The sequence below is a fragment of the Mycobacterium dioxanotrophicus genome (genome assembly GCF_002157835.1).
In the GTDB taxonomy this organism is placed as follows: domain Bacteria; phylum Actinomycetota; class Actinomycetes; order Mycobacteriales; family Mycobacteriaceae; genus Mycobacterium; species Mycobacterium dioxanotrophicus.
The window spans coordinates 2,564,061-2,621,731 of the sequence record NZ_CP020809.1 but is presented as its reverse complement, the minus strand read 5'-3'; the positions used below and the strand labels follow the sequence as shown (position 1 = coordinate 2,621,731).

Here is a 57,671-nt window from a genome sequence, read left to right as displayed (position 1 = left end):
GCCGGCCCGCGACATCTCCTCGGCCCAGGCCAGATGTCCTTCGAAGCCAAAGGATTTCGCCTTCGCACGATATTTCTCGACCAGTTCGGGATAGGCCGTGTCGCCGCGCGCTCCTGCCAGCAAGGCGCGCAGCCGATGCGCCATGATGTCGAACAGCGCAAAACCGGGTTCCACCGGTTCGGCATCCAACCGGTCGATCATCGCCTGTACCTCACCGAGATCGTCGTCCGATCCACGGGCGATCAGTTGTTCGGCCAGCGCGCTCAGCGCGACCCCACGCCCCAACCACTCCCCCGCGTCGATCTGACCGGCGGCGACATCGCGCAACGTCGCGATCGCATTGTCCCGGTCACCTTCACCTACCAGCCGTCGCGCAAACGCGATGTCGATGGGAGCCAGGGCCGGCATGGTGAACCGTTCCTGCACAATGGCTTCGCGGGTTTGCGCGAGCAGTTCGAGCCCCTCGGTGCTCTGCGGGTCCGCTGCCACCAGCGCGAGCCCGCGTGCGCAGCGGGCGGCGTCGAGCGCGTAGCCCTCGCCGAGTTGTTCGGCGTATCGCAGCGTTTCGGCGGTCTCCTGCAGAATCGCCGCATCGACAGAGAGCGTTCCGAAGGTGCAGCCGACGTTGAAGCAGTACACCAGCAGCACACCGCGCGCGGCCGGGTTGACATCACGCAACAGCGCCAGAGCCTGGTCGAGCTCGTCGCGCCAGCCGGGTTGTCCGAAGCAGGATCGTGCGACGGCCTGCAGCATCATCGCGATCAGCAACGGCGACTCGGTGACGATGCCGCCCCGGCGCGGATCGCCACCCGACAGATCGATCACGCGTTGGGCCAGCCGCACCAGGTCAGCCATCGCACCCGTCGCGAATTTGGCGATGAGCGTGGTGTGCAGCAGTCCGACGATCAGATCCGGGTCGGCGATCGCGTCGAGAATGCCGACGAGTTCGGATGCCAACTCGTCAGCAGCCCGGAAATGCCCGTGCCCGAGCAGTGCGCCCACCTGCCCGGCCATCCCGATGGCCAGCGAGCGCTTGTCGTCGGCCTCCTCGGCCAGCGCCCGCAGCTCCTCGAAACCGCTGTCACGCACGGGACCGCCGGAACGAAAACTGGTGCCGGAGATCAACGCCCGGGGCGCGATCCGCAGGGCCGGGCGCTGCGGATCATCGAGGGGCAACCGATCCGCGACCTGACCGGCCCGCTGCCAACTCATCCGGGCCGCCCGCACATCGCGGAATCTGGACCGATCTCCGGCGCGCATGTGCCAGTCGTAGGCCTGATGGAGCTCGCCGCCGGCTTCGAGGTGCTCGGCGATCAGAGCGGCATTCTCGTCCCGCGGCTCGATGGCGGCAGCCACACACCGATGTAGCTGTGCGCGTTCAGATTTCAGTTGGGCGCGGTACATCACCGACCAGATCATCGGGTGCCGGAACGCGTACTGCGCCTTGGGTGTGGACGCGACCTGTTCGATGAGTTCGGCAGTGATGAGCCTGCTGAGCTGAGTCGTGTCGGCGAACTGGGCCAGCAGGGCTTCGTCGAAGCGGGCGCCCACCACGGCGGCAGCGCTCAGGGTGCGCTTGGCGGCGGCGTCGAGCCGGTCGACCCGCGCGGCGATGGCAGCCTGCAAGGTCGCGGGGACCGCTACATCGTCGGCACCGGTCGGACACAGATAACAGCCGCGCCCGCCGGCGAGAACACCGCGGTCGGCGAGATCACGCACGATCTCCTGGACGAAAAACGGGTTGCCCGCGGCACGTTCGGCGATCTGGCCGGCCAGTCCGCCGACCGACGCGTCGCGCCCGAGCAGCCCGCTGACCAATTCGGCCGTCTGTTCATCATCGAGCGGCGACAGCGCGATGGTCTGCGCGCCGTGATGTCGGCTCAGCGGACCGTCGTACTCGGGCCGGTATGTCACCAGCACCAGCGCCCGCGAGCGGGTCAACGTCGCGAGCAGGTCGACCAGGACCTCCTCGCTGACCGGGTCGATCCAATGCGCATCCTCGATCACGTACACACTCGGCGCGGCGCGGGCTGTCACTACGGCGTCGACCAGTGCCGTCACGCGTCTGCGTCGAGCGTCCACCCCGATCTCGGGCAGCCGGACCTGCGGGTCGCCGATGCTCAACGCGTCCTCCAGCAGCAGCCGGTCGGCTTCGTCGATGTCGGGTAGCCGCGCGCGCAACAGATTCCGCGCCGTCGCGTCGTCACCGACCCCGTCGACGCCGAACACCGCCCGCATCAACTCCGAGACCACCGAGAGCGGGACGTCGGCGGTGTGCGACTCACAGAACGCCGAAAACACTTGGATGCCACGGCCGACCGCGACGGCCAGGGTCTCGGCGATCAAGCGGCTCTTACCGATTCCCGGCGGTCCGACCACGCCCGCGAAGCATCCCGCGCCACCGGCGGCCCGGTCGAGCATGCCGAGCAGGGCGGCCAGTTCCCAGCTGCGGCCGACGAGATGGGTGCTGCCGCGCCCCATGCGCGCCTGCTGGTGCGGGGCGATACCCACCAACCGGCGAGCAGTAACCGGTTCAGTGGCCCCCTTGATCCGGACCTGTTGCGCTGCGTCCAGCACGACGGTGTGTTCGACCAGACGTGCGGTCGATTCGCTGAGCATCACCCCGCCGGCGGGTGCCACCGACTCCATCCGCTGCGCCAATCCGACCTGAGCGCCCACCGCGGTGTAGCCGAGCGGTCCCGAACCGATGTCGCCGGCAATCACCTCACCGGAATTCAGGCCGATGCGCAGCTGCAGCGGCAACCCGTCACGGCGGCCGACGTCGACGGCCAGCCGCTGCACCTCTTGCTGAATCTCCAACGCAGTGAGACAAGCGCGAAAAGCATGGTCCTCCAAGGCGACCGGGGCTCCGAACAACGCCATGACGCCGTCGCCGGTGAACTTGTCGACCGTGCCGCCGTAGCGCTGGACCACCTCGGCGCAACGCTGCACCAATGCGGTCATGATCTCGCGCAGACGTTCGGCACCGACCGCGGCGGCGATGTCCATCGAGTGCACGACATCGGCGAACAGAACCGTCACCTGCTTGTACTCGGCCGGCCCCGCCGCCTCGGCGAGTGGGGCGCCGCACGCGTCGCAGAACCGAGCACCGTCGCGCGCCACCCGGCCGCATCGTCGACACGTCACTACCGTCATCTGGCTCTCTACCGCCCCCGAACTCCCCGCTCAGGATAGGTCTGCGGGCAAGCCATGATCGGTAGATTGTGCTGATGCCCGCCTACAACAGCCGTGCCCGGCGTCGCCTCGCCGCGGCGGCCCTGCTGGCCGTGACGGTTTCGGTGACGACGCAGGCCTGCGCAGCCGGGCATTCCCCGAGCTCGACGGCGCCGGAAGCGCCCCCGGCCGCGGCGACAGCAGCCCCCGCGCCCGCGGCGCCGTTCACCGCACCTCCCCCGCTCAACGGGCCGAACGACAACGCTCCCAAACCCGCTGACGCCGACCGCGACATCGTCAAGACGGTGTCACTGACGTTGACGGCCTCCGACACCACCGCAGCCGCCGACAAGGCCACGGCGATCGTCACCGATGCCGGCGGACGTGTGGACAGCCGCTCAGAGGATGCCGGTTCCAGTTCGGGGCGCGCGCATGTCGCGCTGGTGTTGCGGGTGCCGGTCGCCAAACTCGACAAGACCCTGACCGACGTCAAAGGGCTCGGCACCGTCAACACGCTGGAGATCAAGGCCGACGACGTGACCAACCAGCGCGTCGACCTCGACGCGCGGATCACCGCCCTGCAGACCTCGGTCGACCGGCTGCTCGGGATCATGCGCGACGCCAAGGATCCCGACGCGCTGATCAAGGCCGAGAACGCACTGTCGCAGCGGCAGGCCGACCTGGACAGCCTGCGCGCGCAGCGGGCTCACCTCGGAGAGCAGATCGCCTTCAGCACCCTCAACCTCGACGTCTATGCCGAGAACTTCGGCGGCCCGATCAAGCAGTATCACGGGTTCTTCGGTCAGGTCGAGCGCGGCTGGGACGGCATGGTCGGCTTCGCCTCCGAGGCGGTCATGCTGTTCGGGCTGCTGCTGCCGTGGCTGGCAGCGTTGGCGCTGGCCGGCGGTGTGGGTTATGCCGCCATCCGGTTCCTGACGCGGCGCCACTGACCCGTCAGCGCCGAGGAAGGCTGGTGCCGAGCACCGTCAACTCCAGCGCCAACGCAGTGCCGCACACCACGATCAGCACCGCGAACGCCACCCAGTCACGGGCCTTCGGTCGCGACGGCAGTGCCGAGATCTGGCCCGTACCACCGCGCGCGGTGATCGCGTCGCCCATCTCGTCCGCCCGGCGCAGCGCCACAGTCACCGACGCCGCCAGCAGGTCGATGACATCGCCCACCCGCTGCTTGCGGCGGGCCCGGAACGATTCGGCGCGTTCCTTGGGCCGCAGCCTTCGTGCCGCGTACAGCGTGCGGAATTCGTCGATCAGCATCGGGAATGCGCGCAGCGCCAAGGCGATTGTCACCGCCCAGTCATTCACGGGGACGCGCACGAACCGCAGCGGGCGGCCCAGGGTCGCGACCGCCGGGGCGATGTCGGCGACGTTGGTGGTCCAGGACACCAGCGCGCCGAGGCCGAGCAGGACGATCGACAACGCGGTGATGCGCAGGAAGTTGAAGAGCCCGCCGAGGCCGATGTGCATCGACCCGACATCGATGATCGGACTGCCGCCGGCCAGCGTCGCGGTCGCCGCGCCGAGCGCCATCAGCACCCACAACCAGAACGGCACCGAGGGCACGGCGCCGCGCGGGATGTGCGCCAGCCGGGCCACCACCAACACCAGCACCCCGACGAACGCGATCGGCACCCAGCCGGGATAGAAGGTCAGCAGCACGCCGATACCGGCCACCGCCAGCAGCTTGGTGCCTGCCCACAGTTGGTGGATGACGCTGTCGCCGGGCACCGGCCGCAGCAGCACCATGGGTCTGCGTTGCCCTCGGGTCGGCGCGGTCATCGAGCCCCTCCTGCCGCCGTCGGCGCCATGGCCAGTTCCCCGTCCCGCAGATGCAGCGTGCGCGGGCAGAGTCCCTCCAGGCCCGAGAAGTCGTGCGAGATGACCACGACGGTCAACCCGGTGTCGCGGCGCAGATCTTCCAGCAGTCGCAGCAGGCCCCGCTGGCTGGCCGCATCCAGACCGGCCAGCGGCTCGTCGAGGATCAGCGCGCGCGGGGCCCGGCCCAGCAAGCCTGCCAGTACCACCCGGCGCATCTGACCGCCCGAGAGCTGATCGATCCGTCGTTTGGCCAGCCCCGGGTCCAGGCCGACGGTGGCCAGCGTCGCCGCGACGCGCGCCTGGTCGTCGACCGCGAAGCCCGCGGACGATGCGATCTCGCGTTCGACGCTGCTGCGCATCAACTGCAGCCGCGCCGCCTGGAACGACATCGCCACGGCTCCGACCTGTCCGGACACCGGTGCGCCGTCGAGCAGGCAGGCCCCGTAGGTGGGCACGGTGAGCCCGGCCATGATCCACGCCAGGGTGGATTTGCCGGATCCGTTGAGGCCGTGGACAAGCAGGCCGTCGCCCTCGTTCACGGTGAACGTGACGTCCCGCAAAGCCGTTTTCGCCCACGGGGTCCCGCTGGCGTACTCGTGCCCCACGGCGGTCAGCTCCAACACGGGTGCGCCGGCTTCATGTCCGGGGACCGTGCCGGCCGGCACGGCCGCGGTCTGCACCATGTCGGTGTTCTCGGTCGTGCCGCCGAGGTTGATGGCGCGGTCGGCCGACGATGCTTCGGCGTCGTAGTGGGTGATGTGCACCAGTGACATCTCGTGGTGCCGGGTCAGTCCGGACAGCACGGTCATCAAGGTGTCGCGGCCGTTCTGGTCGACCATGCTCGTGACCTCGTCGGCGATGAGCAGCGCGGGTTCGCGCGCCAGGGCACCCGCCACGGCCAACCGTTGGAGTTCGCCTCCGGACAGTCCGCCGGTGTCGCGGTCGGCCAGCCCGTCGAGGCCGACCTCGGTCAACAGCCGGTCCACATCCGTCGTCGTACCGGGCGGCAGGCCCCACACGACGTCGTCGGCGACCCGGGTACCGAGCACCTGACTCTCGGGGTGCTGCATGATCACCGCGGTCCCGCCGATGCGGCCCAGCCCCACCACGCCTTCACGTTCGACGGTGCCCGCGGTGGGTTCCCGGCCCGCCAGTACCAGCATCAGGGTGGTCTTGCCGGAGCCGTTGGGGCCGGTGACCGCGACGTGTTCGCCCGGCTGCAGGTCCATCGACACCGGACCCAGAGCGTCGTGGTCGACGCCGGGATACCGGAATCGGACGTCGGCCAGGCGAGCCGGCACCGGTGCCACGGTTCCCGTGCCACCGGGCGTGTCTAGTTTGTGGACGTCGGGGACGCCGGCCAGCCGGGTCAGCACCCGCGACAGTGCCCACCAGCCGACCAGGCTGACGAAGCAGATACTGAAGATCCCGGAGCCGAGGATCAGCACGGGCCAGTAGTCGAGCAGCGTGGCGAAGCCGTGCTTGAGCGGATCGGCGAAATCCCGTAGGACGGGGACGCGGGCCATGGCCACGGCCAGACCCTCGATGTTGGCGGTCATCGATTCGAACGCGAGAATGCGCAGTCGCGAGAGCACGGTCATCGCCCCGACCAACACCATGCCGAACAGCGCGCCGGCGACGACGGCCGCGGCGAGAACGGTCGGGGTGCCGCGGCCACGCCGTTTCACGATGCCCGTCAGCCCGCCGATGTACGCGCAGTTCACGACGGTCATGAAGCCGCCGAGCCCGGCGATGAGGAACGCGATGGTGGCGCCGGCGACGGTCGCGGCCAGCAGGACCCGCATCCGGTAGCGGTACGCCAGCAGGCCCATCGGCACGGTGCCGAGCATCGAAAGGCCCGCGGCGAACGGCACCACCACGGCGATGATGGCCGTCGCGGCACACAGCGCCGCCATCACGGCGGCCTGGGCGAGTTCCCCGGGGGTCAGCGGACCCGATTTCCGTGGCTGGGTCGCCGATCCCGGAGCGGTCATTTCTCGATTCTGCCAGCCAGAATCGGTGTGGTTCGGTGGCCGTTGTGTGACGGGCGACACGGAGGGACCGGTGGACTACATAGGAATTCTATGTAATTATGGACGTATGCCGACCCCCATAGCGGAAGACGCCGCGGCGCACCACAAGACCGAACTCGGCGCGGAATTGCTCTCGGTCGTGGCGCGGCTGAATCGTCTCGCCAACCAACGTACCCGGCTGCCGCTGCCATGGGCCCAGGCGCGGCTGCTGTCCACCATCGAGGACCAGGGCCAGGCCCGCATCTCCGACCTCGCCTACCTCGACCACTGCTCGCAGCCCACGATGACGACGCAGGTGCGTCGCCTCGAAGACGCCGGACTGGTGTCCCGCACCGCCGACCCGGGCGATGCCCGCGCCGTCCTGATCCGCATCACCGACGAGGGTCGACGCACCCTCACGCAGGCCCGGATCGACCGCGCCGCCGCGATCAACCCGCGGCTCGATCGTCTAGCCCCCGAGGACCGCCAAACCCTGGCGGCCGCCGTGGACGTCATCCGGCGGATCCTCGAGGACCGCGACCCGGCCGACGACAACTGATACCGAACCGACAACAGACAAGGAGTTCTCGCCCTGATGTGGCGCCAACCCAAGGCCGTATGGGCCGTAGCCTTCGCCTCCGTCGTAGCCTTCATGGGCATCGGACTGGTGGATCCGATCCTCAAGCCGATCGCCGACAACCTCAACGCCTCACCGTCACAGGTGTCGCTGCTGTTCACCAGCTACATGGCGGTGATGGGCGTGGCGATGCTGATCACCGGCGTGGTGTCGAGCCGGATCGGACCGAAACGAACGCTGCTGCTGGGCCTGGTCGTCATCATCGCCGGTGCGGGACTGGCCGGGATGAGCGAGACGGTCATGCAGATCGTCGGCTGGCGCGCCCTGTGGGGTCTCGGTAACGCGCTGTTCATCGCCACGGCGCTGGCCACGATCGTCAACTCCGCCAAAGGCTCTGTGGCACAGGCGATCATCCTCTACGAGGCCGCACTCGGCCTGGGTATCGCGGTCGGCCCACTGGTCGGCGGCGTGCTGGGGTCGATCTCCTGGCGCGGCCCGTTCTTCGGAGTGTCGGCGTTGATGGCGTTCGCCCTCGTGATCACCGCCTTCCTGCTGCCTGCCACCCCGCGCGCCGAGCGGGCGACCACGCTCGCCGACCCGTTCCGGGCCCTGCGCCACCGCGGGCTGCTCGGCGTGTCGATCACCGCGCTGCTGTACAACTTCGGCTTCTTCACCCTGCTGGCGTTCACCCCGTTCCCCCTTGACATGAGCGCGCATCAGATCGGGCTGATCTTCTTCGGCTGGGGCCTGGCGCTGGCGTTCACGTCCGTGGTGGTCGCACCGCGACTGCAACACCGGTTCGGCACCGTGCGCACGCTCGTCGTCAACCTGCTCGCGATGACCGCCACGCTCGCGGTGATGGCAGTGGCCACCGAATCCAAACCCATTCTGGCCACCTGCGTCGTCGTCGCCGGCTTGTTCATCGGCGTCAACAACACGCTCATCACCGAAACCGTCATGAAGGCCGCCCCGGTCGAGCGTGGCGTGGCCTCGGCGGCCTACAGCTTCCTGCGGTTCAGCGGCGCCGCCGTGGCGCCGTGGCTGGCCGGCCTGCTCGGTGAACAGGTCAGCGTGCACCTGCCGTACTGGGTGGGCGCCGGTGCGGTCCTCGCCGGTGCGGTCGTGTTGTTCGCGACGCGCGCACATCTCAGCCACATCGACGACGACCTCGCCATCGAGGATGAGCTCGACGAGCTCACCGACGAGGCGACCGCGGTCACCATGGGCAGCGAGAGCTAGAGCTTCTCAACGTCGAGATTGACGCCAGGGTTGTGACTGTGTGAAAACAACGACCCTGGCGTCGATCTCGACGATCCTCAACGGGGTCACGCGCTACCGTCGGGTATGACCTCCACTGCCGAGCATCTGCGAAACACGCTGGACGGGCGCTGGCGAGACACCAAGAACGCCATGCGGGCCAATCTCTCGGACGAGAAGTTCCGGCCGCATTACACGCCGAACACCGCCATTGCCCGGGCCAAGGTCGCCGAGCAACTCAAGATCATGGCCGCAGCCGGGGCCGCGGAAGACGGGTTCCGTAAAGAACACGGCGGCAATGGCGACGTCGGCGCCGCGATCAGCAGCATCGAGATGCTCGCGATGTCGGACCTGTCGCTCATGGTCAAGGCGGGCGTGCAGTGGGGCCTGTTCGGCGGCGCCATCGAAAACCTCGGCACCGAGCGCCACCACAAGGCCTACGTCCGGCGCCTCATCGACCTCGACCTGCTCGGCTGTTTCGCGATGACCGAGACCGGCCACGGCAGCGACGTGCAGTCCCTGGAGACCACGGCGACCTACGATCCGGCGACCGAAGAGTTCGTGATCCACTCCCCGACCCCGACGGCGCGTAAAGACTACATCGGCGGCGCGGCCGAAACTGCCCGTGTCGCAGCAGTTTTCGCACAGCTCATCACCCCGGACGGAGTCAACCACGGCGTGCATTGCCTGGTGGTGCCGATCCGTGACGACTTGGGCAACGACATGCCCGGTGTCACGACGTCGGACTGCCACTACAAAGGCGGGCTGCCCGGCGTCGACAACGGCCGCATCGTGTTCGACCACGTGCGGGTGCCGCGGGAGAACCTGCTCAACCGCTACGCCGACGTCGCGCCCGACGGCACCTACAGCTCACCGATCGAAAACCCCGGCCGCCGCTTCTTCACCATGCTCGGCACGCTGATCCGCGGCCGCGTCACCGTCGGCGGCAGCGCCGCAGCGGCAGCCCGCGTCGCCCTGGACATCGCCACCCGATATGCGTTGCAGCGCAGGCAGTTCGAGGCGCCCAAGAGCGACAACGAAGTGCTGATCATGGACTACCTGGTGCACCAACGCCGGCTGCTGCCCCTGATCGCCAAATCCTATGCACTGCAGTTCGCGCAGAACGAGCTGGTCTCGAAATGCCATGAACTGCAGACCTCGGACAATCCGGACGCCGAGGAGCAGCGCGAACTGGAGGCGCGCGCAGCCGGCCTCAAAGCCGCCAACACCTGGCACGCCAGCAAGGCCATCCAGGAAGCACGCGAAGCATGCGGTGGCGCAGGCTATCTCGCGGAGAACCGGCTCATCGCGCTGCGCGCCGACACCGACGTGTTCACCACGTTCGAGGGTGACAACCACGTGCTGACCCAGTTGGTCGCCAAAGAACTCCTGACCGCCTACGCCGACGACATCAAGGGCATGAGCCCGGTGGAATGGGTGCGGTTCGCCGCCAACTTCGCCGGCGAACGCGTCCTCAAGCGCACCTCGGCGGAGACCATCATCCAGACCGTGCTGGACAGCCGCCAGGACAACGAGGAAGAAGGCAGCCTGTTCAACCGCGGCACCCAGGTCAAAATGTTCGAGGACCGCGAGGAATACCTGTTGTCGACGGTCGCCCGGCGGTTGCAGGGCAAGGCCAAGGAAATGAGTGCCTTCGACGCGTTCAACGCCGTGCAGGACCACGTGCTGCACGCCGCGTCGGCGCACATCGACCGCATCATCCTGGAGGCGTTCGTCGCAGGCATCGCGGCATGCGAGGACGACGCCGCGCGCGAACTGCTCGAAGACGTCTGCGATCTGTACGCGCTCTCGGTCATCGAGGACGACAAGGCCTGGTTCATGGAACACCGGTACCTGTCCACCGAGCGGGCCAAGGCCGTCACCCGGGGCATCAACGAGCGCTGCCGCACCTTGCGCCCGCACATCGAAACCCTCGTCGACGGCTTCGGCATCCCCGAGCAATTGCGTTACGCGGCAATGCTCGATCCGGCCGAGCTGGTCAACGGCTAAGGGCTGGGCGGCAGCGGGTCGACGGCCTGAAGCTTGCCGTCGTCACCGATCCGGAACCGCACCGTCGCGATACCGGTGGGCGCCTTGGGCGAGTCCTGCCCCTGCTGCCACTGGTAGTTGACCACCACGCTGTCATCAGCGTTGGTCACCACGTTGATGTAGGGACGCGGCTGCGGGGTGGCCGGACCCAGCGGCGTCTGCCGATCGAAGAACAGCAACTGGCCGACGCTGTTGGGTTGCGGGTTCTTCTGCCCCACCTGCACCCAATACAGCCGGCAGTTGGCGGTGTGGCCGTCCCTGACCTGAGTCCACTGCGCCCCGGCTTCGGGATTGGGCAGGTTGGCGATCGCCTGCGCGACAGCGTCGGCGCTGGGGCCGTCCGTCGGCGTGCAGGTGTCCGGTTTCGGCGGCGGCGCCGAAGACGGGCTCCAGCCGCAACCAGCAGCGACGAGCCCGACGAACGTGGCGGTGGCGATCAGCCGAGGGTGCACGCCACGAGCCTAGCGAAACCTGGACAGTTCCTGGGTACGGGCCGTCTTTGGTGCGCGCGTACCGGAATACCGGCCATCTGAGAGGGCTGATCCCTTACAGTGACGCCCGACCCCACCGAAGGAGACGCTGATGGCCTGGTTCCTCGCCATGGAAGGACCATTCAACAAGGCTGTGCTGTACCAACTGCAGGAGTCGGCTGACGTCGACAAGATCGCCGAAGAATTGGCCAGTGCCGCCACACTGGACCGCGCGGTGCCCGTGCCGGCCGTCCTGCAGAACAACACCCGCCAAGAGGTCACGGTGTACATCCGGCCGGCCGCGTGGGGCGTATGGACGTTCTATCAACTCACCGACGAGGAACGGCAGGCGCTGGCGTCGGCGGCAAATCCGTTGGTGGAAGCACTCGCCCAGGCTGCCCGGCAACAGCAGCAGGGCAAGAAGTAGGACGTGGTTGCTCCCCCGGATGGACTCGAACCATCAACCGCCCGATTAACAGTCGGGAGCTCTGCCAATTGAGCTACAGGGGACTATCTTCTGCGTTAAGTCCGCGCGGAGCGTGCTCCGAGCGGGCCGAGCGTTGACTCTAGCGTACGGACCGCCGCTGCCGCCAATGCGCTCCCGCACGGGCGCGTCGGCGTGGCGGTGAGGCAGGATGGAAGCACACATTCGCCGTCTGGGAGGAACGCCGTGATCCGCTATGCCGCCGTGATCGCCGTCGGCTATGTACTTGGCGCCAAGGCAGGCCGACGCCGCTACGAGCAGATCGCCAGCACCTATCGCGCGGTCACCGGCAATCCCGCGACCAAGGCCGTGCTCGACGCCGGCCGTCGCACCATCGCCAAGCGCGTGTCCCCGGACCCGCAGTTCGTGACGATGACCCCCATCGACGCAGAAACGTCGGTGCTCTCCATGGAGAGCACCGACGTTTCGAGGGTCAAACGGGCCGGTAGTTAGCCGATCCCCTGATTGATGGTCTGACCGGGCAGCAGCGGGCCGGTGGTCAGGCCGCCGTTCTGACCGGTGCCCTGCGGGCCGATCGAGAACGACGGGGCGTAGCCGTTGCCGTTGTTGGAGTAGGACAGGCACTTGCCGTCGTCCTTGTTGCCGAACCACGCCAGGCAGGCCGGGGATGCGCTGACCTCACCGCTCTGGGGGGTCATGGTCGCGATGAACGCCGGGGCAGCGACTGCGGCCGCCACAAATGCGCCGACAGCGACGAACCGCCGCGTGCGGGTGCTGATCAATGTCACCAGATTGCCTTTCTCGCCACGTCCAGGGTCGAAGCGGGTTCACCATATCGTGATGTGAGCAATCACGCAGTCAGGTCGTCACCACTGGCCTGTTCCAGCAGGCTGCGGCGGTACGACTCCATCGCCACCAGGTCCCCGAACAGGGCGTGGTATTCATCACCCTGCTCGACCGGCGACATGCGCTGCAGCTTGGATTTGACCTCGGCGATCTGGCGCCCCACCCACACTTCCTGCAGGCGGGCCAGCACGCTGCCGATGTAGCGCGGCAACTGCTCGTCGTCCTCGACGTTGATGGCCTCCACGCCCAGCTCGTTGACCAGGCTGGCCGCTGCAGGCGAGGTGGTCTGCTCGCGCACCACCTCGATCCACTGCGCGCCCGAGATCCCGGCCGCCGTGCCGCCGGCCGCCTCGATCGCGGCCCGCACGGCGGCGTAGGCCGGATGGGTGAAGCTCTCCACGGTCAGCGAGTCGAACACCGGTCCGGCGAAGCCCGGGTACTGCAGCCCGGCCTTGAGCGCTTCACGCTGTGGCCACAGCGTCGGGTCCGCGGGGTTCGGTCGTTGCACGGGTGGCGCTTTCGGACGCTCCTGCGGTTCCGGGGAACGACGATCGTCACGGCGGGCCGGGCGGCCGGCTTCCTCCCGGACCCGGCGGATGACCTGCGCCACGTCGTCCCAACCCACCCAGCCGGCCAGCTGCCGGGCGTACTCGTCGCGCAGTGTGGGGTCTTTGATCCGGCCCAGCATCGGCACACACCGGCGCAGCGCGCCCACGCGTCCCTCGGCGCTGTCGAGGTCGTGTTCGGCGAGCGCACTGCGAATGACGAACTCGAACAACGGGGTTCGACGCGCCACCAGATCGCGCAGGGCGCCGTCACCCGAGCGCAGCCGCAGATCACACGGATCCATCCCGTCTGAGGCCACCGCCACGAACGACTGCCCCGAAAGGTTCTGCTCCCCCTCGAACGCCTTGACCGCGGCAGCCCGCCCGGCCGCGTCGCCGTCGAACACGTAGATCAGCTCGCCGCGAAAGAAGTTGTCGTCCATCATGAGTCGCCTCAGCATGGACAGGTGCTGGTCACCGAACGCGGTGCCACACGAGGCCACCGCGGTGGTGACGCCTGCCATGTGCATGGCCATCACATCGGTGTAGCCCTCGACGACGACGGCCTGATGACCCTTGGCGATGTCACGTTTGGCCCGGTCCAGTCCGAAGAGCACCTGCGACTTCTTGTAGAGCACGGTTTCGGGGGTGTTGACGTACTTCGCCTGGTTCTGGTCGTCGTCGAACAACCGGCGCGCACCGAATCCGATGGTCTCCCCCGACGACACCCGGATGGGCCACAGCAGCCGCCGGTGAAAGCGGTCCATCGGCCCGCGTTTGCCTTCCCTGCTCAGCCCGGCCGCTTCGAGCTCTTTGAACTCGAAACCCTTGCGCAGCAAGTGTTTTGTCAGTTTGTCCCAGCCTGACGGGGCGAACCCGCAGCCGAACTGCGCGGCCGCCGCGGCGTCGAAGTTGCGCTCGGTCAGATACTTGCGTGCCTCGGCGGCCTCATCAGACGCCAGCGCCTCGGCATAGAACTCCTGCGCGGCGGCGTTGGCGGCCAGCAGGCGGCTGCGGCTGCCCCGGTCACGTTGCACGTTGGTGGTGGACGAGCCTGTGTAGGTGACGGTGTAGCCGACGCGATCGGCGAGCAGCTCGACGGCCTCGACGAAGGTGACGTGCTCGATCTTCTGGATGAAGGCGTAGACGTCACCGCCCTCGCCGCAGCCGAAGCAGTGGAAGTGGCCATGGTTGGGCCGGACATGGAACGACGGCGACTTCTCGTCGTGAAACGGGCACAGACCCTTCATCGAATCCGCGCCGGCACGGCGCAGTTGGACGTAGTCGCCGACGACGTCTTCGATGCGGATTTTTTCACGGATGGCCGCGATATCGCGATCAGGAATCCGGCCGGCCACCGGCATAGTCTATGCGGCCGCTGACGGCCGCAAATAACCGCAATCCGCCCCGCCAACCTGTGCCTAGACTTGGGCAGCTAACACGGCGCGGGAAGGGGTGTTCGGTGACCTACGGTGGGTACGGCGCGCAGCCACCAGGTGGACCCTATTCGTCGTCGCCATTCGACCCGTCCCCATTCGACGGGTCGTTCGGCGGTCCGATCCCCGCAGCACCTCCGGTGATCGGCAGCTTCGGATCGTTCTCACCGCCCGGCCAGGGCCAGTTCCCGGGACAGCCTCCGCCACCGTCGCAGGAAGTCAACGAATTCGCGACGTTGTCGGTGATCTTCGCGTTCGTCTTCGCCCCAGCCGGAGCTGTCCTCGGTCACCTGGCGCTGCGAAAGATCAAGAGGACGGGCGAGCCCGGCCGCGGGCGTGCCATCGTCGGTATCGCTCTCTCCTACGCGATCATCGTGCTCGCCGTGGTGGCGCTGGTGCTGTGGTTGCTCCTGCCCGAGCCTGCTGCGTTCGAGAGCCCGAAAGCCGCGATCGCTCCGGTCGACGCGTTACTCACCGAACCCGAGATCAGCGACCTGCTGCACGAGAAGCAGGTCGGCAGCCCGAAGTCAGGCGGGTCGGAGGCACTCAGCGACGGCAGGAAGAACTTCACCGAGCCCGAATGCCTCGGGGTGACAGCAGTGGCTCAGCAGGTCACCTACGAGGACGCCGCTGTGCAGGCCGTCGCCAGAACGCATTTCCTTGCGGCCCTCGACGGCAAGCAGAGGCCGCGGTTTGTCGGCGTTGACGAGGCCGTCGTAGCGCTACCCAGCCCGGAGGCCGCCCAGGAGGTGTTGGCCCACGCAACCGAGCAGTGGACACAGTGCGAGGGGAAGACCGTCACCGCCAAACTCGGCAAAACCCCCAGCGGTTATATCCGCGATGTGATCTTCAAGGTGCAGACCATTGACGCCATGCTCACCGCGACCCTGCTCAACGGCGGAACTGACGAAGAGTTGTCCACCCCGCATGCCCGCGTTCTGGCGGTAAAGGACCACTACGTCATCGAAACTGTTGCCGACTACTTCGACATCGTCGACAAGGCGAAAGTCGCCGCAAACAGCGATATCGATGTGGCCGCGATCGACATGGCCAAGGCCATCATGAACAAGATCGGCTGATGCGTCGCGGCGCGTATCGGGAGGGATTGCAGTGAGCTACGGCGACCACGGCCGCCCGGTGTTTTCGTCGGACCCATTCGGCACTGTCCCCCCGGGTGGTGGATTCTTCACTCCGGGACCGCCACCTGGATACCCACCTCAACCTCCGCCGCAGTCGGGCAGCGTCAACTTGTTCGCGACACTGTCGGTGATCTTCGCGTTCATCTGTGCACCGGCCGGCGCGGTCCTGGGCCACTTGGCGTTGTCACGGATCAAGCGCACTGGCGAGCGCGGTCGTACCCGCGCGTTGGTGGGCATCACGGTGTCGTATCTGATCATCGTGCTGGCCGTTGTCGCCCTTCTGGTGTGGCTGCTACGTCCGACCCACACGTCGGCGAGCGTCGGGTCTTCGGGCCGCTCACCGACCAGTTCGAGTACCCCGGTCGACGCCGCTTTGCTCGACGGAACGGAACTGACCAGGGTCCTGAACCAGCCATTCGAAACCAACGCGGGAAGTTCTCAACGGGGCGGTGTGTACGGCCTGCGCGAGTTCGGAACGTCCGATGAACGCACCGAGAAGTGCGTAGGGGTCCTGCACCCGGCGGCAAGCGTCACGTACCGCGATTCCTCCATGCGAACTTTCGCTTATCAGCAATGGAGCCGGCCAACCGGCGACTATGCAGGAGCGGTGATCAGCGTCGATGAGGCAGTTGTGGCATTCGCCAATCCTGAGGATGCCCAGAAACTCCTCGCCCGGGCTACAGAAGAGTGGAAGCAGTGCAACAGCCAGAGGGTTCTCGCGTCGTGGGGAACGGACGGCAAGTTCGACTCGTGGACTATTCGGGATGTCGACACCACCGACTCGATCGTCACCGCGACAGTGGGGTATACCGACGCGGGTAGCGGGACCATCCGGATGCCCACATCGCGGGCACTTGCGTTAAAGGGCAACAACGTCGTCGACGTGGGGGTCGTCATGTTCAGGGACCCGACGAAGAGCGCCGATCCGGAGACCAGCGGCATCGACGTGGCCAGGGCCATCTTGGACAAGATCGCGTGACGAACGAAGGCTGGGTCGAATTCCGCGGGCGCCGAACGGCTTACGCCGCCTACGGGCCTGACTCCGGCGAACCGGCAGTGTTCATCGCCGGCGCGGGATGCGGCAGGCGGATGGCATTCGGGCTTGAGGTGCTCGACGCCGCAGGCATCCGGCTGATCTCGGTGGACCGCCCCGGCATCGGCACATCCACGGCCGATCCGGGCAAGACCCTCGACAGCGTCGCCGCCGACATCGCCGCGATGATCGACACCGTCGTCGGGCGGCCGGTCCCGGTGATCGCCAATTCGCAGGGAGCGCCGTTCGGGTTGGCTCTGGCCGCCACCGGCCGAGCCTCGCGGTTGGTGCTGGTGTCCCCGATCGATGACCTCGGCTATCCCGCGGTGGCCGCACAACTGTCGCCGGCCCACCGCGAATTCGTCGCCGCGGTCGCCGCAGACCCAGAGGGTGCGATGCAGGATCTCTGCGGCTATACCGCGACCGCCCTGTTCGACATGATCATGGCCGACTATCCGGCGTCGGACGCCGTGGTCTACGACCAGCCCGGCTTTCGCGCGATGTTGCGTGCCGCCCTCGACGACGGTTTCGCGCAGGGGGCGGCCGGCTACGCCCGCGACACTGTGCTGGCGACGTCGCCCTGGCCGACGCACCTGCTGGCGCCGGGAGTCGACGTGCACGTGTTGTTCGGCGCCGACGACACCGTGCACTCGCCGGATCTCGGTGCCACGCTCGCTGCGAGGATCCCCGGGGCGACGCGCAGCGTCATCGCCGGTGTCGGTGGCGCGCTGTTGTGGGCGCGCCCGGATGTCGTGGTGGACCGGCTGCGCGGCTGATCAGCCCAGCGGGCGCGGTGAGCGTGCCTCGTGGACACGTTCCAGCCGACCCTCGGTGTAGGACGCGATCTGATCGATGACCACCCGCAGCCGGGCCCCGTCGTCGGCGGCCGCGATGAACTCGGGCGCGAACAGCGGGTCAAGGCTCACCGGGGCCTGCGCCCACAACGCCAGCGCGACCTCGTGGATGAGGGTCCGCTGGTCGGTCTGGATCTGCAGGTGCTGGTGGTCCGACATGATGAACTGCAGCGCCAGCATCTTCAGCACTGCCACCTCGGCACGCACGGTGGCGGGCACCGCAAGATCGGTGTCGAAACGCCGCAGCGGGCCGTTGCCTGCGACCTTGCGCGTCTCGGTGATCGCGGCGTTGGCGAACCGGCCGACAAGTTCGCTGGTGAGCCGCTTGAGCGCGACGGACGCGGCCAACGTGCCGTCGTACTTGCCCACCCCGGTGACCACGGGCATACGCGACAGGCGGTCCGCGGCAGCGAGCAGATCGTCATGGCTGAGCACCGGGAACGACTTGGCACCCAACTGCGCCAGTGATGCCGCCGCATCGGCGTCGGCGAGCACGCGCAGGTCGATGCGCCCGGAGATCACCCCGTCCTCGACGTCGTGCACCGAGTAGGCGACGTCGTCGGCCCAGTCCATCACCTGCGCCTCCAGGCAGGGCCGCTCGGCGGGAGCCCCGTCGCGCACCCAGGCCGCAGCCTGGGCATCGTCATCGTAGAAGCCGAACTTTTTGCGCCCGCCGTAGCGCTGCCACGGGTACTTGGTCACCGCGTCCAGCGAGGCCCTGGTCAGGTTCAACCCGGCGGAACGCCCTTCGCTGTCAAGGGCTTTGGGTTCCAGGCGGGTGAGGATGCGGAAGTTCTGCGCATTGCCCTCGAATCCGCCGAACGACTGCGCGATCTCGTCGAGGGCACGTTCGCCGTTGTGTCCGTACGGCGGGTGACCGATGTCGTGGGCGAGGCCGGCCAGGTCGACCAGGTCGGGGTCGCAACCCAGCCCGATCGCCATGCCACGGCCGATCTGGGCCACCTCGAGAGAATGGGTGAGCCGGGTGCGCGGCGTCTCGCTCTGCCGGGGCCCGACCACCTGCGTCTTGTCGGCCAACCGGCGCAAGGCCGCGCTGTGCAGCACTCTGGCCCGGTCCCTCGCGAAATCGGTACGGTGCACGGTGTCGGTTCCGGGCAGTGCGGCAGCCTTCGGCGCTTCGACCACCAGGCGTTCCCGGTCGAAGTCGTCGTAGGGGTCGTACCCGTCGTCGTTCACCGAGGCACAGTCTGCCAGGACACAGCAGCAATACCCGGCAGCCCATTAGATTGGCCGTCATGCGCATCGCCCGTCTGCTGCCCATGCTGCTCGCGGTCCTGATGGTCGGGCTGGTGGCGGCCCCAGGCGCCGGTGCCGAGCCGCCGCTGCGACTGTCCACCCAGCTCACCGACAACGCGGGTGCGCTCTCGCCGCAGCAGCACACCAGTGTGCAGAATGCGCTCGACAAGCTCTACGACCAGCGGCGCATCAAGCTGTGGGTGGTGTTTGTCGAGGATTTCTCCGGGCAGAACGCGTTGGGCTGGACCCAGCGCACCATGACCATGAGCGATTTCGGTGACGACGACGCCGTGCTGGCGGTGGCCACCGTGGACCGTGCCTTCGCGTTCCAGGTGCCGTCGACCGTCACCACTGTCAGTTCCTCGGACACCGACGACATCCGGCGCAACAGCATCACCCCCGCGTTGCGGCGCGACGACTGGGCGGGTGCGGCGATCGCGGCGGCCAATCGGCTCAACACCGAACCGCAAGCGGCGGCAGGTATGTCGTGGCCGGCGCTGGTGATCGCCATCGGCGTGGTGCTGGTGCTGGCCGGGCTGCTGTTCTGGTGGTCGGCACGCCGACGGGCCAAGCGCCGCAAGGCCGAATTCGAGGCCGCCAAACGCGTCGACCCCACCGATCCGAACGCCCTGGCGACGGTACCGCTCGAGGCCCTCGACGAACTGTCCCGTTCGATTGTCGTCGACGTCGACAATGCGGTGCGCACCAGCGACGCCGAATTGCAGCTGGCGGTCGAGGAATTCGGCCCGAAGCAGACCGAGGCGTTCAGCCGGGCGGTGGCCAACGCCAAAACCGCACTGGCGCAGGCGTTCAACGTGCGGCAGATCCTCGACGACGCGGTGCCCGAGACCCCGCTGCAGCGGCGTGACCTGTTGACCCGCGTGATCGTGGCGGCCGCCAAGGCCGATCGTGAACTCGACACCCAGAGCACAGCTTTCGACCAATTGCGCGACCTGGTGATCAATGCCCCGACGCGGTTGGACGGCATGACCCAGCAGATGGTAGACCTGACCGCGCGCCTGACGCCCTCACAGCAGACGTTGGACACGCTGCACCAGCAGTTCGATGCGGCCGCATTGAGTTCGGTTGCGGGCAATGTCGATGCGGCCAAGGAGCGGTTGGCTTTCGCCGATCGCAACATGTCGTCTGCCCGCAGTCTGGTGTCCCGTCCGGCCACTGACCAGACGGCGCTGGTGGACGCCGTGCGGGCCGCAGAGTCCGCGCTGGGCCAGGCCCGCACCCTGCTCGACGCGGTGGACAGCGCCGCAACCGACATCAACCGGGCGATCGCCGGCCTGCCCGCGGCGATCACCGATATCCAGGCCGGCGTCGACCAAGCGAACACCCTTCTCGGACAGCGGGATACGCCGCAGGCGGCGGCATTGGCGGCCGCGCGCGACGCCGCGACGAAGGCCGCCGATGAAGCCCGCAACAACGGCACTGCCGACCCATTGGGCACCTTCACACGACTGACCAAGGCCGACGCCGATCTCGACCAGCTGCTGGCCAGCGTGCACGCCCAGCGCGAGGCCGCTGAGCGGCTGGCGCGCGCTCTGGATCAGGCCATCGACACAGCGCAGTCCCGGATCAAGGCCGTGTCGGATTTCATCGACACCCGGCGCGGGAGCGTCGGCCCGGAGGCGCGTACCCGGCTCGCCGAGGCCGGCAGGCAATTGGACGCCGCGCTGGCCAAGCGCGCGGGGAACCCGAATGAGGCTGTCGCGCATGCCAACGGCGCGTCGACGCTGGCCGCGCAGGCACAGGGGTTGGCCAATGACGATGTGCGCGCCGCGCAACGGTCGTATACCTCGCAGTACGGCGGTGGTGGTGGATCGGATATGGGTGCCGTGCTCGGCGGCATCATCATCGGCAACGTTTTGCGCGGTGGCCTCGGCGGCGGGTTCGGCGGCGGCTACGGCGGCGGTCGCAGCATGGGCCGCCCGACGTCCTACGGCGGCGCGTCACGCTCGTCGGGCCGCAGCTACAGCGGCGGCAGCGGCCGGTTCTAGCCGCCGGCCTTGGTGACGAGCGCGACCTGCGTCGGCGCCACCGTGCTGCCGTCCTTACGGCGGAATCCGATGCCCACCGGGTCGCCGGTATCAGCCTCGATGAAGCGGTAATCACTGCTGTGCGGCCGGGCCAGGTGCACATGCCCCCACTGCCCGATGGCCGCCAACACCGGGATGAGGTCGTGACCGGCGTCGGTCAGCACGTACCGGCTTCGGGTGCGGTCGCCCGGCTGCTGGTAGTCGACGACATCGAGGATGCCTGCCTCCACCAGTTCGGACAGCCGGGCACTGAGCACGTCCGGGGCCACTCCCAGCGCGTCGCGGAATTCCGAGAACCGTGACTTGCCCAGCAGCGCCTCGCGAATGATCAGCACGGCCCACCGCTGCCCCAGCACCGCCATGGTGCGGGCGATGGGACAGGCGTTGTCGGTCCACGGGTCGGTGCGCATGCCGCTATTCTAGCTGAGTTGGGAATACCTACTCAGCCCGTCTGCTTGATGAAGGTGATGTTCGGGCAGTCGACCAACTTCGAAGGAGAAACGGATGTCACACCAGATCAACGGCGCAACGGCAGTGGTGACCGGTGGCCAACGCGGGCTCGGCAAGGCGATCGTGGACGAACTCCTCGCCCGCGGCGCCGCCAAGGTCTACGCCACCAGCCGCCGCCCCGAGCCAAGCACCGACCCCAGAGTGGTCGTCGTCGAAGCCGAGGTCACCGACGCCGGCTCGGTCACCACGCTCGCCGAACTCGCCAGTGACGCCACGATTGTCGTCAACAATGCCGGCGTGACGGGCGGCAAGTCACTGCTGAGCAGCGACCTCGACGAGATCCGGTCCGTCATCGAGACCAACCTGTTCGGCGCATTGCACGTGACCCGCGCCTTCGCACCGCAGCTGGCAGCTGGCGGGACCCTCGTCAACATCGCCTCGGTGTTGTCCTGGCTGCCCGGCTTCGGCGCCTACGGCATCTCGAAAGCCGCACTGTGGTCGGCGAACAACTCGCTGCGCCTCGAACTGCAGGACCAGGACACCGATGTGATCGGCGTGTACCTCGGGTACACCGACACGTCGATGGTGGCGGATCTCGATGTGCCCAAGAATGACCCGGCCGACGTCGCGCGGCAGATCGTCGACGGTATCGAATCCGGTGCCGCCGAGGTGCTCGCCGACGAGCTCACCCGGCAGGCACGCGTCGGGGCCTTCGCCTGAGCGCCGGGGAGGGACAAGCCATGACGACGTATCAGGCCTTCCAGGTCACCGGCCAACGCAATTTCGAACTTGTCGAGCGGAAGGTGTTGCCGCCCACCCCGGGTCACGTGCGCGTACGAGTCGACAGCTGCGGCGTCTGCCACAGCGATTTCCTCGCCGTCGAAGGACTGCGCCCCGACCCCGAGCGGCCGGTGGTCCCCGGCCACGAAATCGTCGGCGTCATCGACGCGGTCGGCGACGGGGTCACCCGGTGGAAGCCAGGCGACCGCGTCGGCGTCGGGTTCCTCGGCGGCCAGTGCGGCGAGTGCGAATTCTGTCGGCGAGGAGATTTCGTCAACTGCACCGATCAGCCGCAACCCGGGACCACCGAGGACGGCGGCTACGCGGAGATGCTGTACGTCAGGGCCACGGGACTGGTTCGGGTACCCGACCAGTTGGCCGCCAACGTCGCCGCTCCCCTGCTGTGTGCAGGCGTCACGACGTTCAACGCATTGCGTGCCACCGGCGCACCGCCGGGAGCACTGGTCGCGATCCAGGGCCTCGGCGGCTTGGGCCACCTCGGGGTGCAGTACGCCAAGAAACTCGGGTACCGCGTCGCCACGATCGCACGTGGCGCCGAGAAGTCCGAGCTGGCAATGGCTTTGGGATCGGATCACTACATCGACAGCGCCGCGCAGGATCCCGGCGCGGCGTTGACAGATTTGGGCGGCGCTGCCGCCGTCATCGCCACCGCAGCCAGCGGCGCATCGATGAGTCCCTTGGTGGCCGGGCTGCGACCACATGGGCAGCTGGTCGTCGTCGGCGCCGCCCCGGACCCGATCGAGGTCAACACCGCCGATCTGATCTTCGGCGGCCGCAGCATCGTCGGCAGTCTCACCGGTTCGTCGATCGAGAACGAGGACAGCCTCGCATTCAGCGCCGCCAACGGTATCGCCCCGATGATCGAGGTCATGCCGTTCGAGGAGGCTCCAAAAGCCTACGAGCGCATGATGTCCGGGCAGGCACGCTTTCGGATCGTCCTCGATGTCGCGGGATCACGGCAGTGACGCGGCACAGTAGCGCCGTCGACCACCCGAGTCGGCGGCTGCTGATCGCGCTACCCGGCGATTACGACCGGGCCCGCGAGCGTTACGAATCACTGGTTCCTGTCGTCGATCTCAGCTCATACACGGCCGCGGCGAACTGGGACGAGGTGGTCGCGATCGCGAAACACGAAGCCCCACACGGCTTCATGCGGTACCACTGCATCGACGTCACGCGCACGATGGCACTGTCCGGTGCGACGCGGCGCGCCACCGAGTACCTGATGGGCAATCACACCATCGCCGAACGCATGTACCGTCACGACCCCGCAGTCATGCTGCACGCACCGCTGCGCACCCTGCTCTACGACGGGCCAGACGGCACCGTGCTGGCCGTCGACCAGCCCAGCCTGCTGTTCGCCAGCTACGACAACCCGGCGATCGCCGCCGTCGGCCGTGAACTCGACGGCCTGCTGGCGGCGCTGGTCGAGCTGCTCGACGGCGACGTCCCACCGCAGTTGCGCTAAGTCCATCCGCGAGCAGACACTTGGGCACCCGAACTACGGCGTGTCGGGATACCTGCGTGTCTGCTCGGCGGAAAACGCGAGCGGGAAGGTCAGCAGCCCTTGAGTCGCACCGAGAGGTAGTCGGACACCTTGTCCAGTGCGACGCGCTCCTGGGTCATGGCATCACGCTCACGGATGGTGACCGCGCCGTCCTCGAGCGTGTCGAAGTCGACCGTCACGCAGTACGGCGTACCGATCTCGTCCTGGCGGCGGTAGCGGCGGCCGATGGCTCCGGCGTCGTCGAACTCGACATTCCAGCTCTTGCGCAGCTCGGCGGACAGGTCGCGGGCCTTCGGCGACAGGTCGGCATGCCGGCTGAGCGGCAGCACCGCGGCCTTGACCGGGGCCAGCCGCGGATCGAGCTTGAGCACCGTGCGCTTGTCCACACCGCCCTTGGCGTTGGGCGCCTCGTCCTCGGTGTACGAGTCGACCAGGAACGCCATCAGCGAACGGGTCAGACCGGCTGCCGGCTCGATCACGTACGGCACGTAGCGGGTGTCGGTGGCCTGATCGTAGAACGACAGGTCGGTGCCGGAATGCTCCGAGTGCGTGGACAAGTCGAAGTTGGTGCGGTTGGCGATGCCTTCCAGCTCACCCCACGGATTGCCCGCGAAACCGAACTTGTACTCGATGTCGGTGGTGCCTGCGCTGTAGTGCGACAGCTTCTCCAACGGATGCTCGTACAGGCGCAGGTTCTCCGGGTCGATGCCCAGGTCGATGTACCACTGCAGCCGGGTGTCGATCCAGTACTTGTGCCATTCGCCTGCGGTCGAGGGCTCGACGAAGAACTCCATCTCCATCTGCTCGAACTCGCGCGTGCGGAAGATGAAGTTGCCCGGCGTGATCTCGTTGCGGAAGCTCTTACCGATCTGGCCGATGCCGAACGGCGGCTTCTTGCGCGCGGTGGTCACCACGTTGGCGAAGTTGACGAAGATGCCCTGCGCGGTCTCGGGCCTCAGGTAGTGCAGCCCTTCCTCGCTCTCGATCGGGCCGAGGTAGGTCTTGAGCATCATGTTGAAGTCACGCGGCTCGGTCCACTGGCCCTTGGTGCCGCAGTCCGGACAGACGATCTCGTCCATCGGCACGGAGTCGGGATCGTCGATCCCCTTCTTCAAGGCATAGGCCTCTTGCATGTGGTCCTGACGGTGCCGCTTGTGGCAGTTCAAGCACTCCACGAGCGGATCGTTGAACACGTCGACGTGACCGGAGGCCACCCACACCTGCCGGGGCAGGATGATGGCGCTGTCCAGGCCTACGACGTCATCGCGGCCGGTGACCACAGAACGCCACCACTGCCGCTTGATGTTCTCTTTGAGCTCGACACCAAGTGGCCCGTAATCCCACGCGGACTTCGTGCCGCCGTAGATTTCGCCGGACTGATAGACCAGACCACGGCGTTTGGCCAGGTTCGCAACGGTGTCGATGATGGATGCCACGGTGCAACAGACTAGCGATACCGCGCGAGCACCGATAATCCGCCAGAACTGTTGACATGCAATTCCGTGCATGTATTCTGGCGGTTAATGAAAACCGTTTCCAACTTCGCTGACACTACGCCACCGGATCCCCACGCCGATCACGACGCGGAGCACGATCACGCCGGCGTCCCGGCACCGGAACTCCCGCCGCGCCAGGTGCTCGACACCGCCGGCGAACTGCTGCGCGCGCTGGCCGCGCCGGTACGCATCGCGATCGTGCTGCAGCTACAGCAGTCGGGGCGCTGTGTCCACGAGCTGGTCGACGCCCTCGACGTTCCGCAGCCCCTCGTCAGTCAGCACCTGAGGATCCTCAAGCAGGCCGGCGTGGTGTCCAGTGAGCGGGCCGGCCGCGAGGTGCTCTACCGCCTCGTCGACCACCACCTGGCCCACATCGTCGTCGACGCGGTCGCCCACGCCTGCGAGGACCGGCGGTGACGGGCGCGGTCCGGTCCACCCGGCAACGGGCGGCCATCGCCGAGCTGCTCAACGAGACCGAGGGATTCCGCTCCGCCCAGGAGCTGCACGACGAGCTGCGCCGCCGCGGCGAGGGCATCGGCCTGACCACGGTGTACCGCACGCTGCAGACGATGGCCACCGCAGGCGTCGTCGACACCCTGCGTACCGACACCGGCGAATCGGTGTATCGCCGGTGCTCGGAGCACCATCACCACCACCTGGTGTGCCGCACCTGCGGCTCGACCGTCGAGGTCTCCGGCGGCGACGTGGAATCCTGGGCCGTCGAGGTCGCCCGCGAGCACGGTTTCTCCGACATCAGCCACACCATCGAGATCTTCGGGGTGTGCGGCGAGTGCGGCGGGTCAGCCGACTAGGTCGGGATCACGGGCCAGGGCCAGTACGGTCTGCCGGGTCAGCGGGGCCAGTTCGATGTCGCCGGGGTCGTGCGGGTCGATCCAGGTCATCTCCTCGATCTCGGCCGCGGGATGCGGTTCGCGATCGAGACTGACCAGGTACAGGTGCGCGTCGACGGTATGGCCGGGTTCGTTGGCTGCTGTCGCGGTGTAGCGCCCGAGGGGGCGTGCCGTCGCCGGATCGAAGCGGGCGCCGAGCTCCTCGTCGACCTCGCGGCACAGCGCGGCCAGTGGCTGCTCTCCCGGTTCGATCTTGCCGCCGGGCTGCATGAACGACGATGTGCCCCGCTTGCGGACCACCAACACCTGGTTGCGCTCGTCCAGGACGACGGCGGCCACGATGTGCAGAACCGTCATGACATGAGGTCGCGACGCACGTCCGCGCCCGTGGCCAGCACCATCAGGATCAGCGTGCGCAGAGCCTCGTCGGTGAGCCCGGCTGCCGGGAAGTTGTAACGCAGCATCACGTCGGCGACCTTCTTCGCCGGGCTCTTGCGCACCGATCCCTTCGGCGTCGCGCCGTTGGCGGGCGTGGTGACCAGCTTCTCCACCAGCACGACCGAACCCAGCATGGTGCGGCTGGCGTGGCCGGCCACCCGTTCACGAATCTTGTTGTTGAGCGGCAGGTCCCATGCCAGCGGTTGGGTCAGCGACACCATCTCCAGCCCTTCGGCGATGGTGACGACCCGCACCGAGGCGACCGATCCGTCGACGGTGACGGTCAGCGCGTCGTCTTCTTCCTCGACGACGGACATCACCGCGCCCAGCGCGGAGGACAACTGCTGCAGCAGGCCGGTCATTCGGCCCTACCGAAGCGCCGGTTGCGGTTGACGTACTCCTCGCAGGCCGCCCACAGATCGCGCCGGTCGTAATCGGGCCACAGCTTGTCCTGGAACACGAACTCGGCGTACGCGGCCTGCCACAGCAGGAAGTTGCTGGCCCGCTGTTCCCCTGACGTGCGGATGAACAGGTCGACGTCGGGGATGTCTGGCCGGTGCAGGTGCTTGGCGAAAGATGCCTCGCTGATGCGGCTCGGATTGATCTTGCCGTCGGCCGCTTCCTGGGCCAACGCCTGGGCCGCCTCCACGATCTCGGTGCGGCCGCCGTAGTTCACGCAATAGTTGACGGTGATGACGTCGTTGCCGACGGTCATCTGCTCGGCGATGTCGAACTCTTTGATGACGCTGCGCCACATCTTGGGCCGCGAGCCGACCCAGCGCATGTTCACCCCCATCGCATCCAGGTTCTCCCTGCGGCGGCGCACCACCTCGCGGTTGAAGCCCATCAAGAACCGGACTTCCTCGGTGCTGCGCTTCCAGTTCTCCGTGGAGAACGCATACACGCTGAGGTGCTTGATACCGAGTTCGATGGCGCCACAGGTGATATCGATCAACACCGCCTCGCCCATCTTGTGGCCTTCGGTACGGCCGAGGCCACGCTGGGTGGCCCACCGACCGTTGCCGTCCATCACCACCGCGACATGGTTGGGCACCTGGTCGGCCGGAATCAGCGGCGCGGACGCCTTGGACGTGTGCTGCGGCGGGCGTGAGAAACGGCCGTTGGTGCTGGGCGGCAATTCCGGGAAGACCACCGGCCACGTCGACGTATCCGGGAAGACCGGATAGTCGTCAGGCGCCGGGGGCAGCTGCGGGTAGGTTGTCTTGCCCCGTTTGAATGCCATGTGCCATATCCTGCCCGACCAGGGCGGCCCGACGGTCGGCGACCGTCCGATCCACGCGGTAGGCCCGTTCCACCAGAGGCAATGTCCGCAGCTGACGTTCCAGGTGCCACTGCAGATGCGCGGCGATGAGGCCGCTGGCCTGGCTGCGGTGCCCTGACGTCGTCGTCTCGGCATATTCCCAGTCGCCGTCGTGCAGCGCCGCCATCAGTTCGAGTACCGCCTGCGGCGGCGTGGACGATCCGCTGGGCCTGCAGTGCACGCAGACGCTGCCGCCGGCTGCGACGTGGAACGCGCGGTGCGGGCCGGGCGCGGCGCAGCGGGCACATTCGGTCAGCGCCGGCGCCCAGCCGGCCACCCCCATCGCCCGCAGCAGATAGGAATCGAGCACCAGCTCGCGAGCCCGGGAGCCGTCGGCAACCGCCCGCAGCGCCGCCACCGTCAAGCGGTGCAGCGCGGGCATGGGCGCCCGCTCCTCGCCGGCCAACCGTTCGGCGGTCTCCAACATGGCGCACGCGCAGGTGTAGCGACCGTAATCACTGACGATGTCGGCGGCGAACGCGTCGATGGCCTGGACCTGGGTGACGATGTCGAGATTGCGGCCGGGATGCAGCTGAACATCGATGTGGGCGAACGGCTCCAGCCGGGCGCCGAACTTACTGCGGGTACGCCGCACCCCCTTGGCCACCGCGCGCACCAAGCCGTGGTCGCGGGTGAGCAGGGTGACAATCCGGTCGGCCTCGCCGAGCTTGTGCTGGCGCAGTACCACCGCCCGGTCCCGGTACAGCCGCATCGTGACAGTCTCTCATCGTGGCCCGACAGATTTCGGAACGCACCGCCGATATCCTCGGGAGCGATGGGAAAATTCACGGCCACCGACGCGACCTCTCCGGTCTTCCCTACCCTCGTCAGCCAGCTGTACCAACTCGCCAGTGGCGCCGTCACATCCGAGCAACTGGTGCAGCGGTCACTGCACGCCATCACCGCCAGCCAGTCCACCCTCAACGCGTTCCGGGTCGTGCTGGCCGAGCAGGCGATGGCCGATGCCGACGCGGCCGACCGCCAACGCGCGGCCGGTAAACAACTGCCGCTGTTGGGAATTCCCATCGCGGTCAAAGACGACGTCGACATCGCCGGGGTGCCCACCCGGTTCGGGACCGACGCGCAGGCTGCCCCGGCCACAGCCGACGCCGAGGTGGTGCGTCGGCTCAAGGAGGCCGGCGCGGTCATCGTCGGCAAGACCAACACCTGCGAGCTCGGGCAATGGCCGTTCACCGGCGGACCGGCATTCGGGCACACCCGCAATCCCTGGTCGCGCAAACACAGTGCCGGCGGCTCCTCCGGGGGCAGCGCAGCGGCCGTCGCCGCGGGACTGGTCAGTGCCGCCATCGGCTCCGACGGTGCGGGCAGTGTCCGCATCCCCGCGGCGTGGACTCATCTGGTCGGCATCAAACCGCAGCGTGGCCGGATCTCCACCTGGCCGCTGCCCGAGGCGTTCAACGGCATCACCGTCCACGGAGTATTGGCCCGGACGGTCACCGACGCGGCGCTGGTGCTCGACGCCGCGTCCGGCAACGCCTCCGGGGATCTGCACCAACCGCCCCCTGTGCAGGCCGCCGACTATGTGGGACAGGCACCCGGGCCGCTGCGGGTGGCGATGTCGACGGCGTTCCCGTTCACCGGGGTGCGGGCCAGGCTGGACCCCGAGATCCTCGCCGCGTTGCAGACCGTCGCCGAGCAACTCGACCAGCTGGGACACAGCGTCGTCCGGAAAGACCCCAGCTACAGCCTGCGGATGTCGTGGGACTTCCTGTCCCGCTCCACGGCCGGGCTGCTGGACTGGGCCGAGCGGCTGGGTGACCACGACCTCGGAGTGGACTATGACGAGCGCACGGTGATGAACATGCGCATCGGCCGGCTGCTGTCCCAGGACGTGTTGCGTAAGGCGCGGGCCCACGAGGCCGAGGCTCGGCGCCGCATCGGCTGGATCTTCAACCTTGTCGACGTCATCATCGCGCCCACCACCGCGCAGCCGCCGCCCCTGACCCATGAGTTCGACCGGCGCGGATGGACCGCCACCGAACGCAGCGCCATCCGGTACTGCCCACTGACGTGGCCGTGGAACTTGTTGGGTTGGCCGGCAATCAATGTGCCGGCCGGATTCACCTCGGACGGGCTGCCGATCGGTGTGCAACTGATGGGCCCGGCTCACAGTGAGCCGCTGCTGATCTCGCTGGCCGCCGAGTTGGAGGCCCTCAACGACTGGGCGGCACGGCAACCCGCGCCGTGGTGGAACACTCCGGAGGACCGCCCGGTCAAGGTCATCGAGGAGGCCGCGGAAACCCGGGATGCGTCGCTGGCGGCTGCTGCAGTCAACGCCCTCACCTGACTCCTGCGGCGCCTTCGCCGGGTGAGCAAAGGATCGAGTAGTCGCCTACTCTATCCGCGGCCCACAGGGTCTTCCTAGCCTGATGCCAGGCGGCCGACAGTCGCCGGTCCGCGTTCCACAAGCATCTGGAGCTCCCATGGCAATCAGGAATCTCACCCGATCAGCTGCGGCTGCGGTCATCGGCACGGCCGTCGTCATCCCGGTTCCGGCCGCGGCTGATCCCCTCCCCTACGGACCCGACACCTGTATCCAGGGGTATGTCTGGCGGGAGGCTCGCACCGGCGACACCGTCTGCGTCACCCCGGACGAGCGGTCGACGGTACTTCAGCAGAACTCCAACCCCGGCGCGCACAAGGACCCCAACGGCGCGTACGGCCCGCAGAGTTGCGCCCAGGGTTACGTGTGGCGCGAGGCGTTCGACGGCGACACGATCTGTGTCACACCGGACTTCCGCCAGCAGATGCTCAACGACAACGCAGCCGCGGCGTCGCGCAAGCAGGCCACCCAGCCGCAGCCCACACCCGGCGCATCCGCCAACGGGTCAACTGTGCTGTTCGAGGTCACCGGGTCCGGCGAGGTGTACAACATCGTCACCGATCCCTCGGGAGCAGATGTCCCCGATCACACCAAGATCCCGTGGCAGCGCAGCATGACCGTCGGACCCGACGTGCAGTTGCTGCAGGTCGTCGCGACCGGTCGCGACACTCCAGGCCCGGGCTGCCGCATCACCGTCGACGGCAAGGTGGTTACCGAGCAGCCGATCGGTGGGAGCGCGCACTGCGTGTTCAGCCGATTCTGAGTGTCAGAACCCCAGCCGCCCCAGCTGTTTGGGGTCGCGCTGCCAGTTCTTCGCGATCTTGACCCGCAGGTCCAGGTAAACCTTTGTCCCGAGCAGCTTTTCGATCTGGGTGCGGGCCGCGGTGCCGACCTCGCGCAATCGCGCGCCGCCTTTACCGATGACGATGCCCTTCTGGCTGTCGCGCTCGACATAGAGGATCGCGTGCACGTCGATGAGATCGTCGCGTCCTGGTCTCTCTTCAACGTCCTCGATCACCACGGCCAGCGAGTGCGGCAGTTCGTCGCGCACGCCTTCCAGCGCGGCTTCGCGGATGAGTTCGGCCATCAGGACTTCCTCGGGCTCATCGGTCAGTTCGCCGTCGGGATAGTAGGCCGGGCCGGGCGGCAACTTGGAGACGAGGACATCGGTGAGCACGTCGAGTTGTTCGTTGGCGGTCGCCGACACCGGGACGATCTCGGTGTCGGGACCTACTAGTTCACTGACCGCCATCAGCTGCGCGGCGACGCGGTCCTTGGGCACCTTGTCGATCTTGGTGACGATGGCGATCAGCGTGGTCTTCGGCGCGACCGCGCGGATCTGCTGATAGATCCAGCGGTCTCCGGGTCCGATCGCCTCATCTGCGGGGATGCACAAACCGATCACGTCCACCTCGGAGTAGGTGTCCTTGACCAGATCGTTGAGCCGCTGGCCCAGCAGGGTGCGGGGCCGGTGCAGGCCGGGGGTGTCGACCAGGATGATCTGGAAGTCCTCGCGGTGCACGATGCCACGGATGGTGTGCCGGGTGGTCTGCGGCCGGTTCGACGTGATCGCCACCTTGCTACCGACGAGGGCGTTGGTCAGTGTCGATTTGCCGGTGTTGGGCCTGCCGACGAAACAGACGAAGCCTGACCGGAATTCGCGCTCGTCGCTCATACCGGATTTCCTGCGCGGTCGGTGACGATCACCGCGGCGTCGGCGGAAAGCTCCCGCACCGCGGCCACTCCGGCGTCGTCCGCCGAACCGCCGACCAGGACCGCCGCCTCCAACCCAGCGGCCCCACTGGACACCGCGGCCGCGACCGCCGACTGCAGCGCCGTCAACTGCAGCGCCGCCAGCTGTACGGGCGCGCCGGCGTAGGTGCGGCCATCGAGATCGCGGACCGCGGCACCCGCCGACGCCTCGGCCCGGCCCATCGCCCCGCGGGCGAGCACCACGAGTTTGGTGTCCTCGGCATCAAGTTCGGTCATCTGGATTATGTCCTCCTCGCGTGCGGGCCGCGGTTTGCTCTTCTTCGTCGGTCTCGACCGGACTCACCAACACGGTGTTGATCCGCACCCGGCCGCGGTGATCGGGTCCGCCTTCGGCGTGCAACCGCAGCCGACCCCAGTTCACCTCCGCGCCGGGCAGCGGCACGCGGCCCAGTTCCAGGGCCAGCAGACCACCGACCGTGTCCACGTCCATGTCCTCGTCCGGCTCCAGGTCGTACAGTTCGCACAGGTCCTCGATCGGCAATCGTGCCGACACCCGGAACTGGTTGTCGCCCAGGTCTTCGACGGGAGCCACCTCGTCGGTGTCGTACTCGTCGGCGATCTCACCGACGATCTCCTCCAGTACGTCCTCGATGGTGACCAGCCCGGCGATCGCGCCGTATTCGTCGACCAGCAGCGCCATGTGGTTGCGGGCCAGCTGCATCTCGTTGAGCAGTTCGTCGAGCGGTTTGGAATCGGGGACGAACACCGCCGCCCGCATCACCTGGGCCACGGTGGTGTCCCGGCCCCCGTTGGTGGAGTAATAGGTCTGCTGGACAAGGTCTTTGAGGTAGACCACGCCGACGACGTCGTCGACGTTCTCCCCGATCACCGGCATCCGCGAATGTCCGCTGCGCACCGCCAGCGAGGTGGCCTGTCCCGCCGACTTGTCGCTTTCGATCCACACCATCTCGGTGCGGGGCACCATCACCTCGCGGGCCGGGGTGTCGCCGAGCTCGAACACCGACTGGATCATGCGACGTTCCTCGTCGGCCACGACGCCGCGCTGCTGAGCCAGATCCACCACTTCGCGTAGCTCGATCTCGGACGCGAACGGTCCGTTGCGGAACCCGCGGCCCGGCGTGAGCGCGTTACCGATCAACACCAACAGCCGGCTGATCGGCGTCAGCAGCACCGAAATCGCTTGCAGCGGAATCGCGGACACCAGCGCGATCGAGTACGCGTTCTGCCTGCCGACGGTGCGCGGGCCGACGCCGATGGCCACGAAACTCGTCACCACCATGATCGCCGCCGCCGACACCAGGCCCCAGCTCACCCCGAGATGACCGTCGAGGTAAGCCACCAACAGCACCGTGGCACAGACTTCACACGTAATACGCAGCAGCACCACGAGATTGATGTAGCGCGGACGCTCCGCGACGACCCGGGCCAGCCGGACCGCGCCGGGCCGCTCGTCACGTACCAGTTCGTCGATGCGGGCGATGGACACCGTCGACAACGCCGCGTCGATCGCTGCGAACAGGCCGCCGAACCCGACCAGCGCGATCGCGCCGAGCAGTGGGGCGAGTCCGCTCACGGTTGGTCGAAGTATCGGGACTCGTCCAGCAGACGCTGATCCTTCTGCGTCTGGCGGTCGTCGTGATAGGCCTGCACCTGATTGGCCACCCACTCCTCGAGGAGCTGGCGCTGCAGGGCGAACATCTCCTTCTCCTCGTCGGGCTCGGCGTGGTCATAGCCCAACAGGTGCAGCACACCGTGCACCGTCAGCAATGCCAGCTCCTGGCCGAGCGAATGCCCGGCCTTGACCGCCTGCTGCTCGGCGAACTCCGGGCACAGCACGATGTCGCCCAGCATCGCCGGGCCGGGCTCGGGTGAATCCGGGCGGCCACCGGGCTCCAGTTCGTCCATCGGAAAGCTCATGACGTCGGTGGGTCCGGGCAAGTCCATCCACCGCATGTGCAGGTCGGCCATCGCGGCGCTGTCCACCAACACCATCGAAAGTTCGGCTGCCGGATGCACATCCATCTTCTCGATGACGAACCGTGCGACGCTGATCAACTCCGACTCGGAGACGTCGATGCCCGATTCGTTGGATACCTCGATGCTCATCGCCGCGACCGCCCGGTGGACGATCGGCGCTGGGCCCGGTTCAGCAATGCCGGCTCCTCGTGTCGTGCGTAGGCGTCGACGATTTCCGACACCAACCGGTGGCGCACCACGTCGGCGCTGGTCAGTTCGGCGAAGTGGATGTCTTCGATGCCGTCGAGAATGGTCATGGCCGCGCGCAAACCCGAGGTCGCGCCACCCGGCAGGTCCATCTGGGTGATGTCGCCGGTGACGACGACCTTGGACCCGAACCCGAGCCGGGTCAGGAACATCTTCATCTGCTCGGCAGTGGTGTTCTGTGCCTCGTCGAGAATGATGAACGCGTCGTTGAGGGTGTTGTGGGTGAGCAGGAAATCCTCGGTGACGTAGAGCGAGTCCGCGGCCGCGACGCTGATGCACACGGCTTCGGTGGTGCCTGCCGGTTCGATGCGGTCGATGAACCGCATCGGCCGGCCGCCACCCGTCGCGTCGTACTTCGCCGCCTTACGCGACAGCCGGAACGGCATGATTCCTGCAGGTAGGCGGATGTCGAGAAGGTGCGCGTCAGAACGGTGATGAACTTCGCGCCCCCGGGCCAGTCCGGGTTTGCGGCCGTCGGCGTCGCGCGTGCGTAGGTAGACAACCCCGCCCAGTGACTCGACGAGGAAGATCACGTTGTCGCACAGCTGATCGGAAACCGTCGTGTACTGGATGCGGCAGGTGCGGCCCTGCTGTGTGACGGGACCGCCGTCGGTATCGAGCAGGCCTTGTAGCACCGCCAGGCGCACATCAGCCGAGTTGAACAGATAGTCCTCGGGGACGAATTTGGAGTCAGATTTCTTGCCGGACAAGTCGAGGGCCCGCAGGACGCCGGTGACCGGATTCTCGATCGTGATCACTTCACCCGGGTTGGTGACGCGATTCAGCACGTAATCGATCTCGGTCTTACGGCGAACCGCGATGCCCGGTACAAGGGCCTCGAGTGCCTCCGCCAGCTCCGGATCCTTCGTCGCGAAGGTCGGGGTCGCGGGGGAAGAGAAGCATCCGTCGCCCAGCAACAACCCCAGGGCATACGGATCCATCGGCACCGGCCGGGACTCGAATGTCACCGGAGCACTCAGCAGTGGCAACTCGTAGCGGTGGGCGTGCGCTGCTCGGAGATTCCCGATCATCTCCTTGGTCTCCAGCACCCGAGCCGGCTTGTTTCGCCGACGGTCCGAAGCCGTGTAGACGGCCCACAGATGGTCGCCGGACGCCATCGTCGACGCGCCGTCCTGGGTGTAGACCCGGTAGATCTCCTTGAAGCCCTGCGGGTAGACCCCCGTCACCTCGGTGGGTGAACCGTCCGAGCCGATCACGAAGTCGCCGACCTTGATCTCGCCGATCGCGCGGAATCCGTCAGGCGTGAGCACGTTGGTGAACAAGGGCTGCGCCCGGCCCCGCATATAAGCCAGCGGCGCGACCTCGATCACCCCGGCGCTCATCAACTTTGGGATCAGCTCGGGATCCATCATGTCGTGCAGGGCGTCGTAGAGCGGCCGCAGGTACGGGTCGATCTTCTCGCTCAGGGTGCCGGGCAGGAAGCCAAGGCGCTCACCGGCTTCCACCGCGGGCCGGGTCAAGATGATGCGGCTGACCTGCTTGGTCTGCAGTGCGCTGACGGCCTTCGCCATGGCCAGGTAGGTCTTGCCGGTGCCCGCCGGGCCGATGCCGAACACGATGGTGTGGGCGTCGATGGCGTCGACGTAGCGCTTCTGGTTGAGCGTCTTGGGCCGGATGGTCTTGCCGCGCCGGGACAGGATGTCCAGCGTCAGTACCTCGGCGGGCGACTCGTCCTCGGTGCCGGTGAGGATCGCGACGCTGTGCCGCACGGCGTCCGGCGTCACCGCCTGCCCGCTGGAGACCACGGCCACCAGCTCGGCGACGACGCGTTCGGCCAATGCGACGTCGGCGGGCTCGCCGGAAAAGGTGATCTCGTTGCCGCGCACGTGGATGTCGGCGGCGAGCAGGCGTTCGAGTGCCCTCAGGTTTCCGTCAGCCGAACCCAGCAGACCCACGATGATGTCGGGTTGAACACTGATGCTGCTGCGGACCGATTCCGATGTAGAGGCCGAGGAATCGGCTGTTGTCTCGCGGGGCGTCACGTGGGGTTAGGTTCCTACTTCCGGATTTCGAGTTATGGCAGTTCCAGGACGGTTTGCTCACCCCAGTTTACCGCCGGTCTGTGACACCGTCCCAATGGATAAGCAGCGCAGACACGGAAAGGGCGCCCCAGCAGGGGCGCCCTTCGCGATCAGTGTTGAGCGTCAGTGGCTCTGGTGCACGGTGGTGTCGACCTGCGGCACGGTCACATGCGGGCCGATCTGATCCAGCCAGTCGTGGTGGCTGACGTCTGCCTGCGCGGAACCGGCCAGACCCAGAACCGCGGCGGCCATTCCACTCGCGATGATGGTGGCAAATCCGAACTTCTTCATGGTGATCCCCGGACCCTTCGTCTGCTGAGGTGTCGGCCGGTGGTGTGTTCATCGCCGGTCTGATAGTTAGAACACGCAGGTCAGAGACTTAATTCCGGTGGCAGAAATTGATCGGCAGGTGGCAGGAATTGATCGCGTCGGGCCCCGGCCCCAGCCGATTCAGGAACCGCGCCTGGCTACCAATCTGCAGGGGTCACAGCGCCCAACGGGACGTCAGCGCGCCGATTGCGCCCAGCGCGACCGCGGCGGCCGTCGAGGTGCGCAGCACCGTGGGTCCCAGCCGTACCGCCCGGGCCCCGGCCTCAGTCAGCGCGGCGATCTCCTCGTCGGCGATACCGCCCTCCGGGCCGACGATCAGCATCAGTGAATCGGCTTGAGCGATAGCCAGTTCGGTGATCGGTGCGGTCGCCGACTCGTGCAGTGCCAGCACGAGTGCGCCGGTGGCGACCGCATCGGCGACGCGCCGGGTCAGCTCTGCCGTCGACACCACCCCGTCGACGGTCGGGATGTGAGCCCGGCGGGATTGCCGGGATGCCGCGCGCGCCACCGCGTCCCACCGGCGTAGGCCCTTGTCCGCCTTCGGGCCGTCCCAGCGGGCCACGCAGCGGGCCGACTGCCAGGCGAGGAACGCGTCCGCGCCGGCCTCGGTCGCCAGTTCCACGGCCAACTCAGAGCGATCGGACTTGGGCAGGGCCTGCACGACGGTGACCTGCGGGCTGGGGGCGGCGATGACGCGCCGCTGCAGTACCCGCGCCGACAGCCGGGCCTTTGCCGTGTCCTCGACGACGCAGTGCGCCAGCGTGCCGGCACCGTCGGCGAGGTCGATCTCTTCCCCGATGCGGATGCGGCGCACATTGGCCGCGTGGAACCCCTCGTCACCGTCGAGCAACGCCAGCTCGCCCGCCGCGGGCAAGGCGTCGAGGTAGAACAGTGCCCTCGTCACAGCGGTGCCCCGGCGTCAGCGGCCGGAGAACGTCTCACGCAACCGGCTGAACAGTCCGCCATTCCCTGTCGTCGACGCCGACTGGGTCGAGCGCACCTCGGCGGTGTCCCGGGCGCGGTTCTCCTTGAGCTTGCCCAGCAGCTCGATGTCGGTGTGATCGAGCCGCGACGGCACCACCACGTCGATATGCGCGTGCAGGTCGCCCCGCACACCCGAGCGCAGATGCGGCATGCCGTGCCCGCGCAGCGTGGTGACCGACCCCGGCTGGGTGCCCGCTGCGACGGTGATCTCGGTGTCGCCGTCGAGGATGCCCGTCACGGTGACGGTCGTGCCCAACGCGGCGTCGACCATCGGCACGGACACCGTGCAGTGCAGGTCGTCTCCGTCGCGGACGAAGATGGGGTGCTGCTTTTCGTGGACCTCGACATAGAGGTCGCCTGCCGGGCCGCCACCCGGGCCGACCTCGCCCTGGGCCGCCAGCCGCACCCGCATGCCGTCGCCGACACCGGCCGGGATCTTGACGCTGATCTCGCGCCGCGACCGCACACGGCCGTCTCCGCCGCAGCGGGTGCACGGATCCGGGATCACTTCGCCGACACCGCCGCAGACGGGACACGGACGCGCCGTCATCACCTGACCCAGCAGCGACCGCTGCACGGTCTGGATCTCACCGCGCCCGCCGCAGGTGTCACAGGTGACGGGAGTGGACTTGCCGTTGGTGCCCTTGCCCTGGCACAGGTCACACAGCACTGCGGTGTCGACGGTGACCTGCTTGGTCACGCCGGTCGCGCATTCCTCCAGGTCCAGACGCATCCGCAGGAGCGAATCCGCGCCGGGCCGAACCCGGCCGATCGGACCGCGTGACGTGGTGCCGCCGCCGAAGAACGCCTCGAAGACGTCGCCGAGCCCACCGAAGCCGCTGAACCCGCCGTTGGCCGCGGCGCCGACCGATTCCATGGGATCGCCGCCCATGTCGACGATGCGGCGCTTCTCGGGATCGCTGAGCACCTCGTAGGCGACCTGGATCTCGGTGAACCGAGCCTGGGCCTGCTCGTCGGGGTTGACGTCCGGATGCAGTTCGCGGGCCAGCCGCCGATAGGCGCGCTTGATCTCCGAATCACTCGCACCACTGCTCACTCCGAGCAAGCCGTAATAATCGCGTGCCACGCCAGACCTTTCAGATGCCGCTCAGCGGCTGCCTAAGACTTCACCTATGTAGAGAGCAACCGCAGCGACATTAGCGATAGTTCCCGGATAGTCCATTCGAGTGGGTCCCACCACACCCATGCCGCCGTACACCTTGCCCGAACTGCCGTAGGTGGTACTCACCACCGACGTCCCCACCATCTGCTCGGCTTCGGTTTCATGACCGATGCGCACGGTCACCTTGCCTGCCTCCTGCTGCGCGGCCAACAGCCGCAACACCACGACCTGCTCTTCCAGCGCTTCGAGCACCGACCGCAGGGAACCGCCGAAGTCGGCGGTATTGCGGGTCAGGTTCGCCGTACCGCCGAGCAGCAGCCGCTCCTCGACGTGCTCGACCAGTGTCTCGACCAGCACGGTGGCCGACCGGCCGACCGCGTCGGCCAGGCCACCGCTGCCGTTGAGCTGGCTGGCGAGATCGGACACCGCGACCGACGCCGCGGTCAGTGGTTTGCCCTCAAGCGCCTGGCCCAGCATCTCCCGCAGCTTGGACAGCTGGTGATCGTCGATGGCGTCGCCGAGCTCGACGATCCGCTGATCCACCCGGCCGGTGTCGGTGATGACGACCAGCAGCAACCGGGCCGGGGTCAGGGCCACCACCTCGAGGTGGCGCACCGTCGACGTGGACAGTGTCGGGTACTGCACGATGGCCACCTGCCAGGTCAGCTGTGCCAGCAGACGCACGGCCCGACGCAGCACGTCGTCGAGGTCGACGCCGGACTCGAGGAAGTTGAGGATCGCGCGACGCTCAGACGTCGACAGCGGTTTGACGTTGTCGATGCGGTCGACGAACTCCCGGTAGCCCTTCTCGGTGGGCACCCGGCCCGAGCTGGTGTGCGGTTGGGTGATGTATCCCTCGGCCTCCAACACCGCCATGTCGTTGCGCACCGTCGCGCTGGACACACCGAGATTGTGGCGTTCGACGAGGGTCTTCGAGCCGATGGGCTCCTTGGTGGCAACGAAGTCGGCAACGATGGCGCGCAGCACCTCGAAACGACGGTCGTCGGCACTACCCACTGTTCACCTGCCCTTCGAGTCGTCGTCAAGCTCGTATCGCTTGATCTATTTTACTGACCAGCTGGACGTTTACCGACTCTGTAGTTGGTGCGCACGAGCGGGTGCGAGTACTAGCCTTGGCAACCATGCCGTTGCCAAGACCGCGTACAGGTAGCCCGGAGGCAGGTCGGCGATGATCTTCAAGGGTGTCATCGAAGGCAAGCCGTACCCCGAACATGGGTTGACCTACCGCGACTGGTCACGCATCCCGCCCCGGCAGCTGCGTCTCGACGAGATCGTCACCACCACGACCGTGCTGGCCCTGGATCGACTGCTGTCGGAGGATTCGACGTTCTACGGCGACCTGTTCCCGCACGCCGTGCGATGGCGCGGCGACATCTATCTGGAGGACGGTCTGCACCGCGCGGTCCGCGCGGCGCTGCGAAACCGCACCATCCTGCATGCCCGGCTGTTCGACATGGATTCGCCGCTGCCGCAGATGTGACAGCCGCGGTCCAACTACCGGGCCGTGGCCTCACGCAGGCTTCGCGGCCGCAAATCGGTCCAGGTCTCCTCGACATAGCCCAGGCAGTCCGACCGGCTGCCCGCACCGAAGACCGCCCGCCATCCCACGGGCACGTCGGCGAACGCCGGCCACAGGCTGAATTGGTCCTCGTCGTTCACCAGAACGACGAAGGTGCCGCGCTCGTCATCGAACGGATTGGTGCTCATCGGTACTGGTCTCCTCTTCGCGCAAGCGCTCATCGGTACTCCTGATTGATCGGTCGGTGATGGCTGAGCTGGCACGCAGGTCGGCGGCCAGCACGCGGTCGGACAGCAATCCGAGGCAGCTGAGGTTGGGGAAGCCAGGACCCTGGTTCAAGCCCGCCAGGCCCGGCAGGAACAGCTTCGGGATCACGCCTCGGACAGCGAGGTCGTCGCCGATGGATTCCTGCAGGCTCTCCCCCGTCAGCGGGCGGCCCAGACCCAGTTCGAGCATGTCGAGGGCATCCGGGGCGAGCAGCGGGACAAACCACAGGGCGTTTGCGCCGGATCCGTCGATCACCAGGTCGAATCCGTGTACGGTCTCCGAACGCTCGGCGCCTGTGTCGCTGAGCAGCGTCAACCGGATGCGTTCGTCGCGGGCGACGGCATGTGCGACCCGGCCGCGGAGATGGCGGATGCGGTCGTCGGCCAGCAGCGCCTCCTGAACCCGCGCCGAGAACACCCCACGGTCGGTGCGGTTCATGGCGTCCCGACGTTCGGACAGGGTCAGACCCGACCAGTGGGTGGGGTCCGAATACAGGGTGTTCTCGAAGAAGCCCTCGCCCCGGGTGAACAGGGTGACCTGTGGCGAGATCACGGTGATGGTCGAAACCCGATGGCGGAACAGCTCGTTGAGCATGGTGGCCGCGGTTTCCCCGCCGCCGATCACCGCCACCCGCTCGGCGGTGATGAGTTCCTGCGCCGCGGCGCGATGCCAGAACTGCGCGATGGACAGCACCCTCGGATTGCCGGGCAGGATGGACTTTTCGGCCTGCCCGGGACCGGTGACCATGACCGCGTCGGCCCGCACGGTGTCGTCGTCGGTCTGCAACATCCAGGCGGTCTGGTCGTCGTCGACGCCGATTTCGGTCACCTCACCGGACACCACGGTCATCCCGATGTTGTCGGCCACCCAGTTCAGGTATTGACTCCAGCGGCGATGGGTCGGAGCCGGCCGGCCCCGGTCGACCCACTCGGCGAAGTGGCCGATGTCGATCAGGAACGACTGCCAGCTGTGCCGCATCATCCGTTCGTCGAGCTCGGCGTTGCGGCGCGGCACCAACGAGGACCGGTACGGGAAACCGACGTCCTTTTCGGGACTGGTGCCCAGCCGGTGCTGTCCGTCGGTCCAACCGCCGATGGCCTGCCAGTTGGCCGCGACACCGGCACGTTCGACGACGACGACATCGGGCGCGGGCACACCCAGGGTCCGCAGTTCGGCGGCCTTGGCTGCCACCGCGATCGCCTTCGGACCGGCACCGATCACGGCCAGGGTGGGTGTGCTCACGCGGTCACCTCTCGCAGGGCGTCGAGCCAGATCGCTTGCAGGGCAGCGATGTCGGCGTCGGACAGGATGTCGGGAAGGGTCCGCCACTGGGTGCCGAGGATCGCGGCGCCGTCACCGTCGATCACGGCGGCCATGATGGTCAACTCGTGGCGCACCGCCACCTGCGGTTCCGGCACCGGCGATACAGCAGATGTCAGGGACCGATCCTGTTGCAGGGCGTTGTCCGCCGAGTTGAGTTCGATGCGGCCGAGGTAGTTCAGCAGGATCTGCGGATCCCGGTGGGCGCCAAGCCGTTCGGCGGTGTCGGGTCGAAGATGACGCAGCAGGCCGTAGTCGATCGGGTCACCCGGGATGGCAGCGACCTGGGCGGCCACCCCGTGCGCATCGTCGGCGGTGAGCCGCAGCGGATAGATCATGCTGAGCAACCCCGCGGTGTCCCCGGTGTCGACGTCGCCGTCTTCCTCACCGACGCCGGCCGACAACACACCGTCCGAGCGCCCATAGGTTTCCAGCGCGAGCAACGGAGCAGGCGTGGGTTGGCCACGGCGCCTGCGCCAGGTGGTCAGCGCGCGGGCCGTCGTCGCCGCGAGCACTTCGGTCACCGGCACCGGTCCGGCCAGCAGCCGCGCGGTGACATCGGGTTCGGCGTAGGCCATCTCGACCACGACGTCTCCCATCCGGTCGCGGGCCGGATCGATGCGTCGCATGCCGAGATCGGGATCGCCGCCGTCGAATTGGCTTTCCCAGAAGTCGCACGAGTCGAGCTTGAGCGCACGGTCGGACAACAGCCGCGACCACTGCCGCAGCGACGTGTGTTCGCGCACCGGCGTGGGCGTGCGCCCGGCCGCCAAGGCGTGCCAGGCGGTTTCGAGTTCACCGACCATGATCCGCCACGATGCCGGATCCAGCGCCAACACGTGGCCGGTGAGGATCAGCACGCCCGCACCCGCGTCGGGATGGTGCAGCCACACCGCATCGAGCATCGAACCCTGCTGCGGGTCAATCCGTTCCACCGACAGTTTGGCGTGTTCAGCCACCGCCGTGACCAGGTCACCCGACGCGGTCGCTTCGGACAGCACCGCGCCTGCCTCGTCGGCGACGAGCGTCATGGTGGCGCGGTCCAACCGCGTGCGCAGCACCTCGTGCCCGTCGATCACCGTGCGCAGCACGGTGTCGAGGTGTTCCCGGGTGGTGCCCTCCGGCAGTCGGAACGCGTCTGTCTGCGCCAGCCGGCGCGGGTCACCGTATTGGTAAAGCCAGCGACCATTGGGCAGCAACGGGATCGGACCCGACTCCTCGTCCTCGTCGTCGACCCGGACCTCGTCGTTGTCGATCGCGGTGGCGAGTTCACGCACCGTCGAGCAGTCCAACATCAGCCGGGCGCGCATCGCGATACCGCGCCGGCGCACGGCCTGCACCACCGACAGCGCCACGATGCTGTCCAGACCCAGTTCGAGGAAGTCTGCGGTGACGTCGACGTGACCGGCGTCGAGCATGTCGGCCAGTACCTCGGCGAGCACCTTCTCGGTGTCCGTCGCCGGCGCGTCGGATCCGTCGACGCGGACCGTCGCGTCGAACGCGGCCAGCGCGGTGTCGTCGACCTTGCCGTTGGTGGTCAGCGGAATTTCGTCCACCGCGATGATGTGATGGGGCACCAGGTATCTCGGCAACATCGCCGATAACGTGTGACGGAGCTCGGCGGTGGGCACGTCACCGCACACATAGGCCGTCAACCGTGGTCCGCTGCGGTGCCGGCGCACCGCGACGTGGGCGTGCCGTACGCCGGGTTGCCTGCGCAGCACTGCTGCGACCTCGCCCGGCTCCACCCGGAACCCGCGGATCTTGACCTGGTCGTCCACCCGACCCAGAAATTCGATGGCGCGCGAGCCGGGTCGGCGACGCGCCACGTCACCCGTCCGGTACATGCGCGCACCGGGAATGAACGGATCGGCGACGAACCGGCTCGCGGTCTCCCCCGGCCTGCCGATGTAGCCGCGGGTGAGTTGTCCACCGGTCAGGTACAACTCGCCTGCCACGCCGTCGGGAACCGGCCGCAGCCAGTGATCCAAGAGGTAGGCGGCGGTCGAATCGGTGGGCTCACCGATGCATGGCGAGCTGTGCCCGGTGATCGTGGCGACGACCGCCTCAACCGTGGTCTCGGTCGGTCCGTAACAGTTGTACGCCGACATCCAGGTGCGCTCGCACTCGTCCCGGATCCCCTGCCACGCAGCGGGGTCGATGGCTTCGCCACCCAGTGCCAGCACGGCCAACGGAACCCGCGAGAGCAGCCCTGCCGCCCGCAGCTGGCTGAACATCGACGGCGTGGTGTCGATCATGTCGATCGCGTAGCGGCCGATGGTGTCGACGAGAGCCTCAGCATCCCGCTGGATCTCGTCGCCCACGATGTGCACGGTGTGCCCGTCGAGCAGGGCCACCAGCGGTTGCCAGGCCGCATCGAAGGTGAAGGACCAGGCATGCGCGATGCGCAGTGGTCGGCCGAGCCGGTCCGCGGCCGGACGCAGGACCCGGCGGGCGTGGTCGGCGCCGTAGGCCAGCAGGGCCCGGTGGGTTCCGATGACGCCCTTGGGTTTACCGGTGGTACCCGAGGTGAAGACGATGTAGGCGCCTTGGCCGGGGTGTACCGGTGGTGGGCTGTACTCGGTGGCCGGTTCGCCGGCGACGGCGGCGAGCAGGGCATCGTCGACGACGAGGGTCGCACCGGTTTGGCGGAGGATCTCGGCGACGCGTTCAGCGGGCATGGCGGGATCCAGCGGCACGATGAGCCCGCCCGCCTTGAGCACGGCCAGCATGGCGACGACGTAATCGGGGCCACGGCGCAATCGGATCGGGACCGGCGTTTCGGTGCGCACCCCCCGGCGGTGCAGGCCGGCAGCCAATGTGTCGGCGGCCTCCTCGAGCCGACGGTAGCTCAGTTCGCCGCCATCCCAGCTCAGTGCGATCGACCCGAGGCGCTGCGCGGCGACCGTCGTCAACGCGGTATGAAACCCGCCGGGTCGTTCGGTGGTGTCCGCCGCAGCGGCGGGCTGCTGCTCGTCGCCCTGGGTGACGGTCACCTCACGCATGGGGCGATCCCACAGCTGCAGGAGACGCTGCACGACGGTGAGAACGCGCTGCCCGAGTGCCCGCGGGTCGAGCAAACCCAGTGCACCGTCGAGTGTTTCGACCAGTACGGTGAGCCTGCCGTGGGTGGGGTGCGCGGCGATGGTGACCGGGAAATGCGAGAGGCTTTCCAGCGCAGACGGTTTCAGCACCGCTCCGGGGAGAGTGAAGTCGCCACTGCCGACCAGGCCGCCGGGTGGGAAGTTCTCGTACACCAGCAGCGTGTCGTAGAGTTCGCCGATCTCACCGAGCGACCGCAGTTCGGTGTGACTGAGATAGCTGTGGTCGCGCAGGTCGGCGGCCTCGCGTTGCAGGGCCAGGCATTGCGCCCCCACCGGTCGCGACGGGTCGAGGCGAACGCGCAGCGGAACGGTGTTGATGAAGAGCCCGACCATCGCCTCCACCCCGGCCAGCTCGTCCGGACGGCCCGAAACCGTCACGCCGAACACCACATCGGTGCGATCGGTGAACGCGGACAAGATGGTGGCCCAGGCCATTTGGAACAGTGTGTTGACGGTGATGCCGCGCGAGCGGGCCGCGTTCACGATCTGGGTGGTCTGCTGCTCGTCGAGGGTGACCTCGGTGCGCTCGGGCAGTCCGGGCCGGGCCTCCCGACCCGACAGTGCCGGGGACAGCATGGTCGGGGCGTCCAGACCCGCGAGGTGTGCGCGCCAGCGGGTCCGGCTGGCGTCCTGGTCCAGCCCGGCCAGCCAGCCGATGTAGTCGCGGTACGGCCGGGGCGGTGCGGGCAGCGCCGCCTGATCCCCCTTGGCCGCGTACAGCGAGAGGAACTCGCCGACGAACACCGGCAGCGACCACCCGTCGATCGTGATGTGGTGCGCGACGATGACCAGTCGCCAACGCAGCTCGGGCTTTTCGATGAGCAGGAACCGGATCAACGGACCGCGGCCCAGATCGAAAGGCCTGGCCCGCTCCTCGGCCTCGACGGTGACGGCCTCTGCATCGCTCGCGCTGACATGCCGCCACGGCACCGCGACCTCCGACGGAACGACGGCCACCGGGCGACTCAGCTTGCCCTGAAAGAAGCTGGCGCGCAGGTTGGGATGGCGCACCAGCATTGCCTCGGCGCAGGTCCGCAGCAACTCGATGTCCAGGTGCCCGTCGATGTCGGCGGCCATCGCGATGACGTACGGGTCGACGCCGTCGTCACCGTCGGTCAACCCGGCCAAGGAGTACAACCCCTGCTGCAGCGGGCTCAGTGCCAGGACGTCGTCGACGCCGCGCGGTGTTCCGGTTGCGGTCATGGTGTTCCGTCCGTGTCGTGTCCCCAGCCCGCGGTCAGCATCGCCAGCTCGTCGGCCGACAGACCGGATGCGGCCATGGGTGCGTGGTGGGTGTCGCCGGGTGCCGCGGTGCCGGTGCCGGTGTCGATCGCCGCGGCCAACTCGGCCAGCTCCGAATGTTCGAACACCATCCGCGCCGTCATGGCGACCCCGGCATCCCGCGCTCGCGCCGCCAGCTGAACGGCCAGGATGCTGTCGCCGCCGAGGGCGAAGAAATCGTCGTAGCGCCCCACCTCGTCGACGCCGAGCAGCTCGGCCAGCTGAGCGGCCAGGGCCTGTTCGGTCGGCGTGGCCGGAGGTTCGCTGCGCACCGTCGCCGTCGCCCGCGGCCGTGCCAACAACGTGACGTCGTCGACGACGAGGATGGAGACGCCACTGAATTCCTCTGGGAGCGCGGCACGTACAGCCTCCAGCACCACGTCGGCATCACCGTGGACGACGATGTACCCGGCCAGCAGCGTCCCGCCGCGGCCTTCCCAGTTGCGGGTGGCGGCCGCCGCGACGCCGTCGAGCGCCTCCAGCGCGGCCTGCAGGCGGGGGTCGCCCGTGGTGACCGGTTCCAGCCGGCCGTCGGTGGTCCACCGGGCCCGGTCCCCGGTGCGGTACAACTGCCCCGCACCGAAAGGGTTGGGCACGAACCGTTGTGCGGACGCCGTCGGTGCGCTCCGCGCCGCTTCGTCGACAGCACCGCCCGCGAAGTACACGTCGCCGATGACGCCGACAGCCGTGGGCTCCCGCCACTCGTCGAGGACGTAGACGTGCGTCGCACCTTCGGTCTGCGGCAGCCCGGCAGGCGGCACCGCCCGCCGGCTCCAGTCCTCGACCAGGCGTTCCCGCTCGGCCGGTTCGATGACGCTGATGTCGCGCAGCGTCTGGTCGGCGTCGGTGGCGAACGCGCCGACGATGCGGTGCAACCAACCGACGAGCCGCTGCGCGGTGGCGGGTTCATACAGCTCGGTGCGGTAGATGACCGTGCCCTTGTACCCGGCGCCGGGCTGAGCGAAGAAATTCAGCGACAGATCGGCATGGGCCACGTCGAATGTCGGTTCCAGTGCGGTGAACCGAGTTTCGCCCTCAGGACCGGAGGCGATGACCTGCTCGGCGGGCAGATCTTCGCGGACATGGACGACGACCCCGAACAGCGGGTTGCGCGACAGCGACCGCACCGGGCTCACGGCATCGACGACGCGATCGAACGGCAGATCCTGATGCTGGTAGGCGGCCAACGCCATATCGCGTGACCGTCGAAGCACCTCGCGCAGGGTCGGGTTGCCCGACAGGTCTTTTCGGAGCACGACGATGTTGATGAAGAATCCGATCAGCGCGTCGAGCTCAGGGGCCGTGCGCCCGGCGACGGGCGTGCCCAGCGGTATGTCGGTACCCTGCCCCGCCTTGTGCAAGGCGATGGCGACAACTGCCTGCAACAGCATGAATTCGGTGACGCCGAGTTCGCGGGTCAGTTCGACGAGCTTCGTGCGGGTCGCCGCGTCGATGGTGAAGTCGAACGCGCGGCCGTCACCGCTCGGCACGGGCGGACGCGGGAAGTCCGGCTGCAGGCCGTTCTCCTCGGGCAACCCGGCCAGTTGTGTTGTCCAGTAATCCCGCTGCGCATCGACCGTGGCATCGTCCGTGGCCACCTGCCAGGCCGCGAAGTCCGCGTACTGCACCGGCAGTGGCGCCAACTGCACCGGTTGTCCCGCGCGCCGCGCGTGATATGCCGTGAGCAGGTCGGTGAACAGCACGGCGCCCGACCAGTGGTCGGCGGCGACGTGATGAACGATGAGCGAAAGCACATGTCCCTCGCCGGTCGACAGCACGGCGGCACGGATGGGCAGGTCGGCCTCGAGGTCGAAGCAGTATTTGCGTTCGGCGTCGAGTTCACGCTGAAGCCAGTCCTCCCCGTCACCGCTGGCCCGGCGTACGGTCAGCGGGGCCCGCGGATGCACGATCTGGTATGGCACACCGTCGATTTCCCGATAGGTCGTCCGCAGGATCTCGTGTCGGTCGACGACGTCGTTGACCGCGGCGATCAACGCGTCGACGTCGCACGGACCAGTCAGTCGCGCCGCGAACGGAACGTTGTTGACCGGGTTGGGACCGTCGATGCGGAACTGGAACCACTGCCGAAGCTGCGCGGCCGACATCTGCAGCGGCCCGTCGTGCGGCACGGCGACGATCGCAGGCCTACCCGCACTCGTACCCGAGGCGCGCAGCGCCTCGATGTGCGTGGCCAATCCCGCCACGGTGGCATGCTCGAACACGTCCTGCACACCGACGTCGACACCGCAGCGAGCCCGTACCGCGGCGACCAGCTTGGTGGCCAGCAGCGAGTGGCCACCAAGATCGAAGAACGAGTCGTCGGCGCCCACGGTCGCGCGGTCGAGCAGTTCGGCGAACAATCCCGCGACGTCGCGTTCGGTGTCCGTCCACGGTTCCCGAAACTCCTTGGTGGACGCGATTTCCGGTTCTGGGAGCGCCCTGCGGTCGATCTTGCCGTGCGCGGTGATCGGGATTTCGGACAGCTCGACGTATGCCGCGGGCACCATGAACTCGGGCAGCGCAGCGCTCACCCTGGCGCGGATGCGATCGATCTCTACCCTGTCGGCGTCGGCGGCCGCGGTGACGTAGGCGACGAGGCTCTTGCCCAGGCTGGGCAGATCGCTGACCACGACGACGGCCTGGCCGACCGACGGGTCGACGGAGATCGCCGCTGACACCTCGCCCAGTTCGATGCGGAACCCGCGGATCTTGACCTGTTCGTCTGCGCGGCCGACGAATTCGATGTCACCGTCGGCGTTGCGCCGGGCCAGATCCCCCGACCGGTACATGCGGGCTCCGGGATTGAACGGGTCGGCGACGAAGCGTTCCGCGGTCAGGCCCGGCCGGTGGTGGTAGCCGTGGGCGATATGTGTTCCGCCGATGTAGATCTCGCCCATCACCCCGGGCGGCACGGGCTGCAATGCGTCGTCGAGCAGATGGATGGTGGTGTTGATCTTCGGCGTGCCGATCGGGACGATGCGGGCGCCCTGTTTGCCTTCCACCTTGTAGCGGGTGCAGTTGAGCACGGTCTCGGTCGGCCCGTAGAAGTTGTGCAGCAACGCGTCGAACGTGGCGTGGAACTTGTCGGCGATCTCGCCCGGCAGGGCTTCCCCACCGATGGGCACACGTTGCAGGGTGCGCCATTCGTTGACCCCGGGCAGCGACAGGAACAGGCCGAGCAGCGACGGCACGAAGTGCATCGAGGTGATCCCCTCGTCGCGCAGAAGCGCGGTGAGGTATCCGATGTCCGTCAGTCCTCCCGGTTTGGGGATGACGAGCCGCGCCCCGGCGGCCAGCATGCCGAAGATCTCACCGATCGACACGTCGAAGCTCTGCGACGCCACCTGCAGCAGGCGGTCGTCCTGCGACACCCCGTAGTCGCCGCCGAACCACACGAAGTACTCGGCGATCGGACGGTGCTGCACCGGAACACCTTTGGGCAGGCCGGTGGACCCGGAGGTGTAGATCAGGTACGCGGTGTTGTCCGGGTGCAGCGGGCGCACTCGCTCGGTGTCGGTCGGGTCGGTGCACGGCTGGTCGTCCAGGCCGGTGACCGGTTCGCGCAACACGATTTTCGGGTCGGAGTCGGCGAGGATGTAGTCGAGCCGGTCTTGCGGATAGGTCGGATCCACCGGCAGGTACACCGCGCCGGCCTTGACGATGGCGAGCGCGGTGATGACGAGCTCCGGTGACTTGTCCAGCAGGACCGCCACCCGGTCCTCGGTGCCGATGCCCTGCCCGATGAGCCAGTGCGCCAGCCGGTTCGCCGATTCGTTCAGCTCGCGGTAGCTGTAGTGCCTGCCCTCGTACACCACGGCCGTCGCCTCGGGCGTGCGGGCGGCCTGCTCGGTCACCAGGTCCGTCAATGTGGTTGCCGGAGTGTGGAACTGCTCACCGGTGCTGACGGCGCGGAGCCAGGTGGCGTCTTCGGGGCCGAAGAGCTGCAGGCGGGACAGCGGCCGCTGCGGATCGGTCAGTGCGTCGTCGAGGAGGACGGCGTAGTGGCGCAGCATCTGGGCGGCCAGCGGGGCGTCGATGACCTCGGTGAGGTATTCGGCCTCGACGACGACACCGCCGGTGGCGTCCCATTCGACCATGAAGCCCAGCGGCAGCTGGGTGTGCTGGCCGCGTAGCTCACCGCGCCGGCACATCACACCGTCGGGGCTGAAGCCGCCACCGTCGGGCTCACGGAAACCGAAGCTCAGCCTGGTCATCCGTTCGGCACCGTGGCGCCGGTCCGGGTTCAGTTCGCGCACCACGCGGTCCAGGTTGACCCGCTGATGGGCGAACGCTCCCAGCGCGAGGTCGCGGGTCGCGGTGACCAGTTCATGGAATCCAGTGGTCCGATCGATCCGCATGCGCATGGCCACGGTGTTGCCGTAGTAGCCGATTGTCTCGTCGGATTCGCGGTTGAGCACCGGGGTGGCGACCAGGAAGTCGTCGGTATGGGTATAGCGGTTGATCAGGGCACCAAAGGCGGCCAGCAGCACCATGTACGGCGTTGCGCCGGTGTCGCGGGCCAGCGTGGATACCTTCTCGACCGTGTCCGGGCCCAGCACCAGCGTGGTGCGCTGCGAGCGGAAGCCGCTCGGCACGGCTGAACCGGTGGGGCCGGGCAGTTCCAACGGCTCCGGCGGGTCGGCGAGGACGTCGCGCCAATAGGCGAGATCCTCGTCGGCCTCCACGCCGCCGAGGCCCGGATTGAGGTATGCCCGTGGTGTTTCCGGGAGTTGGGCTCCATCGTAGGCGCGGGTGAGATCGGTGAAGAACACGCGCCACGATCCGTCGTCCCAGGCGATGTGGTGCGCGACGAGCAGCATGACGTGGTCGGTGGGACCGGTCTTGATGAGCGTGAGCCGCAGCGCGGATTCGGCGCCCAGATCGAACGGGGTGCCGAATTCCCGCTGCGCGAGCACCTCGAGCCGCAATTGCCGTGCCCGCTCGGACTTGTCGGTGAGATCATGCGTCGTCCAGGCCGGGAGCAAGTCGTCGTGCACGGTCGCACGGGGTTCACCGTTCTCGTCGGCGGCGAACGTTGTCCGCAGGATCGGATGCCGCTGTGCGACGGCGTTGACCGCGGCGTGCAGCGCCTCGGCGTCGAGCTCACCGGTGAGCCGGTAGGACGCGCAGACGTTGAGCAACACCCCACTCGGGTCGAAGCCCTGCACGAACCACATCCGGCGCTGCCCGTCGGTCAGGGCACCGGGATCCACCGCGGCACGTTCGGCGTGCCCCGCCCCGGGCGCCGAAGCCAGGCCGCGTTCGGCGAGCTTGCGCCGCATCAACTCCAGCCGGGCGTCGGAAGTACTGGGTGCGTCTGCGATGTCAGTCACGCGAAAGGGTTTCCTTTTCAGATCTGTCGAGGTGCTCGATCAGCTCGGAGGCGCTCGCGCCGCCGAGGATGGTGGCCAGCGGCACGGCGCATCCGGTGGCCTTCTTGAGCTTCTTGCGGAGGTCTAGCGCCAGCAGCGAATCGACGCCGAGGTCGAGCAGCGACGCGTCGAGGTCCAGTCGTGTGGTGTCGGCCAGTTTGAGCACCGAGCCCAACGCGACCCGCATCGCTGCGGTGGTATCCGTTTGGGTCGGCGGCTCGGAAATCCGGGTCTCGGCGCGGTCCTCGGTCCCGAGGAACGTCCGCAACCGGTCGGCGTCGGCCGTGAAAATCAGCGGGTCACCGACATGATCACGCAGACTCGCCTCGACCGCGCGCCCCGGGTCCATGGGCTGCAGCCCCGACCGTTGCACTCTTTCGATCTCCTCGGCGGAGATGATGCCGCTGCCGGGCCACAGCCCCCACCGCGCCGAGGTGCAGTGTCTGCCTGCCGTGCGCAGCTCGGCAGCCAGCCCGTCCAGCATCCGGTTGGCGGCCGCGTACGCCGCGTGCCCGTGCCCGCCCCACAGTCCGGACACCGAGGAACACAACAGGATTCGTGCGTCAGGGCGCAGTGGCCACGCCGCGATGAGATTGGCCGCGCCGCCGACCTTGGCGGCGAACGTGTCCCGCACGGCCGTGCCGGTGATCTCGCGACGCGCCGCGATGGTGGCGCTCGCCGCGGTATGGATCACCAGCGACGCTCCGCCGCCTGCTAATTCGGCCGCCACCGCCGACACCTGCGCCGGGTCGGTGATATCGCAAGCCGGCGCGACGATCTCGACATCATGGGGGGCGGCGAGCTCCGCGAGCCGACCGGCGTCCATACCCCTGCGGCTGAGCAGCACGATGCGCCGGGCGCCGTGTTCGGCCAGATACCGTGCATAGTGCAGGCCGACCGCCCCGATACCGGTGATCACGACGTCGTCGAACACCCCGGAGTCGGCCGACCAGGTCGGCGCCTCCGGGAACTCGTCACGCATGGTGCGCCGCAGCAACACCGGGCCGTGCCCGTCATCGCGCACCGCCAGATCGCCGCCGTCGCCCAACATCGCGGTGACGGCTGACGCCGCCACGGCGGGGTGCAGATCGGCGGGTAGGTCCAGCCGGTGGAAGTTCTGGTCGGGATGCTCGTAGCCGACGCTGCGGTGCATCGCGGCGAGCGCGGCGGCCCCGGGCAGCTCGCCGCCGAGCGTGACCAGCCAGACGTCGCGGGTGTCGGTGGTGATCGCGTCGGGGTAGCCGAGCAGTCCCTCGTCGACGCGGCGGCTCAGTTCCGTTGCGGCCCCGGCGGCGTCGGCGCGGAGGTCCGGCGCGATCACGATGAGCAGATCGGCGTCGGGGGCGGCCACGGAGCGGACCGAGCTGCTGCTGTCGACAGCCGCCCGCAGTAGCGTGCTCGCCTGCCCGCCGTCGCCCAGATCCAGCACCGCTGCCCGGCGGACACCGGGTACGGCCGGCACCGCACCCTGTTCCTGCCACTGTTCGGTCGCCACCGTCAGGCCCGGCAGCGGGGGCAGCGGCTGCGGCCGGGCCCACAAGTGCTCGGCCCGCATCGGAGCGAAGGGAAAGTCGGGCAACGGTTTCGCCGCGTCGAGCAGGTCGGCCCAGCGGAAATCCGGATCGGCCAGGGCCGCGGTCGCGATGTTGGCCGCCATTTGCTCGGTGAGTGGTTCGTCGCGCCGCCCGGACCCCACCGTCACCGCTGGTCCGCCGGCCATATCGGCGTCGTCGAGCAGGTCTCCCATGGCGAACAGCAGCGCGGGGTGCGCGGAGAGCTCGACGAAGATGCGGGCGCCCCGGCGGATCGCGGTACCGATGGCACGGTCGAAACGCACCGGGCTGCGCAGGTTGGTGTACCAGTAATCGGCGAAATCTGTACCGGCCGGCACCACGTCGGCGGTGGCGGAGCCGATGAACTGCACCGCGGAGTCGGCGAATTCGCCGTCAGGCAACAGTGATTCGAGTTCGGCACGCACCCCGTCGAGCGCGGTGGTGTGCGCCGGGAACCACATCTCGATCTCTTTGGCGAACGATCCGTTGCCGGTGACGGTGCGCACTGCCGCCGCAACGGCGGTAGCGTCACCTGAAATCGCCACCGATGCGCGGGAATTCACCACGGACAGTTCCAGCCACCCTGGAGTGGCGGCAATCACCTCGTTGGCCGCGTCGGCGGTGATGCCGAGCACCGCCACCCGGTACGGTCCGGTGAGCCGGTCGAGCACCGTGGCCCGGGCGACGACGACCGCGACCGCCTCGGGCAGCGTGATGACCCCCGCCAGGTACGCCGCGCCGATCTCGCCGAGCGAATGTCCGACGGTGATGTCGGGCAGCACACCGCAGGACAGCCAGACCCGGGCCAGCGCCACACCGTGCACGAACTGGGCGCCCTGGATCTGCACCTGGGAGAAGTCGTTGGTGTCGGCCGCCGCCGGCGCCAGCAGATAGTCCAGCGGCGACGCCGCACCGGCCGCGCCGAATGCCGCGGCGCAGGTGTCGGCCTCGGCCCGGTAGTCCACCAACCCGGCGTAGGCCTCGACCCCCATCGACGGCCACTGACTGCCCTGGCCGGGGAACACGAACGCCACCCGGGGTTGCGAGTTGCCGTGCTGTGAACCACTTCCCGCCGATCTGGTGACCAGCGGGTGGTCCTCGCCCCCGGCCAGGGCGCGTAGCGCGTCGAGCAGTTCGTCGCGGTCGGCGGCCCGCAACAGGGCACGGTGCCGCCGCAGCCGGCGGGTGCGCAGCAGGGTGTGTGCGACGTCGGATGACGTCGCGGCGGGTCGGGTGTCCAGGTAGCGCAGGACGGCGGCAGCGTCCTGCTCGACGAGGTCTGGCGCGTGGGCGCTGAGCAGAACGGGGACGCGGCCGTCGGGAAACCCGTTCATCAGGCCGCCTCGTCGGCTGGGATCGCGACGATGGCGTGGGCGTTGGTGCCGCTCATGCCGAATGCGGACACCGCGGCGATCCGTTGCCCGTTGACCGCAGGCCAGTGCGTCTGCTTGGCGGCAACCCGCAATCCTTGCGTTTCCCAGTCGATCTCGCGGCTCACCTCGTCGACGTGCAGGGTGGCCGGGATGGTGGCGCGCTGCGCGGCGAGCAGCACCTTGGCCAGCCCGAGACCACCGGCGGCCGCCTGAGCATGCCCGATGTTGGATTTCACCGAGCCCAGCACAGCGCCCATGCCTGATGCGGTGGCGCCGTACGTTCGGGTGAGCGAACGCAGTTCGGTGCGGTCGCCCAGCCGGGTCCCGGTGCCGTGCCCCTCGATCATGCCGACATCCTCGGGTCGGATTCCCGCGTGCCGAATCGCCTTGTCGAACAATCGTTGTTGCGCGGCACCGCTGGGCGCGGTGAGCCCGGTGGTGCGACCGTCCTGGTTGACCGTGGTGGCGCGGATCTCCGCCAGGATGCGCCGTCCCGCGCGGCGGGCGGTCGAGCGGCGCTGCAGCACGAACATCGCTGCGCCCTCGGCCCATATCGTGCCGCTGGCGTGGGCACTGTAGGGCCGGCAGTGCCCGTCGTCGGACAGCGCATGCTGTTTGGAGAACTCGACGAAATATCCGGGAGTGCCCATCACGCATACGGCGCCGGCCAATGCCATGTCGCAGTCACCGGCCCGCACCGCACCGACGGCGGTGTGCAGGGCGGTCAGCGCCGACGAGCACGAGGTGTCGACGGTCAGGGCGGGTCCGGCGAGGTCCAGGGTGTAGGCGATACGACCGGAGATCACACCCAGCGAGGTGCCGGTGATGAGATGGCCGCTGTGGTGCGAGAATTCGGAAAGCCCCGGCCCGTACTCCAGGCCGGAGGCCCCGATGTAGCAGCCCACGTCGTGGCCTGCGAGGTCGTCGGGGTTGATGCCGCTGTTCTCCAGCGCCCGCCACGCCAGCCGTAACCCGATGCGCTGCTGCGGATCCATGGCGACGGCCTCGCGCGGTGAGATGCCGAAGAACTCTGGATCGAATGCCGCTGCGGTGGTGAGGAATCCGCCGAGATTGTGGATGGGTTTGAAGCCGTCGCGGCGCGAACCGTCGAGCAGATCGCGGATCGCCCAGCCGCGGTCGGCCGGGAACTGGCCCAGGGCTTCGCGTTGTTCGGCCAGCAGTGTCCAGTAGGCCTCGGAGGTGTCGATGCCGCCGGGAGCCTCCAGCGCCATCCCCACGATCACGACGGGGTCGGCAGTGCGGGGGTGCCCGTCAGAGCTCATGGACCAGCTCCGCGACGTCTTCGACGTGGTCCTCGAGGTAAAAGTGGCCGCCGTCGAACATCGACACCGTGAAGGCTCCCCTGGTGTGGGTTTCCCAGCAGCGCAACATGTTCTCGCTGACGCGATGATCAGCGGCGCCGCCCAGCGCGTAGATGTCGGCGGCGATGGTCACGTCGGCCGCGCAACCGTACCGGTTGTAGGCCTGGTAGTCCGCGCGCACGGCCATCAGCAACAGTTCGACGAAATCTTCGTCGGCCAGCAACTGCGCGTCGGTGCCGCCGAGATCCACCATCTCGGCCAGGATCTCGGCCTCCGCGGTCGGCAGCTTCGGTGACGTGGCCGCCGCCGAAGGGGCTTCGCTCGCCGATGCCCACAGCACCGCGACGTCGACGCCCGCGCGCTCGGCGGTCAGGGCGAACTCGAAGGCCACTACGGCACCCATGCAGTGCCCGAACAGACGCAACGGGCCCATGCCTGCCCAGTCGGCTGCGTCGAACAGGTCGCGCGCGAGGTCCGCAACGGTGTCCGGCGCGGGATGGGTCAGCCGGTCCCCCCGTTGCGGATACTGCATGACGTAGGTATCGGAGCCGGCCTCGGCCAGGGCCATGCCGAAGCTTCGATAGGCCAGCGCCGCACCGCCCGCGTGCGGGAACACCAGGGTGGTGCCGGTCGTGCCGGGATACCGCTTGATCCAGGGTTTGATGCTCAGCTGTGCACCGGTCGTCTTGCCGGTCACGACGCGGAGGCGGTGTCGAGTGCGGACAGCACGTCGGCGTCGTCCATCGCGGCAACTTCGAGGTACAGCTCGGCCACCTGTTCCAGACGGCCGGTGTCGGCTTCCCGTGCCGCCAGCCGAACCGCCAGTGCTTCAACAGTTCTGGTGGCGAAGATGTCGGGCACCATCACCGTCGGAGTGTCCAGCCAGTCCCGGATGCGGGCGACGACCGTGGTGGCCAGCACCGAATCACCTCCCAATTCGAAGAAATCCTCGTCGACACCGACCTCACCGACGCCGAGGAGTTCGGCCACGATGCGGGCCAATGCCTTCTCCACCACGGTCGACGGTTGCCGAACCTGCGAGCGCTCCCCGGCCATCGCGTCGTCCAGCAGCCTGGTCACCGCGCGCCGGTCGGTCTTGCCGCCGATGGTGAACGGAAGCTGCTCCACCAGCTCGAAGTGCCGAGGAATCATATGCGGCGGAACGAGTTCCGCGAGCCCGGCGCGTAGCTCGGCGATGGTCACCGCGCCGTCGCGGGCCACGACCGCGGCGAGCATGTCACCACGCGCGCCGGGCACGACGGCGGCCACCGCGGCGTGCACACCGGGCAACCGCTGCAGCGCCGTCTCGATGTCGCCGAGTTCGATGCGGTAGCCACTGATCTTGACCCGATGATCGGCGCGACCGACGAATTCCAGGGTGCCGTCGGGCCAGTAGCGGGCCAGGTCGCCGCTGCGGTACCAGGTGCGCCCGCAATAGGTCACGAACCGCTCGGCGGTGAGGTCCGGCCTGCCGCGGTAGCCGCGCGCGATCCCTCGGCCGGCGAACCACAGTTCGCCGGGCACCCAGTCGGGGCAGTCGGCACCGGCGGCGTTGACGACGCGGCACGCGTTGTTCGCGAACGGCTTGCCGTAGGGAACAGCCGCCCAGTGCTCCGGCAGTTCGCCGGCCTCGAAAAGCGTGGCGTGGATCGCGGTTTCGGTGGCCCCACCCAGGCCCGCCAATCGCACGCCGGGCGCCAGAGTCTGCAGCTTACGGACCATGGTGGTGCGGACCCAGTCCCCGCCCGTCGGTACCGCACGCACCGACGGCAACGCGGCGCCCGTGGACGCGGCCGTCTCGACCAGCATTTCCAATGATCCGGGCAGGAAGTTGAGGACCGTGATGCCATGGGTGTTGATCTGCTCGACCCAGTGGTCCGGATTGCGCCGGTCCGCCTCGTCGACCACCACGACCGT

General features: G+C 68.0%; 48 protein-coding genes, 1 tRNA gene and 3 pseudogenes (3 of these 52 running past the window's edge). 19 read left to right on the top strand and 33 right to left on the bottom strand.

The annotated features are described in order from the left end of the window. Position 1, top strand: a 1-nt sliver of a protein-coding gene (locus tag BTO20_RS12645) for an ABC transporter substrate-binding protein (RefSeq protein WP_087076310.1). Its footprint begins 1,331 nt before the window's first position; just 1 of its 1,332 coding nucleotides falls inside the window; its start codon lies beyond the left edge, outside the window; only part of the stop codon is in view: it crosses the left edge, with 1 base visible at position 1. Here the strand turns inward: BTO20_RS12645 and BTO20_RS12640 are convergent. Then, positions 1-3,123, bottom strand: partial view of an ATP-binding protein gene (locus BTO20_RS12640; RefSeq protein ID WP_332460300.1) — the 5' portion only. 3 nt of this gene lie to the left of the window's left edge; 3,123 of the gene's 3,126 nt are visible here — the first part of the coding sequence; the start codon lies at positions 3,121-3,123; its stop codon lies beyond the left edge, outside the window. The genes BTO20_RS12645 and BTO20_RS12640 overlap by 4 nt on opposite strands. 176 nt (positions 3,124-3,299) lie before the next feature. On the opposite strand from BTO20_RS12640, the gene BTO20_RS12635 reads away from it, so the two are divergent. Then, complete coding sequence (locus BTO20_RS12635) at positions 3,300-4,124, top strand: DUF4349 domain-containing protein (protein ID WP_408632193.1); 825 nt, start codon at positions 3,300-3,302, stop codon at positions 4,122-4,124. A 4-nt stretch (positions 4,125-4,128) separates the two neighbouring features. On the opposite strand, the gene BTO20_RS12630 is transcribed toward BTO20_RS12635, so the two are convergent. Beyond that, complete coding sequence (locus BTO20_RS12630) at positions 4,129-4,971, bottom strand: energy-coupling factor transporter transmembrane component T family protein (RefSeq protein WP_087076305.1); 843 nt, start codon at positions 4,969-4,971, stop codon at positions 4,129-4,131. Next, positions 4,968-7,004, bottom strand: a complete 2,037-nt coding sequence (locus tag BTO20_RS12625) for an ABC transporter ATP-binding protein (protein ID WP_087076303.1) — start codon at positions 7,002-7,004, stop codon at positions 4,968-4,970. The genes BTO20_RS12630 and BTO20_RS12625 overlap by 4 nt, the downstream gene beginning before the upstream one ends. Positions 7,005-7,110: 106 nt before the next feature. Between BTO20_RS12625 and BTO20_RS12620 the strand changes: the two genes are divergently transcribed. The 3 genes from BTO20_RS12620 to BTO20_RS12610 all read left to right on the top strand — a co-directional run bounded on the left by BTO20_RS12620 (position 7,111) and on the right by BTO20_RS12610 (position 10,866). Next, positions 7,111-7,581, top strand: coding sequence for a MarR family winged helix-turn-helix transcriptional regulator (locus BTO20_RS12620; protein WP_087076301.1), 471 nt, complete (start codon positions 7,111-7,113; stop codon positions 7,579-7,581). Positions 7,582-7,617: 36 nt separating this feature from the next. Then, entirely contained in the window at positions 7,618-8,838 is a 1,221-nt protein-coding gene (locus BTO20_RS12615) for an MFS transporter (RefSeq protein WP_087076299.1), read from the top strand. Between the two features lie 105 nt (positions 8,839-8,943). Next, positions 8,944-10,866, top strand: a complete 1,923-nt coding sequence (locus BTO20_RS12610) for an acyl-CoA dehydrogenase family protein (protein WP_087076297.1) — start codon at positions 8,944-8,946, stop codon at positions 10,864-10,866. Here the strand turns inward: BTO20_RS12610 and BTO20_RS12605 are convergent. Then, complete coding sequence (locus BTO20_RS12605) at positions 10,863-11,357, bottom strand: LppP/LprE family lipoprotein (protein WP_198344362.1); 495 nt, start codon at positions 11,355-11,357, stop codon at positions 10,863-10,865. The two genes, BTO20_RS12610 and BTO20_RS12605, sit on opposite strands and share 4 nt — an antisense overlap. Positions 11,358-11,487: 130 nt before the next feature. Here BTO20_RS12605 and BTO20_RS12600 point away from each other — a divergent pair, with 130 nt between their 5' ends. Further along, entirely contained in the window at positions 11,488-11,802 is a 315-nt protein-coding gene (locus BTO20_RS12600) for a hypothetical protein (RefSeq protein WP_029373115.1), read from the top strand. Between the two features lie 10 nt (positions 11,803-11,812). On the opposite strand, the gene BTO20_RS12595 is transcribed toward BTO20_RS12600, so the two are convergent. Continuing rightward, a tRNA-Asn gene (locus tag BTO20_RS12595) sits at positions 11,813-11,885 on the bottom strand. Between the two features lie 160 nt (positions 11,886-12,045). Between BTO20_RS12595 and BTO20_RS12590 the strand changes: the two genes are divergently transcribed. Beyond that, on the top strand, positions 12,046-12,312 hold the full coding sequence (locus tag BTO20_RS12590; RefSeq protein ID WP_087076295.1) for a hypothetical protein: 267 nt from the start codon (positions 12,046-12,048) through the stop codon (positions 12,310-12,312). On the opposite strand, the gene BTO20_RS12585 is transcribed toward BTO20_RS12590, so the two are convergent. Continuing rightward, entirely contained in the window at positions 12,309-12,611 is a 303-nt protein-coding gene (locus tag BTO20_RS12585) for a DUF7155 family protein (protein WP_087076293.1), read from the bottom strand. The two genes, BTO20_RS12590 and BTO20_RS12585, sit on opposite strands and share 4 nt — an antisense overlap. Before the next feature lie 59 nt (positions 12,612-12,670). After that, on the bottom strand, positions 12,671-14,569 hold the full coding sequence (gene dnaG, locus BTO20_RS12580) for a DNA primase (protein ID WP_198344361.1): 1,899 nt from the start codon (positions 14,567-14,569) through the stop codon (positions 12,671-12,673). 104 nt (positions 14,570-14,673) lie between these two features. Here dnaG and BTO20_RS12575 point away from each other — a divergent pair, with 104 nt between their 5' ends. From BTO20_RS12575 to BTO20_RS12565, 3 genes are read left to right on the top strand one after another with little or no spacing between them, the layout of a single operon-like run. Beyond that, positions 14,674-15,726, top strand: a complete 1,053-nt coding sequence (locus tag BTO20_RS12575; RefSeq protein WP_198344360.1) for a sensor domain-containing protein — start codon at positions 14,674-14,676, stop codon at positions 15,724-15,726. Positions 15,727-15,757: 31 nt separating this feature from the next. Beyond that, positions 15,758-16,765 (top strand): sensor domain-containing protein, encoded by a 1,008-nt coding sequence (locus tag BTO20_RS12570; protein ID WP_087076287.1) that lies wholly within the window; start codon positions 15,758-15,760, stop codon positions 16,763-16,765. Continuing rightward, entirely contained in the window at positions 16,762-17,595 is an 834-nt protein-coding gene (locus tag BTO20_RS12565; protein WP_087076284.1) for an alpha/beta fold hydrolase, read from the top strand. The genes BTO20_RS12570 and BTO20_RS12565 overlap by 4 nt, the downstream gene beginning before the upstream one ends. On the opposite strand, the gene BTO20_RS12560 is transcribed toward BTO20_RS12565, so the two are convergent. Beyond that, positions 17,596-18,870 carry a deoxyguanosinetriphosphate triphosphohydrolase gene (locus tag BTO20_RS12560; protein WP_087076282.1) on the bottom strand — a complete coding sequence of 425 codons (1,275 nt, stop codon included), beginning with the start codon at positions 18,868-18,870 and terminating at the stop codon, positions 17,596-17,598. It abuts the gene before it with no gap. A gap of 59 nt (positions 18,871-18,929) precedes the next feature. Between BTO20_RS12560 and BTO20_RS12555 the strand changes: the two genes are divergently transcribed. Next, positions 18,930-20,939 (top strand): TPM domain-containing protein, encoded by a 2,010-nt coding sequence (locus BTO20_RS12555; RefSeq protein ID WP_087076280.1) that lies wholly within the window; start codon positions 18,930-18,932, stop codon positions 20,937-20,939. Here the strand turns inward: BTO20_RS12555 and BTO20_RS12550 are convergent. Further along, entirely contained in the window at positions 20,936-21,388 is a 453-nt protein-coding gene (locus tag BTO20_RS12550) for a winged helix-turn-helix transcriptional regulator (RefSeq protein ID WP_087076278.1), read from the bottom strand. The two genes, BTO20_RS12555 and BTO20_RS12550, sit on opposite strands and share 4 nt — an antisense overlap. 94 nt (positions 21,389-21,482) lie before the next feature. On the opposite strand from BTO20_RS12550, the gene BTO20_RS12545 reads away from it, so the two are divergent. The 3 genes from BTO20_RS12545 to BTO20_RS12535 are packed head-to-tail and all read left to right on the top strand — an operon-like array spanning position 21,483 to position 23,697. Further along, entirely contained in the window at positions 21,483-22,148 is a 666-nt protein-coding gene (locus BTO20_RS12545; protein WP_087076276.1) for an SDR family oxidoreductase, read from the top strand. Positions 22,149-22,168: 20 nt separating this feature from the next. After that, positions 22,169-23,194, top strand: a complete 1,026-nt coding sequence (locus BTO20_RS12540; RefSeq protein ID WP_087076274.1) for an alcohol dehydrogenase catalytic domain-containing protein — start codon at positions 22,169-22,171, stop codon at positions 23,192-23,194. Continuing rightward, positions 23,191-23,697 carry a DUF302 domain-containing protein gene (locus BTO20_RS12535; protein ID WP_232491123.1) on the top strand — a complete coding sequence of 169 codons (507 nt, stop codon included), beginning with the start codon at positions 23,191-23,193 and terminating at the stop codon, positions 23,695-23,697. The genes BTO20_RS12540 and BTO20_RS12535 overlap by 4 nt, the downstream gene beginning before the upstream one ends. A gap of 89 nt (positions 23,698-23,786) precedes the next feature. Here the strand turns inward: BTO20_RS12535 and BTO20_RS12530 are convergent, their stop codons facing one another. After that, positions 23,787-25,172, bottom strand: coding sequence for a glycine--tRNA ligase (locus tag BTO20_RS12530; RefSeq protein ID WP_087076272.1), 1,386 nt, complete (start codon positions 25,170-25,172; stop codon positions 23,787-23,789). A gap of 87 nt (positions 25,173-25,259) precedes the next feature. Between BTO20_RS12530 and BTO20_RS12525 the strand changes: the two genes are divergently transcribed. After that, positions 25,260-25,649, top strand: coding sequence for an ArsR/SmtB family transcription factor (locus BTO20_RS12525; protein ID WP_087076270.1), 390 nt, complete (start codon positions 25,260-25,262; stop codon positions 25,647-25,649). Next, positions 25,646-26,044, top strand: coding sequence for a Fur family transcriptional regulator (locus BTO20_RS12520; RefSeq protein ID WP_087076268.1), 399 nt, complete (start codon positions 25,646-25,648; stop codon positions 26,042-26,044). The genes BTO20_RS12525 and BTO20_RS12520 overlap by 4 nt, the downstream gene beginning before the upstream one ends. On the opposite strand, the gene BTO20_RS12515 is transcribed toward BTO20_RS12520, so the two are convergent. From BTO20_RS12515 to recO, 4 genes are read right to left on the bottom strand one after another with little or no spacing between them, the layout of a single operon-like run. Beyond that, positions 26,033-26,440 (bottom strand): NUDIX hydrolase, encoded by a 408-nt coding sequence (locus tag BTO20_RS12515; RefSeq protein WP_087076267.1) that lies wholly within the window; start codon positions 26,438-26,440, stop codon positions 26,033-26,035. The genes BTO20_RS12520 and BTO20_RS12515 overlap by 12 nt on opposite strands. Then, complete coding sequence (locus tag BTO20_RS12510) at positions 26,437-26,883, bottom strand: hypothetical protein (RefSeq protein WP_087076264.1); 447 nt, start codon at positions 26,881-26,883, stop codon at positions 26,437-26,439. Before BTO20_RS12510 ends, BTO20_RS12515 begins: the two co-directional genes overlap by 4 nt. After that, positions 26,880-27,764 carry a decaprenyl diphosphate synthase gene (locus BTO20_RS12505; protein ID WP_087076262.1) on the bottom strand — a complete coding sequence of 295 codons (885 nt, stop codon included), beginning with the start codon at positions 27,762-27,764 and terminating at the stop codon, positions 26,880-26,882. The genes BTO20_RS12510 and BTO20_RS12505 overlap by 4 nt, the downstream gene beginning before the upstream one ends. Continuing rightward, complete coding sequence (gene recO / locus BTO20_RS12500; protein ID WP_087076260.1) at positions 27,712-28,554, bottom strand: DNA repair protein RecO; 843 nt, start codon at positions 28,552-28,554, stop codon at positions 27,712-27,714. Before recO ends, BTO20_RS12505 begins: the two co-directional genes overlap by 53 nt. Positions 28,555-28,617: 63 nt before the next feature. On the opposite strand from recO, the gene BTO20_RS12495 reads away from it, so the two are divergent. Beyond that, complete coding sequence (locus BTO20_RS12495) at positions 28,618-30,150, top strand: amidase (RefSeq protein ID WP_232491122.1); 1,533 nt, start codon at positions 28,618-28,620, stop codon at positions 30,148-30,150. Positions 30,151-30,286: 136 nt separating this feature from the next. Continuing rightward, positions 30,287-30,949 (top strand): hypothetical protein, encoded by a 663-nt coding sequence (locus BTO20_RS12490; RefSeq protein ID WP_087076258.1) that lies wholly within the window; start codon positions 30,287-30,289, stop codon positions 30,947-30,949. A gap of 3 nt (positions 30,950-30,952) precedes the next feature. On the opposite strand, the gene era is transcribed toward BTO20_RS12490, so the two are convergent. From era to hrcA, 11 genes and pseudogenes are all read right to left on the bottom strand, one after another. Further along, positions 30,953-31,861 (bottom strand): GTPase Era, encoded by a 909-nt coding sequence (gene era, locus BTO20_RS12485; protein WP_087076256.1) that lies wholly within the window; start codon positions 31,859-31,861, stop codon positions 30,953-30,955. Continuing rightward, positions 31,858-32,175 (bottom strand): cytidine deaminase, encoded by a 318-nt coding sequence (locus BTO20_RS12480; protein WP_087076254.1) that lies wholly within the window; start codon positions 32,173-32,175, stop codon positions 31,858-31,860. Before BTO20_RS12480 ends, era begins: the two co-directional genes overlap by 4 nt. Then, complete coding sequence (locus tag BTO20_RS12475; protein WP_087076252.1) at positions 32,162-33,493, bottom strand: hemolysin family protein; 1,332 nt, start codon at positions 33,491-33,493, stop codon at positions 32,162-32,164. The genes BTO20_RS12480 and BTO20_RS12475 overlap by 14 nt, the downstream gene beginning before the upstream one ends. Continuing rightward, positions 33,490-34,026, bottom strand: coding sequence for an rRNA maturation RNase YbeY (gene ybeY / locus BTO20_RS12470; RefSeq protein ID WP_087076250.1), 537 nt, complete (start codon positions 34,024-34,026; stop codon positions 33,490-33,492). Before ybeY ends, BTO20_RS12475 begins: the two co-directional genes overlap by 4 nt. Beyond that, positions 34,023-34,361, bottom strand: a pseudogene (locus tag BTO20_RS40460) (PhoH family protein); the annotation flags it as partial. The gene ybeY and the pseudogene BTO20_RS40460, both read right to left, overlap by 4 nt. Before the next feature lie 258 nt (positions 34,362-34,619). After that, positions 34,620-35,084 (bottom strand): annotated as a pseudogene (locus BTO20_RS40455) (LAGLIDADG family homing endonuclease); the annotation flags it as partial. 351 nt (positions 35,085-35,435) lie between these two features. Beyond that, a pseudogene (locus BTO20_RS40450) lies at positions 35,436-36,146 on the bottom strand (PhoH family protein); the annotation flags it as partial. A gap of 162 nt (positions 36,147-36,308) precedes the next feature. Continuing rightward, on the bottom strand, positions 36,309-36,476 hold the full coding sequence (locus tag BTO20_RS12460) for a hypothetical protein (RefSeq protein WP_087076246.1): 168 nt from the start codon (positions 36,474-36,476) through the stop codon (positions 36,309-36,311). 193 nt (positions 36,477-36,669) lie between these two features. Beyond that, positions 36,670-37,419: a 16S rRNA (uracil(1498)-N(3))-methyltransferase gene (locus BTO20_RS12455; RefSeq protein ID WP_087076244.1), complete on the bottom strand. Its 750-nt coding sequence runs from the start codon at positions 37,417-37,419 to the stop codon at positions 36,670-36,672. A gap of 15 nt (positions 37,420-37,434) precedes the next feature. Continuing rightward, on the bottom strand, positions 37,435-38,586 hold the full coding sequence (gene dnaJ, locus BTO20_RS12450; RefSeq protein WP_087076242.1) for a molecular chaperone DnaJ: 1,152 nt from the start codon (positions 38,584-38,586) through the stop codon (positions 37,435-37,437). Positions 38,587-38,607: 21 nt separating this feature from the next. Further along, entirely contained in the window at positions 38,608-39,639 is a 1,032-nt protein-coding gene (gene hrcA, locus BTO20_RS12445) for a heat-inducible transcriptional repressor HrcA (RefSeq protein WP_087076240.1), read from the bottom strand. A 172-nt stretch (positions 39,640-39,811) separates the two neighbouring features. Between hrcA and BTO20_RS12440 the strand changes: the two genes are divergently transcribed. Continuing rightward, positions 39,812-40,123 carry a type II toxin-antitoxin system VapB family antitoxin gene (locus tag BTO20_RS12440; protein ID WP_087076238.1) on the top strand — a complete coding sequence of 104 codons (312 nt, stop codon included), beginning with the start codon at positions 39,812-39,814 and terminating at the stop codon, positions 40,121-40,123. A 14-nt stretch (positions 40,124-40,137) separates the two neighbouring features. Here BTO20_RS12440 and BTO20_RS12435 read toward each other — a convergent pair whose 3' ends face one another. The 8 genes in view from BTO20_RS12435 to BTO20_RS12400 are tightly spaced (each overlapping or abutting the next) and all read right to left on the bottom strand, a layout consistent with a single transcriptional unit that may run on beyond the window. Then, on the bottom strand, positions 40,138-40,350 hold the full coding sequence (locus BTO20_RS12435) for an MbtH family protein (protein ID WP_087076236.1): 213 nt from the start codon (positions 40,348-40,350) through the stop codon (positions 40,138-40,140). After that, positions 40,328-41,671 carry an NADPH-dependent L-lysine N(6)-monooxygenase MbtG gene (mbtG, locus tag BTO20_RS12430; RefSeq protein WP_232491121.1) on the bottom strand — a complete coding sequence of 448 codons (1,344 nt, stop codon included), beginning with the start codon at positions 41,669-41,671 and terminating at the stop codon, positions 40,328-40,330. Before mbtG ends, BTO20_RS12435 begins: the two co-directional genes overlap by 23 nt. Beyond that, on the bottom strand, positions 41,668-46,056 hold the full coding sequence (locus BTO20_RS12425) for a non-ribosomal peptide synthetase (protein WP_087076235.1): 4,389 nt from the start codon (positions 46,054-46,056) through the stop codon (positions 41,668-41,670). The genes mbtG and BTO20_RS12425 overlap by 4 nt, the downstream gene beginning before the upstream one ends. Further along, the gene (locus tag BTO20_RS12420) at positions 46,053-51,467 is read right to left on the bottom strand and encodes a non-ribosomal peptide synthetase (protein WP_087076233.1); all 5,415 of its coding nucleotides are present in this window, start codon (positions 51,465-51,467) and stop codon (positions 46,053-46,055) included. The genes BTO20_RS12425 and BTO20_RS12420 overlap by 4 nt, the downstream gene beginning before the upstream one ends. Next, positions 51,460-54,393 (bottom strand): mycobactin polyketide synthase MbtD, encoded by a 2,934-nt coding sequence (mbtD, locus tag BTO20_RS12415; RefSeq protein ID WP_087076231.1) that lies wholly within the window; start codon positions 54,391-54,393, stop codon positions 51,460-51,462. The genes BTO20_RS12420 and mbtD overlap by 8 nt, the downstream gene beginning before the upstream one ends. Further along, positions 54,393-55,715: a beta-ketoacyl [acyl carrier protein] synthase domain-containing protein gene (locus tag BTO20_RS12410; RefSeq protein ID WP_087076229.1), complete on the bottom strand. Its 1,323-nt coding sequence runs from the start codon at positions 55,713-55,715 to the stop codon at positions 54,393-54,395. The genes mbtD and BTO20_RS12410 overlap by 1 nt, the downstream gene beginning before the upstream one ends. After that, positions 55,705-56,451, bottom strand: coding sequence for a thioesterase II family protein (locus BTO20_RS12405; protein ID WP_087076227.1), 747 nt, complete (start codon positions 56,449-56,451; stop codon positions 55,705-55,707). The genes BTO20_RS12410 and BTO20_RS12405 overlap by 11 nt, the downstream gene beginning before the upstream one ends. Then, a protein-coding gene (locus tag BTO20_RS12400; RefSeq protein WP_269770347.1) for a non-ribosomal peptide synthetase crosses the window boundary here: on the bottom strand, positions 56,448-57,671 show its end. Its footprint extends 2,253 nt past the window's final position; only the last 1,224 of its 3,477 coding nucleotides appear in the window; its start codon lies beyond the right edge, outside the window — the gene reads right to left on this strand; its stop codon occupies positions 56,448-56,450. The genes BTO20_RS12405 and BTO20_RS12400 overlap by 4 nt, the downstream gene beginning before the upstream one ends.

Coding starts and splice junctions, on each gene's coding strand:
- BTO20_RS12630 (WP_087076305.1), bottom strand. CDS start 4,971: ATGACCGCGCCGACCCGAGGGCAACGCAGACCCATGGTGCTGCTGCGG.
- BTO20_RS12625 (WP_087076303.1), bottom strand. CDS start 7,004: ATGACCGCTCCGGGATCGGCGACCCAGCCACGGAAATCGGGTCCGCTG.
- BTO20_RS12620 (WP_087076301.1), top strand. CDS start 7,111: ATGCCGACCCCCATAGCGGAAGACGCCGCGGCGCACCACAAGACCGAA.
- BTO20_RS12615 (WP_087076299.1), top strand. CDS start 7,618: ATGTGGCGCCAACCCAAGGCCGTATGGGCCGTAGCCTTCGCCTCCGTC.
- BTO20_RS12610 (WP_087076297.1), top strand. CDS start 8,944: ATGACCTCCACTGCCGAGCATCTGCGAAACACGCTGGACGGGCGCTGG.
- BTO20_RS12600 (WP_029373115.1), top strand. CDS start 11,488: ATGGCCTGGTTCCTCGCCATGGAAGGACCATTCAACAAGGCTGTGCTG.
- BTO20_RS12555 (WP_087076280.1), top strand. CDS start 18,930: ATGCGCATCGCCCGTCTGCTGCCCATGCTGCTCGCGGTCCTGATGGTC.
- BTO20_RS12550 (WP_087076278.1), bottom strand. CDS start 21,388: ATGCGCACCGACCCGTGGACCGACAACGCCTGTCCCATCGCCCGCACC.
- BTO20_RS12545 (WP_087076276.1), top strand. CDS start 21,483: ATGTCACACCAGATCAACGGCGCAACGGCAGTGGTGACCGGTGGCCAA.
- BTO20_RS12540 (WP_087076274.1), top strand. CDS start 22,169: ATGACGACGTATCAGGCCTTCCAGGTCACCGGCCAACGCAATTTCGAA.
- BTO20_RS12525 (WP_087076270.1), top strand. CDS start 25,260: ATGAAAACCGTTTCCAACTTCGCTGACACTACGCCACCGGATCCCCAC.
- BTO20_RS12515 (WP_087076267.1), bottom strand. CDS start 26,440: ATGACGGTTCTGCACATCGTGGCCGCCGTCGTCCTGGACGAGCGCAAC.
- BTO20_RS12510 (WP_087076264.1), bottom strand. CDS start 26,883: ATGACCGGCCTGCTGCAGCAGTTGTCCTCCGCGCTGGGCGCGGTGATG.
- BTO20_RS12505 (WP_087076262.1), bottom strand. CDS start 27,764: ATGGCATTCAAACGGGGCAAGACAACCTACCCGCAGCTGCCCCCGGCG.
- recO (WP_087076260.1), bottom strand. CDS start 28,554: ATGCGGCTGTACCGGGACCGGGCGGTGGTACTGCGCCAGCACAAGCTC.
- BTO20_RS12495 (WP_232491122.1), top strand. CDS start 28,618: ATGGGAAAATTCACGGCCACCGACGCGACCTCTCCGGTCTTCCCTACC.
- BTO20_RS12490 (WP_087076258.1), top strand. CDS start 30,287: ATGGCAATCAGGAATCTCACCCGATCAGCTGCGGCTGCGGTCATCGGC.
- era (WP_087076256.1), bottom strand. CDS start 31,861: ATGAGCGACGAGCGCGAATTCCGGTCAGGCTTCGTCTGTTTCGTCGGC.
- BTO20_RS12480 (WP_087076254.1), bottom strand. CDS start 32,175: ATGACCGAACTTGATGCCGAGGACACCAAACTCGTGGTGCTCGCCCGC.
- ybeY (WP_087076250.1), bottom strand. CDS start 34,026: ATGAGCATCGAGGTATCCAACGAATCGGGCATCGACGTCTCCGAGTCG.
- BTO20_RS12460 (WP_087076246.1), bottom strand. CDS start 36,476: ATGAAGAAGTTCGGATTTGCCACCATCATCGCGAGTGGAATGGCCGCC.
- BTO20_RS12440 (WP_087076238.1), top strand. CDS start 39,812: ATGATCTTCAAGGGTGTCATCGAAGGCAAGCCGTACCCCGAACATGGG.
- BTO20_RS12435 (WP_087076236.1), bottom strand. CDS start 40,350: ATGAGCACCAATCCGTTCGATGACGAGCGCGGCACCTTCGTCGTTCTG.
- BTO20_RS12425 (WP_087076235.1), bottom strand. CDS start 46,056: ATGACCGCAACCGGAACACCGCGCGGCGTCGACGACGTCCTGGCACTG.
- mbtD (WP_087076231.1), bottom strand. CDS start 54,393: ATGAACGGGTTTCCCGACGGCCGCGTCCCCGTTCTGCTCAGCGCCCAC.
- BTO20_RS12410 (WP_087076229.1), bottom strand. CDS start 55,715: ATGAGCTCTGACGGGCACCCCCGCACTGCCGACCCCGTCGTGATCGTG.